At 42.2% G+C, this 57,671-nt stretch carries 51 protein-coding genes, 1 other RNA gene and 1 pseudogene (1 of these 53 running past the window's edge); 29 read left to right on the top strand and 24 right to left on the bottom strand.

The window, feature by feature from the left end; translation table 11 throughout:
• From MHN79_RS07925 to MHN79_RS07910, 4 genes are all read right to left on the bottom strand, one after another.
• A protein-coding gene (locus MHN79_RS07925) for an error-prone DNA polymerase (RefSeq protein ID WP_239172438.1) crosses the window boundary here: on the bottom strand, positions 1-1,632 show its 5' portion. 1,440 nt of this gene lie to the left of the window's left edge; the window shows 1,632 of its 3,072 coding nt (coding positions 1-1,632); its start codon is at positions 1,630-1,632; its stop codon lies beyond the left edge, outside the window.
• 15 nt (positions 1,633-1,647) lie between these two features.
• On the bottom strand, positions 1,648-3,051 hold the full coding sequence (locus tag MHN79_RS07920; protein WP_239172437.1) for a DNA polymerase Y family protein: 1,404 nt from the start codon (positions 3,049-3,051) through the stop codon (positions 1,648-1,650).
• Positions 3,051-3,725, bottom strand: a complete 675-nt coding sequence (gene imuA / locus MHN79_RS07915; RefSeq protein WP_239172436.1) for a translesion DNA synthesis-associated protein ImuA — start codon at positions 3,723-3,725, stop codon at positions 3,051-3,053. Before imuA ends, MHN79_RS07920 begins: the two co-directional genes overlap by 1 nt.
• A 120-nt stretch (positions 3,726-3,845) precedes the next feature.
• The gene (locus MHN79_RS07910) at positions 3,846-4,589 is read right to left on the bottom strand and encodes a YciK family oxidoreductase (protein ID WP_239172435.1); all 744 of its coding nucleotides are present in this window, start codon (positions 4,587-4,589) and stop codon (positions 3,846-3,848) included.
• 89 nt (positions 4,590-4,678) lie between these two features.
• On the opposite strand from MHN79_RS07910, the gene sohB reads away from it, so the two are divergent.
• Complete coding sequence (sohB, locus tag MHN79_RS07905) at positions 4,679-5,740, top strand: protease SohB (protein ID WP_239172434.1); 1,062 nt, start codon at positions 4,679-4,681, stop codon at positions 5,738-5,740.
• 75 nt (positions 5,741-5,815) lie between these two features.
• Here sohB and MHN79_RS07900 read toward each other — a convergent pair whose 3' ends face one another.
• The 3 genes from MHN79_RS07900 to rrtA form a co-directional block, all read right to left on the bottom strand.
• Entirely contained in the window at positions 5,816-7,315 is a 1,500-nt protein-coding gene (locus MHN79_RS07900; protein ID WP_239172433.1) for a hypothetical protein, read from the bottom strand.
• A 409-nt stretch (positions 7,316-7,724) separates the two neighbouring features.
• The gene (locus tag MHN79_RS07895) at positions 7,725-9,071 is read right to left on the bottom strand and encodes a DEAD/DEAH box helicase (protein ID WP_239172432.1); all 1,347 of its coding nucleotides are present in this window, start codon (positions 9,069-9,071) and stop codon (positions 7,725-7,727) included.
• A 103-nt stretch (positions 9,072-9,174) separates the two neighbouring features.
• A complete protein-coding gene (rrtA, locus tag MHN79_RS07890; protein WP_239172431.1) occupies positions 9,175-9,738 on the bottom strand; it encodes a rhombosortase in 564 nt (187 codons plus the stop codon).
• 3 nt (positions 9,739-9,741) lie between these two features.
• Here rrtA and MHN79_RS07885 point away from each other — a divergent pair, with 3 nt between their 5' ends.
• On the top strand, positions 9,742-10,347 hold the full coding sequence (locus tag MHN79_RS07885; protein ID WP_239172430.1) for a DTW domain-containing protein: 606 nt from the start codon (positions 9,742-9,744) through the stop codon (positions 10,345-10,347).
• Between the two features lie 345 nt (positions 10,348-10,692).
• Complete coding sequence (locus MHN79_RS07880) at positions 10,693-11,709, top strand: adenosine deaminase (RefSeq protein WP_160930097.1); 1,017 nt, start codon at positions 10,693-10,695, stop codon at positions 11,707-11,709.
• Here the strand turns inward: MHN79_RS07880 and MHN79_RS07875 are convergent.
• The 3 genes from MHN79_RS07875 to MHN79_RS07865 form a co-directional block, all read right to left on the bottom strand.
• Positions 11,698-13,014 (bottom strand): anti-phage deoxyguanosine triphosphatase, encoded by a 1,317-nt coding sequence (locus tag MHN79_RS07875; protein WP_239172429.1) that lies wholly within the window; start codon positions 13,012-13,014, stop codon positions 11,698-11,700. The two genes, MHN79_RS07880 and MHN79_RS07875, sit on opposite strands and share 12 nt — an antisense overlap.
• Before the next feature lie 84 nt (positions 13,015-13,098).
• Complete coding sequence (locus MHN79_RS07870; protein WP_239172428.1) at positions 13,099-13,332, bottom strand: hypothetical protein; 234 nt, start codon at positions 13,330-13,332, stop codon at positions 13,099-13,101.
• A gap of 319 nt (positions 13,333-13,651) precedes the next feature.
• Positions 13,652-14,341: a phosphate/phosphite/phosphonate ABC transporter substrate-binding protein gene (locus MHN79_RS07865; protein WP_239172427.1), complete on the bottom strand. Its 690-nt coding sequence runs from the start codon at positions 14,339-14,341 to the stop codon at positions 13,652-13,654.
• A 373-nt stretch (positions 14,342-14,714) separates the two neighbouring features.
• Between MHN79_RS07865 and MHN79_RS07860 the strand changes: the two genes are divergently transcribed.
• From MHN79_RS07860 to MHN79_RS07845, 4 genes are all read left to right on the top strand, one after another.
• Positions 14,715-15,839, top strand: coding sequence for a porin (locus MHN79_RS07860; RefSeq protein WP_239172426.1), 1,125 nt, complete (start codon positions 14,715-14,717; stop codon positions 15,837-15,839).
• A 9-nt stretch (positions 15,840-15,848) separates the two neighbouring features.
• The gene (locus tag MHN79_RS07855) at positions 15,849-16,259 is read left to right on the top strand and encodes a phosphate ABC transporter substrate-binding protein (protein ID WP_239172425.1); all 411 of its coding nucleotides are present in this window, start codon (positions 15,849-15,851) and stop codon (positions 16,257-16,259) included.
• 97 nt (positions 16,260-16,356) lie between these two features.
• Complete coding sequence (locus tag MHN79_RS07850; protein ID WP_239172424.1) at positions 16,357-17,970, top strand: methyl-accepting chemotaxis protein; 1,614 nt, start codon at positions 16,357-16,359, stop codon at positions 17,968-17,970.
• Between the two features lie 23 nt (positions 17,971-17,993).
• Entirely contained in the window at positions 17,994-19,046 is a 1,053-nt protein-coding gene (locus MHN79_RS07845; RefSeq protein ID WP_239172423.1) for a hypothetical protein, read from the top strand.
• Positions 19,047-19,055: 9 nt separating this feature from the next.
• Here MHN79_RS07845 and yfbR read toward each other — a convergent pair whose 3' ends face one another.
• Positions 19,056-19,649: a 5'-deoxynucleotidase gene (gene yfbR / locus MHN79_RS07840; RefSeq protein ID WP_239172422.1), complete on the bottom strand. Its 594-nt coding sequence runs from the start codon at positions 19,647-19,649 to the stop codon at positions 19,056-19,058.
• A gap of 118 nt (positions 19,650-19,767) precedes the next feature.
• Positions 19,768-20,982 carry a pyridoxal phosphate-dependent aminotransferase gene (locus tag MHN79_RS07835; RefSeq protein ID WP_114787290.1) on the bottom strand — a complete coding sequence of 405 codons (1,215 nt, stop codon included), beginning with the start codon at positions 20,980-20,982 and terminating at the stop codon, positions 19,768-19,770.
• A gap of 214 nt (positions 20,983-21,196) precedes the next feature.
• Between MHN79_RS07835 and MHN79_RS07830 the strand changes: the two genes are divergently transcribed.
• The 6 genes from MHN79_RS07830 (at position 21,197) to menE (ending at position 28,332) form a co-directional block, all read left to right on the top strand.
• Positions 21,197-22,501 carry an isochorismate synthase gene (locus tag MHN79_RS07830; RefSeq protein ID WP_239172421.1) on the top strand — a complete coding sequence of 435 codons (1,305 nt, stop codon included), beginning with the start codon at positions 21,197-21,199 and terminating at the stop codon, positions 22,499-22,501.
• Positions 22,502-24,217: a 2-succinyl-5-enolpyruvyl-6-hydroxy-3-cyclohexene-1-carboxylic-acid synthase gene (menD, locus tag MHN79_RS07825; protein ID WP_239172420.1), complete on the top strand. Its 1,716-nt coding sequence runs from the start codon at positions 22,502-22,504 to the stop codon at positions 24,215-24,217. It abuts the gene before it with no gap.
• A complete protein-coding gene (menH, locus tag MHN79_RS07820) occupies positions 24,207-25,001 on the top strand; it encodes a 2-succinyl-6-hydroxy-2,4-cyclohexadiene-1-carboxylate synthase (RefSeq protein WP_239172419.1) in 795 nt (264 codons plus the stop codon). Before menD ends, menH begins: the two co-directional genes overlap by 11 nt.
• Positions 25,002-25,016: 15 nt before the next feature.
• Positions 25,017-25,883: a 1,4-dihydroxy-2-naphthoyl-CoA synthase gene (gene menB / locus MHN79_RS07815; RefSeq protein WP_239172555.1), complete on the top strand. Its 867-nt coding sequence runs from the start codon at positions 25,017-25,019 to the stop codon at positions 25,881-25,883.
• Positions 25,884-25,975: 92 nt separating this feature from the next.
• A complete protein-coding gene (gene menC / locus MHN79_RS07810) occupies positions 25,976-26,962 on the top strand; it encodes an o-succinylbenzoate synthase (RefSeq protein ID WP_239172418.1) in 987 nt (328 codons plus the stop codon).
• On the top strand, positions 26,950-28,332 hold the full coding sequence (gene menE / locus MHN79_RS07805; protein WP_239172417.1) for an o-succinylbenzoate--CoA ligase: 1,383 nt from the start codon (positions 26,950-26,952) through the stop codon (positions 28,330-28,332). The genes menC and menE overlap by 13 nt, the downstream gene beginning before the upstream one ends.
• Before the next feature lie 17 nt (positions 28,333-28,349).
• Here menE and phnR read toward each other — a convergent pair whose 3' ends face one another.
• Complete coding sequence (gene phnR, locus MHN79_RS07800) at positions 28,350-29,051, bottom strand: phosphonate utilization transcriptional regulator PhnR (RefSeq protein ID WP_239172416.1); 702 nt, start codon at positions 29,049-29,051, stop codon at positions 28,350-28,352.
• Between the two features lie 202 nt (positions 29,052-29,253).
• Here phnR and MHN79_RS07795 point away from each other — a divergent pair, with 202 nt between their 5' ends.
• Positions 29,254-29,436: a hypothetical protein gene (locus tag MHN79_RS07795; protein ID WP_239172415.1), complete on the top strand. Its 183-nt coding sequence runs from the start codon at positions 29,254-29,256 to the stop codon at positions 29,434-29,436.
• On the opposite strand, the gene MHN79_RS07790 is transcribed toward MHN79_RS07795, so the two are convergent.
• The 3 genes from MHN79_RS07790 to MHN79_RS07780 all read right to left on the bottom strand — a co-directional run bounded on the left by MHN79_RS07790 (position 29,433) and on the right by MHN79_RS07780 (position 32,975).
• Positions 29,433-30,356, bottom strand: a complete 924-nt coding sequence (locus MHN79_RS07790) for a putative sulfate exporter family transporter (protein WP_239172414.1) — start codon at positions 30,354-30,356, stop codon at positions 29,433-29,435. The two genes, MHN79_RS07795 and MHN79_RS07790, sit on opposite strands and share 4 nt — an antisense overlap.
• Positions 30,357-30,486: 130 nt before the next feature.
• Positions 30,487-32,358: an MFS transporter gene (locus tag MHN79_RS07785; RefSeq protein ID WP_239172413.1), complete on the bottom strand. Its 1,872-nt coding sequence runs from the start codon at positions 32,356-32,358 to the stop codon at positions 30,487-30,489.
• A gap of 26 nt (positions 32,359-32,384) precedes the next feature.
• Positions 32,385-32,975, bottom strand: a complete 591-nt coding sequence (locus tag MHN79_RS07780) for a TetR-like C-terminal domain-containing protein (protein ID WP_239172412.1) — start codon at positions 32,973-32,975, stop codon at positions 32,385-32,387.
• A gap of 198 nt (positions 32,976-33,173) precedes the next feature.
• On the opposite strand from MHN79_RS07780, the gene MHN79_RS07775 reads away from it, so the two are divergent.
• The gene (locus MHN79_RS07775; RefSeq protein ID WP_239172411.1) at positions 33,174-34,061 is read left to right on the top strand and encodes a Tim44 domain-containing protein; all 888 of its coding nucleotides are present in this window, start codon (positions 33,174-33,176) and stop codon (positions 34,059-34,061) included.
• 93 nt (positions 34,062-34,154) lie between these two features.
• Here MHN79_RS07775 and MHN79_RS07770 read toward each other — a convergent pair whose 3' ends face one another.
• From MHN79_RS07770 to MHN79_RS07760, 3 genes are all read right to left on the bottom strand, one after another.
• Positions 34,155-34,943: a hypothetical protein gene (locus tag MHN79_RS07770; protein WP_239172410.1), complete on the bottom strand. Its 789-nt coding sequence runs from the start codon at positions 34,941-34,943 to the stop codon at positions 34,155-34,157.
• Complete coding sequence (locus MHN79_RS07765) at positions 34,940-36,454, bottom strand: NAD(P)/FAD-dependent oxidoreductase (RefSeq protein ID WP_239172409.1); 1,515 nt, start codon at positions 36,452-36,454, stop codon at positions 34,940-34,942. Before MHN79_RS07765 ends, MHN79_RS07770 begins: the two co-directional genes overlap by 4 nt.
• A 358-nt stretch (positions 36,455-36,812) precedes the next feature.
• Positions 36,813-37,877: a PLP-dependent cysteine synthase family protein gene (locus MHN79_RS07760; RefSeq protein ID WP_239172408.1), complete on the bottom strand. Its 1,065-nt coding sequence runs from the start codon at positions 37,875-37,877 to the stop codon at positions 36,813-36,815.
• Between the two features lie 118 nt (positions 37,878-37,995).
• On the opposite strand from MHN79_RS07760, the gene MHN79_RS07755 reads away from it, so the two are divergent.
• Entirely contained in the window at positions 37,996-38,463 is a 468-nt protein-coding gene (locus tag MHN79_RS07755) for an Lrp/AsnC family transcriptional regulator (protein WP_275436203.1), read from the top strand.
• A gap of 6 nt (positions 38,464-38,469) precedes the next feature.
• Here the strand turns inward: MHN79_RS07755 and tesB are convergent, their stop codons facing one another.
• Positions 38,470-39,327: an acyl-CoA thioesterase II gene (gene tesB / locus MHN79_RS07750; RefSeq protein ID WP_239172407.1), complete on the bottom strand. Its 858-nt coding sequence runs from the start codon at positions 39,325-39,327 to the stop codon at positions 38,470-38,472.
• A gap of 167 nt (positions 39,328-39,494) precedes the next feature.
• The gene (locus MHN79_RS07745) at positions 39,495-39,797 is read right to left on the bottom strand and encodes an MGMT family protein (protein WP_239172406.1); all 303 of its coding nucleotides are present in this window, start codon (positions 39,795-39,797) and stop codon (positions 39,495-39,497) included.
• 49 nt (positions 39,798-39,846) lie between these two features.
• Here MHN79_RS07745 and MHN79_RS07740 point away from each other — a divergent pair, with 49 nt between their 5' ends.
• The 3 genes from MHN79_RS07740 (at position 39,847) to MHN79_RS07730 (ending at position 41,550) form a co-directional block, all read left to right on the top strand.
• Positions 39,847-40,587, top strand: a complete 741-nt coding sequence (locus tag MHN79_RS07740; protein WP_152430784.1) for a hypothetical protein — start codon at positions 39,847-39,849, stop codon at positions 40,585-40,587.
• 184 nt (positions 40,588-40,771) lie between these two features.
• An RNA gene (gene ffs, locus MHN79_RS07735) (signal recognition particle sRNA small type) lies at positions 40,772-40,868 on the top strand.
• A gap of 370 nt (positions 40,869-41,238) precedes the next feature.
• Positions 41,239-41,550 (top strand): cupin, encoded by a 312-nt coding sequence (locus tag MHN79_RS07730; RefSeq protein ID WP_160930211.1) that lies wholly within the window; start codon positions 41,239-41,241, stop codon positions 41,548-41,550.
• Positions 41,551-41,655: 105 nt separating this feature from the next.
• On the opposite strand, the gene MHN79_RS07725 is transcribed toward MHN79_RS07730, so the two are convergent.
• Positions 41,656-42,171 carry a hypothetical protein gene (locus tag MHN79_RS07725; protein WP_239172405.1) on the bottom strand — a complete coding sequence of 172 codons (516 nt, stop codon included), beginning with the start codon at positions 42,169-42,171 and terminating at the stop codon, positions 41,656-41,658.
• A 707-nt stretch (positions 42,172-42,878) separates the two neighbouring features.
• On the opposite strand from MHN79_RS07725, the gene MHN79_RS07720 reads away from it, so the two are divergent.
• Both MHN79_RS07720 and MHN79_RS07715 read left to right on the top strand, forming a co-directional pair.
• Positions 42,879-44,120, top strand: coding sequence for an NRAMP family divalent metal transporter (locus MHN79_RS07720; RefSeq protein ID WP_239172404.1), 1,242 nt, complete (start codon positions 42,879-42,881; stop codon positions 44,118-44,120).
• Between the two features lie 111 nt (positions 44,121-44,231).
• A pseudogene (locus MHN79_RS07715) lies at positions 44,232-44,345 on the top strand (GNAT family protein); the annotation flags it as partial.
• 121 nt (positions 44,346-44,466) lie between these two features.
• Here the strand turns inward: MHN79_RS07715 and MHN79_RS07710 are convergent.
• Entirely contained in the window at positions 44,467-45,300 is an 834-nt protein-coding gene (locus MHN79_RS07710; protein WP_239172403.1) for a LysR family transcriptional regulator, read from the bottom strand.
• Between the two features lie 129 nt (positions 45,301-45,429).
• On the opposite strand from MHN79_RS07710, the gene MHN79_RS07705 reads away from it, so the two are divergent.
• The 6 genes from MHN79_RS07705 (at position 45,430) to MHN79_RS07680 (ending at position 51,038) form a co-directional block, all read left to right on the top strand.
• Entirely contained in the window at positions 45,430-46,077 is a 648-nt protein-coding gene (locus tag MHN79_RS07705; RefSeq protein ID WP_239172402.1) for a glutathione S-transferase, read from the top strand.
• Positions 46,078-46,590: 513 nt separating this feature from the next.
• Positions 46,591-46,995: a hypothetical protein gene (locus tag MHN79_RS07700; RefSeq protein ID WP_239172401.1), complete on the top strand. Its 405-nt coding sequence runs from the start codon at positions 46,591-46,593 to the stop codon at positions 46,993-46,995.
• Positions 46,996-47,361: 366 nt separating this feature from the next.
• On the top strand, positions 47,362-48,705 hold the full coding sequence (locus MHN79_RS07695) for a CyaA/EF/ExoY family adenylyl cyclase toxin (protein ID WP_239172400.1): 1,344 nt from the start codon (positions 47,362-47,364) through the stop codon (positions 48,703-48,705).
• A 114-nt stretch (positions 48,706-48,819) separates the two neighbouring features.
• Positions 48,820-49,485 (top strand): transporter substrate-binding domain-containing protein, encoded by a 666-nt coding sequence (locus MHN79_RS07690; protein WP_239172399.1) that lies wholly within the window; start codon positions 48,820-48,822, stop codon positions 49,483-49,485.
• A gap of 108 nt (positions 49,486-49,593) precedes the next feature.
• Complete coding sequence (locus tag MHN79_RS07685; RefSeq protein ID WP_239172398.1) at positions 49,594-50,262, top strand: transporter substrate-binding domain-containing protein; 669 nt, start codon at positions 49,594-49,596, stop codon at positions 50,260-50,262.
• Between the two features lie 80 nt (positions 50,263-50,342).
• Positions 50,343-51,038, top strand: a complete 696-nt coding sequence (locus tag MHN79_RS07680) for a transporter substrate-binding domain-containing protein (protein WP_239172397.1) — start codon at positions 50,343-50,345, stop codon at positions 51,036-51,038.
• Between the two features lie 32 nt (positions 51,039-51,070).
• Here the strand turns inward: MHN79_RS07680 and MHN79_RS07675 are convergent, their stop codons facing one another.
• Positions 51,071-52,669, bottom strand: a complete 1,599-nt coding sequence (locus tag MHN79_RS07675; RefSeq protein ID WP_239172396.1) for an ATP-binding cassette domain-containing protein — start codon at positions 52,667-52,669, stop codon at positions 51,071-51,073.
• Between the two features lie 354 nt (positions 52,670-53,023).
• Here MHN79_RS07675 and MHN79_RS07670 point away from each other — a divergent pair, with 354 nt between their 5' ends.
• The gene (locus MHN79_RS07670; protein WP_239172395.1) at positions 53,024-55,240 is read left to right on the top strand and encodes an EAL domain-containing protein; all 2,217 of its coding nucleotides are present in this window, start codon (positions 53,024-53,026) and stop codon (positions 55,238-55,240) included.
• A gap of 15 nt (positions 55,241-55,255) precedes the next feature.
• A complete protein-coding gene (locus MHN79_RS07665; protein WP_239172394.1) occupies positions 55,256-57,442 on the top strand; it encodes an ATP-binding protein in 2,187 nt (728 codons plus the stop codon).
• Positions 57,443-57,671: the final 229 nt, after the last annotated feature.

Genomic DNA, 57,671 nt, shown 5'->3' with positions numbered 1-57,671 from the left:
TTGATTATGTAGGTGTTTAATCAGTTTAAAGCATTTTTGGATTGCGCTAAGCATACCCAATGCAAGCACATCCACTTTCATCAGCTTAAGGCTCTCAAGGTCATCTTTATCCCATTGAATGACGGTTCTATTAGCCATGGCTGCATTTTCAACAGGGACTAATTCATAAAGAGGACCTGCTGCAATAACAAAGCCGCCGACATGCTGTGAAAGGTGACGAGGAAACCCAAGAATACTATTAACCAAGGAAATAAATTGTTCACCTTTGAGTGAATTTGGCTCCAAACCGAGTTCAACAATTTGCGTTTGCCAATCAAGCCCGCGATCGCGGCGATTAACATTTTTGATGAAATAGTCGAGTTGAGTTTCTTCAATCCCAAGCGCTTTACCTACATCTCTGACAGCGCTTTTAAATCGATAAGTGATCACAGTAGCGGCAAGTGCTGCACGCTCTCGGCCATATTTTTGATAAATGTATTGAATGACTTCTTCACGGCGCTCGTGCTCAAAGTCGACATCAATATCGGGCGGCTCATCACGCTCTTCACTAATGAAGCGCTCAAAAAGAACGGAAATCTGCCTTGGGTCTACAGCAGTAATTTCGAGGCAGTAACAGACAACAGAATTAGCAGCAGAACCTCTTCCTTGGTAGAGAATACTTTCTTTCTGGGCAAACTGAACAATGTCATGGATGGTCAGGAAATAGTATGGATAGTTAAGCTTTTCAATGAGATTGAGCTCTTTATCTATGGTGTTTTTAATGTCATCAGGTACGCCATCAGGAAAGCGTCGCTGCTTACCTTTTTCAACCAAACTTCTCAGGTGACACATCGCACTTGTACCCTCAGGTACAAGTTCACTTGGGTATTCGTATTGCAATTCCGATAAACTAAAATGGCACTGTTTGGCAATATGGACGCTCTCTCTTAGCCATCGTGCTTTGAATAACCGAGAAAGCTTGTGTTTACTACGTAGACTTCGCTCAGAGTTACTTAAAAGGTGTCGGCTGATATTTTCAACGCTGCTTTGGTGCTGAATTGAGGTTAAGACGTGCTGCAAGGGCAGTCGACTTTGAGTATGCATTAATACTCCGCCGACAGCGGTTATGGGCAGCATAAAACTGTGAGCAAGTTGCTCACAGTGAGTAAGGTACTGCTTATCGTCTGAGCCTAGATGGCGCTGCACACCTAACCACAGCCTAGATTGGTGGTGTTGAGTCAACCAGTGTCCCCATTTTTGATTGTCTTTGGTGTGATTAGGTAACCAGATAATGAGGCAGTGGCGTATTGACATCAAGTCCCATTCGGCGAGTTGGTAATGTCCTTTTTGACAGCGTTTTCTTGCATTAGTGATAACCCGACATAATTCTGCATAGGCTTTGCGATTTGGGCAAAGCAAGATGATCTGACACTCTTGATGTAACCAAAACATGCTGCCAATGATGAGCTGAATATTGAGTTTATGTGTTTTGATGGCATTGTAGGCTTTTACCACGCCCGCAACAGAGCATTCATCGGTAATAGCAAGCGAGTGATAACGCAGAAAGTCTGCTTGTAGAATCAGCTCTTCTGCGTGAGAAGCGCCTACAAGAAATGAAAAGTTAGTTTGGCAAAATAGTTCAGCATATTTCATGACTTAATCTCTTGCTTAGCTAAATACACCATGGAGAAACCATTGCATTTTCTGATTTCGAAATACCCATAACCAACGACCGTTTTCACTGCGCGCAATGAAATAATCCCGGGTAACTTCTTCACCATCCCACCAACCAGTAGCAATACGTTCGGGGCCTTGAAAAATGGTGACTTTGTCAACTAAGAGTTCTGGATTTTTGAGTACGAATGAGGGCCTTAGTCCAGTTGTTTGAGAGTCATTTGAAACAGTCTTCTCCGGACAACAAAATACGGTAGATTTCTCTGGTCTTGGATCATCAGTTGGTGCGATCTTACATACTCGCGTTTTACCTAACTTGGCTTGTAGAGTTGTGATAAGTTCGAGAGGTGTTTGTTGGCCCTTATAACCGAAGAAAATATCTTGGCTGATAGATTCCAGTTCACCACTACGAATGACTTTAAGTGTTAGAGCATAGACAGAACCACTAAGCTGCAGAGATTCCATAGTCAGCTGACTGAGCTTTTCCCACCGACCAGCTAGGTAGTCACCACATGCTGATGTTAAAGTAACAACTTCTGATGCGGTGTCACGCTGGTGCAGTTGTAATTCAAGTTCATAAGCGACTTGGCTGCGTAATGTAAGGAAGTGCTCAAGCTTGACAAGCAGTTTCCTCAGGGGCTTTTCTAGCCACTGCCTATTATCGATATCAAAGAGTAGCTCTAGGTAGTGATGAAACTCTTCTGGTGGATGGTAAAAATCCACTGGGTGTTTGAATTGGCCCGTCAGCTTGCCAATGTAGTTCACTAGTTCAATATCGAATCGCCTAGCAATTTCAGACATTGGAAGTCTAAGTAAATCCTCCAGTGTAATCACACCAACACGAGACAGCTTTTCAACCTGCTTTTTACTCAGTTCTGTTGCAGAAATAGGACAGGCTCTCAGGTTGATGTTGATATCATCTCTGTCTTCTGTGAGGAGATTTGAACCTAATTTGGTCAGTAAAATAGCTGAAAATGGAGAAAAGCCCGTGGCATAACAAAATTGAATGTTGAGGGATTGTAAGTGGTGAGAAACAGTATGCCAGTAAGATTCAAGCCCACCGTATAGAGTAAGCATATCTGTTAGTTTAAGTAAAAGTCCTTTGGGTGGAAATAAGACGAGATCAGAGGTGACAAGATAAAGCCATTGAGCGATTTCTAGAAGAGCTTGCTGTTCGACGCTTTCATCATAAGGATGCACTAAAAGTGATGGGCAAAGTGTACTTGCGCTGCCAAGGCCCATACCATTCTGAATGCCTTGTTGTTGAGCCGTATTATTAGACTGTACGATTTGAAAGCGCTTCGTATCAAGAACCACTAGAGGTTGAAGATCCTTGTCTGAGTACAAGGTATCCAGTTGTAGTTTTGGGAAGTGTAGGTAAAGCCATAATTGCCTCATTAGCCTTGCTTACGCCTCCGAAAAGGTAAAACAACATTATTGTGCTCTTTTTCTGCAAGGGAGGGCCAGTAAGTTCTCATATCGATTAAAAAGCTTGAATGTGACCAGCTTCCTTTACGTTTAGTGATGGTTATTTCTAACCCATGAGCGTGTGGTATAAGTGTCATGCTCAAACTAACAGGTAGAGAGAAAAGAGTGCTGGATTCTTTAAACAAAAATGACAGGCTATTGCCAGTTTCACTGGCAACCTGAAGGCGGCGAACATGATGTATTTCTGGCTGACTGTGCCATAGAAGTACATTGCTACAAGCTCCGCTTTTAAGACATTGCTCAGCGGCCCATAACGCTTCTTTACAAGTTTTGGGGTAGAGCAATAGGGTATGGTTTAGATCAATGCCTTGGGCAATTAAGTGTTGTGCTGAGAGATTGCTTGGAGGCTGAATGAATACCGATAGTCTCCCTTTATGATTACTCTTTAAATGAGGACATAATAATCGAAGCTCTCCTATACCTGAACTTGAGTGCAACTCTACAACGCCATGATGCGGGAAACCGCCCTCTAGCCTTTCGTCTAAAAGCTTAAAACCGGTTGGATAAACTCCCTTAGGTTGCAGTTCAGAGCTTCCCTGCCAAAGCCATTGTTTTTTCTTAAGATGTTCTATTAATTCATACATAACAAAATACCTGTATATATATACAGTATATGTTTTTATGATTAATCGGCAAGAGACAAGGCAGGTAAACGGGTAAAAAAACGCCTTGTTTGTTAACAAGGCGTTGAATAAAAGAAGAATTTATTTTTTGGGTTGAGCATCAATACATTGGCCTGTGATGCCCTGACTTTGATTCGACATCAAATAGATATATAAAGGCATGATATCTAGGGGTGTTTTGAGCAAATCGGCATCTTCAGCAGGGTAAGCTTTGGCACGCATTCCTGTTCTTGTGCCGCCAGGGTTAATCGCATTTACTCGGATATGAGAATCGCTGAGCTCATCGGCTAGGACTTGCATCATACCTTCGGTTGCGAACTTTGACATGGCATAGGTTCCCCAAAAAGCGCGTCCATTATGACCTACAGTGGAAGAAGTAAAAATAAGGCTCGCGTGATTGGATTTATGCAGAAGTGGTAATATAGCTTGAGTCATTAAAAACTGCGCTTTGACATTTACCTGCATTACATCATCGTATGTTGCTTCACTAATTTGATCGAACGGGCTCAATACACCTAACAGGCTGGCATTATGTAAAACGCCATCTAAGCGACCGAATTGACTGCCAATAGTGTCAGCCATATCGAGATAATTTTGTTTAGATGCTCCTTTCATATCCAGAGGAATGATGGCAGGCTGGGGAAAACCTTGAGCTTCAATTTCATCGTAAGTCTGTTCAAGTTTTTTGACTGTGCGGCCTAGCAATATGACAGTGGCACCATGTTGAGCATAGGATAACGCCGCTTGCTTTCCGATGCCGTCACCAGCGCCTGTTACAAGTATGATTTTTCCTTGTAATGCATCTGAGGGAATAGAATAATTCACGTCATATGTCCTTAATTGTTACGTTCTGCTTTATGAATCAGTAGGATGATGGTTACAATACACCAATTCGCATCTTAGGGGATATTACATTGGAATTTTTGTTGGACTATGGGCTGTTTTTGGCCAAGATTGTAACCGTGGTCGTTGCCGTCATTGCACTGTTAGTGGTTGCTAAAACCGTAGGCGGAAAAAACGGTGCGGCAAAAGGTGAGTTAGAAATCACCAATCTGACTGAGCAGAATAAAGAGACGGTCGAGCAGCTTGAGCATCATTTGCATGACTCTGCATTTCTTAAAGCGCGTGATAAAGCGGAAAAGAAGCAGGAAAAAGAAAAGCTCAAAGCCAGAGAAAAGGAAGTAAAACAAGCGTCAAAAGAAGGGGATCTTGATGGTAAAAGAGAGCCTCACTTATTCGTCCTTGATTTTAAAGGAAGCATTGATGCTAAAGAAGTGTCCTCTTTGCGTGAGGAGGTTACAGCGATTCTTTCTGTTGCGAAAGAGGGAGATGAAGTTTTACTGCGTTTAGAATCTGGTGGCGGTATGGTCCATGGCTACGGATTAGCTTCTTCCCAGTTGGATCGTATTAAAGCCGCTCAACTGCCATTAACGATTGCTGTTGATAAAGTTGCCGCCAGTGGTGGTTACATGATGGCTTGTATCGCAGATAAGTTGGTTTCTGCTCCTTTCGCAATCGTGGGCTCAATTGGAGTGATCGCGCAGCTACCAAATTTCAATAAGCTTTTGAAAAAGCATGATATTGACTATGAACAACTGACCGCTGGAGAGTATAAGCGGACTCTGACCATGTTTGGTGAAAATACAGATAAAGCTCGCGATAAATTTAAGCAAGAGTTGGAAGACACTCATGATTTGTTTAAAGACTTTATCCGTGAACGTCGACCGTCTTTAGAATTGGAGAAAGTCGCAACTGGAGAGCATTGGTTTGGTATTCGAGCATATGAGCTAGGCCTTGTTGATGAAGTTAGTACCTCTGATGATTTGGTCGTAGCGGCTTGTAAAGATAAGACTGTATTATCGATTCGTTATGTTGAGAAGAAAAAGCTTACATCAAAGCTAGCGGGTTTAGCAGGAGAAGCCGCTGATAATGTTTTGTTGAAGCTTATTGACCGAGGTCAGCGTCCAATAGTGTAATGCCTAGCCGCTATTAAAAAGTAAGCCCTCATTTTTGAGGGCTTACTGGTTAATGCTTAGCTGAAATAATATAGCTTAGCGACTAGTTAGCTGTGCTTTTAAGCGTTCAATTTCTTGTTGAAGTGACTTATTTTCAGCGGTTAGGCCTACGTAAGTAAATGCTTTACATTGTGTTTGTAACTTGTTCAGCACAAATTCACCAACGCTTTTTTCTAAAGTTTCTGGGTTTTTGATACTCTCACGAAACTCTGACTCTAATTCTTTTGCAGCATCTTTATCTATTTTTGCAAATAAACCGCTGAATATAGGGTCTTCTTTAAGTGCTGCTGTCACTTGGCTTTTGTAGTTATTTTTAAGCAATTCAGAACGCGTTTCATTATCTAAGCTCTTGGATGCTTTTTCCTCGGCTTCAGCAAAAACAGAGCGACTTTCTTTTGGTGTCCTAACTACTGTCCCACTTTTTTCATGCCATGATGTTGCTTCTAGGCGCTTATTTATCTGAAGCTTTTCTAGCACCTCAGCTACGCTTTGCCATTGAGTTTGTTGTTGGCCCTTTTGAGATCTCTGTGGGACTTTGTCTTTCAAGTGACGCATTTCACTACCAGCATCGATTTTTTGATAGTTTTCCTTCTCAGCTTTTCTGCATAGGGCATTACCAAAGGGAGCAGAAGTATGTATATCATGAGTATAAGGCCTTATCACTGAGAAGTAGTCTTGGCAATACTTTGGCATAGCACTAATATGTTTTTCAGTAACTTCATTGGCTGGTAAATGACCGATCTGCTTTTTAAGTTCACCCAAAATATCGGGCTTAGCTGCATGAACAATCATCTTACTCGTAAATGCTGTAATGGCTTTTTTATCTGCATCCGGCAATTGGTCGGCCTGATCTAGAATTTGGTCTGGATTTTCAAACAGTAACTGTTTTCCTTTTTCTGACATGCCATCAATAACAGGATTATGGCTGCTGATGCTTGACTGTTGAGCTGGTTGTTTACTAGTTAAGTCTACTTTTTTTAGGCCTGCTTTGCCTTTACTTGCCCTTATTTCCTTAAGTAGGTCGTTTCTTTGGTCTTGGTTAGTAACATTTTCTTTAGGCGAAGTTGTCGTTTTTTGTAATGCTGGTGGTGGTGGTGGTGGTGGTGGTGGCGGCGGTGATGATGGAACTGATGGAGCTGACTGAGGTTTTTGCCCGCTATCGGTAGAGACCACGACGTTCTGATTACTTCGTTCTGAGTTTCTAGGAGCAAGCGTGGTTTTCAATTCAGCTATTACAGCAGATTTAGCCCGTTGTGCTTTTGACTCTACTTTTTCAGCCATAGATGAAACACTGTTTGACTGGCGTGATGACAGAGTTGAATTGCTGTCGCGACCCTTCATGCGGAGCATAGTAGACTGTTGTCTATCTAGATCCTGAAACATTTTAAAAGCCTTACCAAAATTAGATAGTTCTTTCTTATCGGTATTACTGATACTTTTAATATCTAACTTGTCAGTGTCATTTCTGGTTGCAGCACCGGGCCTAGTGATGCTACTTGGCCCAGAGATGGTGTTCATGGAACTAAAGTCAGGCATTTTTATTCCTTTCAATAGGGTAATTTAAATTTTATTGAAAGACTATAAAGATACTTATTACTAAGTGCATGGGAATTTATTTGAAATAACCTAACAGAAAATGATGCTTTTAATCGGTCTTATTGTTAACTGAATTCTAAAGGTTGAATTTACTGATAACTATCTTCAATGATTATAGTGTTGTTCCTTTTTCTCTATAAAATAGCTTGTGTTAGCAGTAGGTTAAAAATCATGGATTTTCATGTTATTTCGTGAGAAAAATGGCAAGGTACATTGCTGCATAGAGCGTCCAAGCTTGCCATTATTTGCGTGTCTTAGAGATGTAGTAGCAACTCAACTTCAATGAACAATATAAGTTATTACTCTTTGATTTTTATAAAGAAAAACTGTAGGTGTACTGCTTGAAACATTATTTTTTACCTTGTTCCTTAGCACCGCCTTTCATGTTCCTACTTTGTGGTTTATTACGCGAAAAATGACGCTTGTTTTTACCAGCGGGCTTATGACCTCTAGCATTATCACCAGAGCGCTGACCATCAATATGGTCGATTTTAGGCTTCTTGGGCTTTTTAGGTTTTTTGGGTTTTATTGGTCGAGTATCTAGCTTAGATTCAGGCAGTTTGTTGACCGCTTCATAACCTTCTAGTTCAAGACGAGGTAAAACTTGTTGGATAAGCCTTTCTATAGCGAACAATTCGCTGGCTTCAGCGGCTTCTACTAAAGAAATCGCTTTACCAACTTCTCCGGCGCGACCTGTCCGGCCAATCCTATGTACGTAATCTTCGGCGACATGGGGTAGTTCAAAGTTAACGACTTGTGGTAGCTGGGGGATATCAATGCCACGTGCGGCGATATCAGTTGCAACCAATACACGAACTTCACCAGACTTAAAATCGGCTAGTGCTTTGGTTCGAGCATTTTGACTTTTATTTCCATGAATAGGCGCAGCAGTAATACCTTGGCCATTGAGGTAATAAGATAAGCGGTTTGCACCATGCTTTGTTCGGCAAAAAACCAATACCTGTTTCCAATCACCCTCTTGGATTAATTTGCACAGCATAGGTGCTTTTTTACGCTTGTCTGTTGGGTAGATAGATTGTTCAATTGTTTGGGCTGTCGAGTTTGCAGGAGCAACAGAGACTTCTACCGGATTGTTGACTAGACCTTTAGCGAGTTTTCGAATTTCGTCAGAGAAGGTAGCAGAGAAAAGAAGGTTTTGACGTTTTTGTGGCAGCAATTCAAGTATCTTGCGAATATCGCGTATAAAGCCCATATCTAGCATTCGGTCTGCTTCGTCTAATACGAGAATGTCTAACTGCGAAAAATTAATGGCATTTTGCTGATATAAATCGAGTAAGCGACCTGGGGTAGCGACAAGAATATCGGTACCCTTTCGAAGCTTCATCATTTGTGGATTGATTTTAACGCCACCAAAAACCACATTAGAAGTTAGCTTTTGATACCGGCTGTACTTATAAATATTTTCTTGTACTTGGGCAGCCAGTTCACGTGTTGGTGTTAATACCAATGCTCTAACATGGTTGGGCTTGACTCTTTGCTCATTATCAAGCATTTCAAGAATAGGTAGCGTAAAGCCAGCGGTTTTGCCTGTGCCTGTCTGCGCAGCAGCCATTACGTCTTTTCCTGCTAAGACGGCAGGAATTGCTTGCTCTTGAATTGGTGAGGGCTTGTCATAACCCTGATCACCTATGGCTTTAAGGATTGGAGCAGAAAGGCCTAAAGAGGTAAAACCCATAAATATGTCTCTGTAATAAGTTGAGCTCATGCTCACGCAGCCATAATGAGCTGCAAAAGGGCGCTATTGTGAGTCCTTTGTAGGTCAACATCAACAGAAATTATCATTGTGGAGGTTTGAATATTGCGATCAACTGATGCTTGTTGGCAATGAGAGCGAGTATGAGCCCTGTTAATACGCCAAATAAGTGAGACTCTACTGCGACGGCTGCATTAATTAACTCACTGGTGGTTTGAGATGCTCCTATGGTCATTTCCCAACCCGTTTTCACTAGCACTCCTCCAACCAATAACCAGCTACTTTTTCTACCAGATAAAGACTCACAGAGTGCATAGTAGGCGAAAATACCATGCAGCGTTCCTGACAAGCCGACATAAGAACTCATAGACGTTGTAAGATTAAGTATACCAACCGATAAGCTTACGATTAGTAAGACGCAAATAAGTGATTTAGCGTTGGGTCTAAACAAGTAGGAGATTACCCAGAGCCCTATTATATTCATGGTGAAATGAATCCAGTTGGTATGGGTAAAGTTTCCTGTTAGGATCCGCCACCACTGGCCTTGTTCGATGAGTTCATTTTGCCAATATGTTAGGTTAGCTAAAGGTTCAAATTGTATACACAAGCAAATTAAGCTAATTACAACCAGTAGAAGAAATAAGCGCACTCTATGTCTCGATATTGTTTACAATGTGGTAAGTCAACCAAAGCTTGTATCTGTGAGTGGATACTTAGCCTGTCAGCCAATGTGGAACTGATCATTCTACAGCATCCTACAGAAGCTAAGAAGCCTATGGGGACTGCAAAGATCCTAACGCTTTCATTAGCAGGATGTTATTTGTTCCAAGGTGAAGACTTTACTCAACATGTGGAGTTTAACCAACTTCTGTGTGAAAGTGATGTGCAACATTTTATTCTTTATCCAAGTGATTTGTCTTCAGGTATCTCTGCAGCAAAAGAAGCTATGAGTAACAATAGGAAAGTACGTATTATCATTCTCGATGGTACTTGGAAAAAAGCCTATAAAATCTGGCAGCTATCGAGCAACTTAAAAAAATTGCCTATGATTCACTTACCCAAGGATTTAAAGGGTAATTATCGAATCCGCAAAGCCCCTAGCAACAATAGCTTATCGACCGTAGAGGCTGGTTATCACCTTTTGTCCTTGCTTGAACCTGAGCGTGATTTCTCACCGTTACTTGATGCTTTTAATCATATGATTGACTTTCAAATTAGTAATATGCCAGCAGGTATATTTAAGCGAAACTACCCGTGATAGCTAACATAATGTCGTGTTTTATTGTGCTCTGTACAAACCTAGATAAATAAATTTAAACGCCTATTCACACTTTTAGTTCTCCTTATCATCAGAATCACTATCGGCAATGAAATAGTCCATGTGTCATTGACCTTGCTCTGTAAATTATATTCACCTGGTCGCATTTTTGTGTTCATGTGACAATACTCTCAATAAGACGTGCGTACTGCACTCAGATCATTGGAATGTAAACAGCACATCATGTATGAAAATCATGACATTAGCGGCTGTGTATGTGGGCAAATCTTCGATTTTGAAAAAATAATCCTCTCTGCGGTCTACTAATGGAATGGAGACAAGTACATGAATCAAGATACATTTATTCGTCAGTTACCCAAGGTTGAATTGCATATGCATATCGAAGGCTCTTTAGAACCTGAGATGATGTTTAAGTTGGCCAAACGAAATAAAATTCCTCTGCCATTTAACACACCAGAAGAAGTTAGGACTGCTTATCAATTTACTAATCTTCAGTCATTTTTAGATATTTACTATCAAGGCGCCAACGTATTGATTGATGAGCAAGATTTCTATGACTTGACTTGGGAGTATTTACTTCACTGTCAGCAAGATAACGTAATTCATACTGAGATTTTTTTCGATCCACAGACTCATACTGAACGAGGTATTTCCTTTGATACTGTGATTAATGGAATTCATCGCGCTCTTGAAGACGGTAAACAAAAAATGGGTATTAGCAGCCGCGTTATTATGTGTTTTTTACGCCATTTGGATGAGCAGAGTGCTTTTTTGACTTTAGAGCAGGCGATAAAACATAAGGATAAAATCATTGCTGTGGGGTTAGATTCTTCGGAGGTTGGTCATCCGCCTGAGAAGTTTACTCAAGTATTTGTTAAAGCGATTGAAGAAGGTTTTTTAACAGTTGCACATGCAGGAGAGGAGGGGTCGGTAGACAATATATATAATAGTATTGATTTACTGAAAGTTTCACGTATTGATCATGGAGTTCGATGCTCTGACGACAGCCGCTTGGTCCGTTTGCTGGCTGAGTCTCGTATGCCTCTGACCGTGTGTCCATTATCAAATATAAAACTTAAAGTATTTGATGAGATGAAGCGACACAATGTGGTTGATTTGTTGAGGCAAAATCTTTGCGTTACGATTAACTCAGATGATCCTGCCTACTTTGGCGGCTATATGACGGATAACTTTCTTGCTGTTGCGCAGAGTCATTCACTGACAGAGGGTGAATTGACTCAGTTAACGCAAAATGCCATAGAAGCAAGTTTTGTCAGTGAAAGCGAAAAGCATCGTATGCAACGTGTCTTAGAGGAGTTTTCAAGCCGTTCAATAGGATGAAAATAGCTGCTGGTGAAGCCTTTGAGCATGACCATCAGTCATGGAAGATATATGATCGGTGATCACACGATAACCCTCTGTATGACTATGGGCGGCTTGCCAATCTTGGCGAACCGAAATCGGAAGTAGCCTTTCGGGATCAGCACTGAGCGCTTCAAAAATATCCATGATAATCTGTTGTCCTTTATACTCAGCAATTTGTACTTGTGGTACTCGGATAACATAGTCATGGACAAATTGTTTAAGTATTTGTAATGCAGTGGCCATTTCTGGTTTTAGGTAAGCATTAAAGGCGAGTAAATCGCTGGCGAAAATAGCATCAACAGGTTTAATTGAAATACTGGTCAATAACGCATTTACTATACCGCCAATCGCGTCTTTTCTCTGATGGTGAATGCCGGAAAACAGCATATTGGTGACAGACTCTATATGTGCTCTAAACCAAGGCTCCCCGCAGTTTAAAAGAGCATCTTGAGCCCCCTCAACCCATTGGGCTTGGGTCACTTTTCCAAGAACAATCGCATCCTCTAAATCATGCACTCCATAGGCAATATCGTCCGCTAATTCCATGATAGAGCAATCTATAGATTTAAAGCTGGTTTTTTTATGTTGATGTTTTTGTCTTGGCTCAGAAAGAATTTGCCCGAACAGTTGTTTGTCTGATTTATTTAATGGTGATAATACCCAGTCAAATAGAGGGTGATCACAGTCGTACAAGCCTTTTGCGGGAGACCATTGTTTAGCTTTAAGTTGCCTTTGATGTGTTACGCTTTCTGGAGTTTCGCTAGAGCAGGTTTCACTCAGTAACGCAGGGTATTTAATTAATCCCAGTAGTGTCCGCCGAGCTAAATTCATTCCAAAATGTTCAGTGTAGGGTTCGAGTTTGGTGACGATACGAAATGTTTGGGCGTTTCCTTCAAATCCACCATGATCTCGCATCATGTAGTTCAGCGCAATTTCTCCACCATGCCCATAGGGTGGATGTCCAATATCATGCGCAAGGCATAATGAATCAATCAGGCTGTCGCTAGGTAAAAGCTCGCGATACTCGGGCTGTTTTTTCTTTATTTGAGCGACAATACCGCTACCAAGCTGCGCTGCTTCTAAAGAATGTGTGAGCCGTGTACGGTGAAAGTCATCGAAGCTGTTTCCATGCACCTGTGTCTTGGATTGCAGGCGCCGAAATGCGGCTGAGTGGAGTATTCTTGCTCGGTCACGTTGAAAAGGGGTCCGATGATCATCACGACGAATCTTATGCTCATCATCATGTCGTTCATGCCATAAGCTGCTGATTTGGAATGTCATAAATATTTTCCCAAGGGTTTTATGATACCGTACACAAAAACTTGAGAAACTACAAAGATCAGACAGTATTCAACCAATGACAATCTAAAACCACATGAGTTGACGAATTCCATTGACGTATTTTGAGTGCCTAGATGGACGCAGTGGGCATGTTGCTACCAGCTTTGATAAGTCACTTTCATGTTCAGCGTTGGTTTTGATTTCAAGTAGCACATAGTAACCTAAAGTTTTACCTGAGTGCACGCTGGCATAAGGGAAGAACATATTTCGTATATATTTGGGAAGAAATCCTAGCAAGAGTGGATCGACGGAATCCATAGTACCCCCCTTTGCAAAGTGCCAGAATAAGGTTGCGTTTCTAATGGCATCTTATGACGAGTGACCATCGGATACCTGAGCTTTTATGAAACGATACTGGGTTGAATTTTTAACAAGCTGTGTTCGATAAATCAGAAGCTTGCGTTATCAATAACCATAGGCAGTGAGCAAGCTGGTTATAAAATGCCAAATAAACTTGTCTTATATATGGTTGCGTAGGTTGCATAACTGGCTGAGAAATAATGAAAGTAACAAAGAAAACAACAGTTAAACTAAAGTGATAAACAGGGTATGAAAGTGGTCGAAGCGTGCCAAATACTTATTCTTCCTTAACCTTTGAATTGACGTACTCTTTTGCGGAGGCTTCCAATTTATCAAGTATGTGGGCATTGGAGCGATGAATATAATGGTACAAATCACCTCGTGCAATAACTGGGCTAGCCACCTTTATTTGGGGAAATTGCTCTTTTAAAAACAAGTACGAGACTTTGGGCGCTAACCAAAGATTGACCCTTCCTTCTGTTAGCATTAATGCCGCTTGTTTGGCTTTATGGACTAAGTAGAGGTGCTTATAGTTTTCTAAGACCTTAGTATATCGGGTGCCATGAAATGAAACTATGGTTTCGTCTTTAGCTTCATCTAGACTGTTATAAAATATATCCTTGGTAGAATAAAGATATACGTCAAAACTAGCTAAAGGTACATTGACTTTTATGAGTTCTTTGTTGTTTTCCAGCCTTGAAACCCTCATATCTAATGCATCGTATTGACCTTCTATCACTGACTGAATCGCTCTCTCGTTGGGCAAATAGATAAACGAGGCGTCAAGACCTGCGCCAGAATAGATAGCCTGAAGGTCCTTCTCCACCTGTATACCGTATTTAGATGTGGCATCTTGGTCACGATAAATGTTGCCGATGGCCACTTTTATTGACTCGTTATCTTCGGCAGTCGATATTGGTGCATATGACCAATACATTAAAAGTATACTCACTAGCCAACGACTCATAACGGCCTCACAATCTGGATCTATCTTTAAACTATAGTTCGAATAAGTATTTTTGCAGAGAAGGGGTTTTTCAGTTCTTTAGTTGTTGAGACTTGGTCTTCATATAAGCTTTTGCTGATGTCTCAATTTTTCTAGCAAGTGCGCTTTTGACCTATGAATGTAGTGATAGAGTTTGTTCTGTTTTATCAATAGTTCTCACTTTAGCATCCTAAATTATTCGATCTGATAATTATCACAATAAAAAACGAATAATTGGTTAATTTTTCATTTAGCGAATGGAGTTTTTTTAGACTATGTTGGTAAGGATTGATGTGTTTACTCAATGTTAATCATTAAGTTATTTCACATGTCGATAACACAAAGGATGGGAAAAATGGAAAAGCTAGGAAATATAAATAAATTCACCTTAGCGCTCAGCAGTGTGTGCATTCTTAGCCCAGCGACAGTATTCGCTGAGATAGATTGGAGAGGGTATGCAACCATTGCGGCCGGTAAAACTTTCGAGGGTGGTCAAACATACGATAATTTGACAGACGAGCTCGAAATGGATCAGTTATCAGTGGTTGGTCTACAAGGCTCGTCAGACTTATCTGATGGCTTAAGTGCCACGGTTCAATTGGTTGCAAGGGGCAAAAATGATTTTGACCCTGAATTCGAGTGGGCTTATGTCAAATATCAATTTAATGACAATGCCGACATTAAATTCGGTCGTCTAAGAGCACCTTTTTACTTTTACTCTGAATACTTAGATGTGAGCTATGCGTACAGTTGGATATCGCCACCAATAGAAGTATATGCAGCCAACGTAACCAACTATGACGGTATTAACTTTTATTACACCAATAATTTTGGCTCGTTCGATTATGCGCTTTACTTAGGTTCGGGGAAACGAGAAGTGACGTTGCAAGAAGGAACCGCCAATGAAGGTAAATTGTCTGGAACTTATAATATCATCTCTAACTTTGACCTTAACTACGGAGATATTAAAACTAAGTTAATATTTGCGCAATTCGATATCACCTTTGACAGTGAGAATACGACTATACAAGCGATAGAAGCTGCTTATTCAAACTTGGCGGTTGCAGATAGAGGAGGGTACATCGCAGGTGTGGCCGCGTATTACGACCCGGGAAGCTACTACGCAGGGGTTGAGTATGCAGAGGTGAGATTTGATGGCGACGTGGTATCGCTTGCTGAGGATGATCGCTTTTTGGCAACGCTTGGTTATCGATATAACGAGTTTACTCTTCACTATTCTTATTCAAGCTCCGACAAAACCAATGACTTAGATGCCATCCCCACCACAGATACTGCCAATTACGCTCAAGCTAAAGGGGTTACTGATAGTATCTTAACAGAGGACAAGACACATATTATTGGACTTCGCTATGATTTCCACTCGAATGCGGCTTTGAAGTTTGAGTATGGCTTTACCGATGATGATTATGCCAACACAGACACTCAGTTCTTCAGATCTGGCATCAGTATAATATTTTAAGGGGGTCACATGAAAACAGTACTTACTCTACTCGTGTCGTTGCTTTTTTCGGCCCAAGCGGTGTCAGCAATCGCAGTGATTGTTAACAAATCGAGTTCAGCAGCGTTAGACAAAGAACAAATTTCACGTATCTATTTGAATTTAGATAAAAAGCTACCTGATGGTAAGCCAATCATTCCAATTGCACATTCGTCATCTAGTGCACTTGCTGGTGAATTCAACCAAAATGTGGTGGGTAAATCAAGCTCACAGTATAAGGCATATTGGTCTAAGCTTATCTTTACGGGAAAAGGAACACCTCCGAAGGAAGTCGATAGTGACAGTGATGTGATCCAGCTAATTTCAAATAATCCCGACTTAATTGGCTACATCGATAAAAGCAGTGTGACGGACAGCGTCAAAGTTATCGGTGAGTTTTAGGCAGATAAAAACGTCAAAATTGTTGGTGAATTTTAAATGTTGAGAGGCTTAGCTGCTGTCTCTGTGTTAAGCCTCTTCGCTGGTGTTTGGAGTCACTATGAAGTCAATGTATCTCTCTATCCGAATGAAGATTCATTCGATCACTGCCATTGCGCTATGCGCATTCCTATCTATTGGTTTTCTTAACATTAGCTCGATTTCTTCCAATACTGTCTTTTTAGACAAACTCACGGGACAGCAATTTTCTAATACGATTGCTGCTGAACTTTCCAGCTTTGCCATTAAAGGAGTTGAAGACCTCTTCACGCAAAGTGTTACCTTTGGTGATGAAGACATCTTAAATGATGCACGCGAAAGTGCTGATGCTTTGGCTCAAAAACTCAATTTGTTAGTTACAAGTTCTGATACCGTTGACCAGCAAGTATTGGACGACCTTAGTGAATATGTTCGCTTGTCAGAGATGGTATCTCAAGCAATGCTCGGTGGAGACTTCGAAGGGGGCTTTGAAGCACTCAGTCAAGCAGCAAACCAAAAAAGTACCATCTACGAAAAGCTTGTTGCTGAGATTGATGTAGCGGTAGAAGAGGAACGTAACAAATTAAACCAGCTTGCGATAGAAAGTAATGAAGCACTTGAGAATCAATTAAAAATCATTCTAGCGATATCTTCTATCTCTGTGTTACTTGTTATTGTTATCGCGCAATTAATTGCAAGAAATGTATCCTTCTCTATTCTGAACATCTCAGATAACTTAGCCAAGTTAAGCCAAGGGCGAGGAGACTTGACTTACCGCCTCAAACCGAAAAGTAATGATGAAACAGGTCAGCTTGCGCGAAATTTTAATGCGTTTATTGCTAACCTTGAAAAGTCAGTCGCGGCTGTTGTAGCCGTTTGTAATCCGATGCTCAATATCTCTGATAAACTCAAGGTGAGCACTTCTAGTTCTAGTCAGGCTATGGAAGACTTGAACAACTTGTCCAATGAGTTGGTGGATGAGATGTCGGCCTTAGCACATAGTGTTGAGCATGTGGCGACATCGACTACTGAAACCTCTGATCTTATTATCGAAGCAGAGCAAGAGCTCAACTCTTGTGAAGAGAAAATGAACCGTTCAGTCACCCAATCTGAACAACTACAAGAAGACCTTCAAAACACCTTCTCAGTCATACAAAACTTGGCGTCAGATACTGAAAACGTTACCAGCATACTTAGCGTGATTAATGATATTGCCGATCAAACTAACCTACTTGCTTTAAATGCTGCGATAGAAGCTGCTCGTGCAGGCGAGCAAGGCCGAGGGTTTGCAGTTGTTGCCGAAGAGGTTAGGGAACTTGCGTCACGAACCGTCAAATCAACGGAGCAAATTAATTCGTTATTAAGTAATTTAATAGAGTCAGTACAAAGTGCCAATTCGGTACTGGAAACCTCCAAAGACCGAGCTTTGTCGAACGCGGAAATGGTATCCAAAGCTGGGGAATCACTACAATTGATTTCACAGCAGGTCAAAGATATTCAGGCTCAAAGTGCTTCAATTAAGTCGGCGACAGAAGAACAAATGCGCGCAACGGAAAAAGTGAAATCGAATACCGTCAATTCTCGGGGTTCTATAGGAACAACCTTGGATACTGTGGGAAAAGTTGGTGATCTATCGGTTGAATTGGCGGATTTGTCTTCTGACTTGTCACAAGCTATTAGCCAATTTTCCAAATAATGAGTAAATCGAGTTTGCGATCGATGCTTATACGTTATCTACTTTCTGGATCAATAGCGATCACAGCTTTACCTACCTATGGGCTTGATGCGACATTTAGTGGCAATATATTTTATGCGCCTGTCGAAGAAAACTATATTAAAGGAGAAAGCATAGGGGATTCATACGTTAAATTTACACTCGATGAATCTTGGCAGGACAGTATAGTCTTCCACACCAGTTTTCTCTCTCGATTGTATGAAGATGACATTGAAATATCAGAGCTCTATGCTGGTAAGACGATAGGGCCTTTGGGGTGGTTCGCAATAGGTCGTTTGCACATTTTTAATGAGAATGTCTACAATGCGATGCGTTACCCTTGGCTATCTTTGCAAAGAGAAGTCACTCCGCTAAATGTTACTTCCTATGACGGTTTTCAGTGGCGCTATGACTGGAACAAGCACCATCTTCGTGTGGTTTCTGGACGTTCAAATAATAATGATTTTGGGGTGAACACGCTTGATTTGCATATTCCCTATGGCGCTGAGTTTCGCAGTAAATGGAATTATTTTTCAACTATCTTGAGCTTTGCTGAAACAAGAGTTGATCTTACAAGTTCAACCCTGAGTAACATTCAGGGCAGCTTAGTTGGTCTATCAAATACCGTCGAGCTTGAAAACAAAGTCTCATACTATTACAACGCCGTACTCAATATTCCGATTAAACCGTTTATATTTTCATTTAAATACACGGTAGACGATTACAAAGAGGATGTGTATACGGTTTTCGATGGGTATCGGCTAAGAATGCACGCCGCCTTTAGGCCCTCTAGATCATGGACACTGTACTATACATTTGGAAAAAGTGACGCTAAGAATGATTACACTGGTATTTTGAGTCAACAGCCCAATACAGGAGCCTCGCTTTCAAAATCACTTAATGAAGTTCAGTATCAGTCGCACCACCTTGGTTTTGTTAAAAACCTATCTAAAAGCGTCAAGCTTAAATTGCAAACAGGTCTCGCAAAAAACAATTACTCCAGTGAGATTGAGCGATTTGTGCTTTTTGGTTTTAGTTTTGATACCAAAGGTTTCTAAACGACATTTTTAGCCAGAGATTTTGTCAAATGTGGTTGTGCAGCTATCGCAGAAAATATCCATAAAATCTTTCACTTCAGGCATGGTTGCAATTAACTGCTCGATACGTGGCTCTAGTCCTTCTTTAACATGCAAAAACTCATTATTGTTAAATCTCAGTTCATTTAATGTCTTTATATAAGCAGCAAGGATATCAGCAGCCTTGACTATCGCTTTGTATTCAATTTCTACATTTTTCTGTACTAGCAAATTTGAGAACTCATCACGCAAATCAGCAGGCAATGTTTCTAAACATTCTTGCTCAGCAATATCCTCAAGTTTCTTAAAGGCTGCAGTAAATTCAGGGCTATGGTATTTGGTCTTTGAGTTGATATCTTGAAGTTTTGTTTCAGAAATTTCGTGGTAAATAGCCACAACTGCGGCTTTTTCAGGGTTTAAATTACCATTATAACGTTTGTTTTTTATCACGGTAAGAAGGTGTGCGATCACAGACACTTGATGGGAGTGCTCAGACACATTTTCTTCTTGAAAACAATGCATCAAGGCCCAGCGTTTTATTAGCGGCATGCGTGTCACCCATGCCATAAAAGTACTTTGTTCCACGATGACTCCCTATTATGCTTGTTTGCTTTAATTGTAGGTCAATTTATTAAGCCCCCTTCCTTCCAGTAAGCAGAGTACTTATCCAGTACTCTTTATCCAAATAACTAAGCTTACCGAATTATTGGCTATAAGTTGAAAGAAAGCGTTCAAAGCGTCCTATTGCCATTTCTAAGTCTTCGACATGTGGTAGGGTTACTATTCTAAAGTGGTCAGGTTCAGGCCAATTGAAACCAGATCCTTGCACCAGAAGAACTTTTTCTTGAATTAGGAAGTCGAGCACCATTTGCTGGTCATCTTTGATGTTATACATCTTGGTATCGATTTTCGGGAACAAATACATGGCCCCTTTGGGTTTAACACATGATATTCCTGGGATCTGGTTGATAAGTTCGTAAGCGCGATCGCGCTGTTCTAGCAATCGTCCGCCGGGAAGGATCAATTCATTTATGCTTTGGTATCCGCCAAGTGCGGTTTGAATAGCATGCTGCATTGGAACATTAGCGCATAAGCGCATGGAGGCGAGCATTTCCAATCCGTTAATATAACCTTGAGCGAGATGCTTGGGGCCTGTGATAAACATCCAACCACCACGAAAACCACACACGCGATAGGCTTTGGATAGACCATTAAAAGTGACCACCAAAAGGTCTTCTGTAAGAGTCGCGACAGAGGTATGAGTTGCGCCGTCGTAAAGTACTTTGTCGTATATTTCATCTGCGAAGATGATGAGTTTATGCTGGCGAGCAATTTCAATCACTTCCAATAAAAAGTCACGACTATAAACCGCGCCAGTTGGATTGTTTGGATTGATCAATACGATTCCGCGAGTTTTAGGTGTGATCTTTTTACGTATATCGTTTAAATCTGGATACCAGTCTGATTGTTCGTCACATCGATAATGTACAGCGTTGCCTCCTGAGAGTGCAACAGAGGCTGTCCAAAGTGGATAGTCAGGAGAAGGCACCAACATCTCATCGCCATTATTTAGTAGTGCCTGCATAGCCATTACGATAAGTTCGGAAACGCCATTGCCTATGTATACGTCTTCCACGTCGAGAGAACGAATACCTTTGCGCTGATAATATTGCACTACCGCTTTACGCGCGGAGTAGATTCCTTTTGAATCACAATAGCCTTGGGAAGTGGGCAAATTACGAATCACATCAACCAAAATCTCATCCGGGGCATCAAAACCAAAGGGAGCAGGGTTTCCAATATTGAGCTTTAGAATTTTATGCCCCTCTTCTTCCATACGCTTAGCATGTTTGAGTACAGGACCCCTAATGTCATAGCAGACATTATCGAGTTTTGACGACATCTCGATATCTTGCATTGTATACAACCTAAAAATGTTTTGATTTCTTTATTAAACTACATCAAAAACATATTTTTTAGAATAAAAAACTGCATTAATGCGTATTTTGTTACTTGAGACTCTATTTGAAGGATTTGCTATATCCCGAGCGATAACATTGATCTGAGTAGGGGCAATGAAACAATTGGCGATGTAAAATTTGGCCTAAAGCTCTATGGGTAAAGGGGTAGTTGTGTCATTGTTTAGACAAGCAATTAGACATCTAATTGAGAGTGTAAAAACAGCAAAGTCCGATCAAAAACGCTTGGTGCACCGCTTTCAAGGGGTGCCGAATATTGACAGCATTGATTGGGTTGATGCTCAGTCCCTTTATCCCAAGTTTTACTGGCAATCTCGCGATGCTCATCAAGAGACGATGGCTCTAGGCCAGTTGGCGGTCTTTTCTGGCCCTATCGACGTTGAATCATTAGCCAAAGATCAACGTGTATGGGGAGGGAGTCCCTTCAATAAGCCATATGTTTCTGATTGTATCCCCACTCCTCATTTTTTTGTTTTACCATTGATAGAATTAATCCGAGAGGGTAAGCAGTGGTCTATCGCAGTCAATTTAAATCAAGATAGACAAGATATTCTGAACCAACTGAAAAAAATTGTTACAGAACTGCCTCCGATACCGCCTTTATCTATCAATGTCAGCAAGCTTACACATTGCCCAGACAGAGAAGATTGGTGTGAGCTTGTGAACAGAGTTCTGACTGGTATTGATAGTCAAGCATTTAAAAAAGTAGTACTGGCGCGAAAAACCACTCTAAAAATGAATGGTGTAGCTAGTGCTGCACAGCTGCTTAAATCCAGCCGTGCTAACAATTACAACAGCTTTCACTTTATGTTTTCTATGGATGAATCGTGCAGTTTTGTTGGTTCTAGCCCTGAACGTTTGTTTTTAAAGCATCAGCAAAACCTTTCTACAGAGGCTTTAGCAGGAACGGTTGGCCGAGGAGCGAGTGCTTCTAAAGATATGGCTCTAGCGAATTGGTTGTGTATGGATGCTAAAAATAGACATGAAAATTGTCATGTTGTCGATGATATTGTTGAACGTCTGATTCCATACACCAGCCAAATTGATACAGATAATGACACTCATTTAATTAAGCTGCGCAAAGTACAGCACCTTAAACGTAATATTTATGCTCATCTCAAACCCAACACCAGTGCTGTGGAATTACTACACGCACTCAAGCCTACTGCTGCTGTTGCCGGTTTGCCTCGCAAAGACGCAATGGCGTTTATTGAGCAGTATGAACCTTTCCATCGAGGTTGGTATGCAGGCTGTTTGGGGTTTATCGGCCGTCATCACGCCGAGTTTTGTGTCACCATCAGAAGTGCACTAGTGAAAGCGAATGAAATTGAGCTTTTTACAGGAGCAGGAATTGTCTCTGGGTCTATTGCTACTGATGAGTGGGATGAATTGGACAAAAAGATGTCGACGTTACTTTCTCTGCTTGATGATTCCCATGAACTGGAGGCGGTTTCTTAGATGAATGATAGAGCGCAATCTGCTATGAATCGAATCTGGAGCCAAGTTGTGCTTGAAGAGCTTACTCGCCTTGGTGTTGGGGAAGTATGTGTTGCGCCAGGTTCAAGGTCTACCCCTCTTGTTATAGAAGCTTGTGATAATCCGAGACTGACCCTGCATACTCACTTTGATGAGCGTGGCTTGGCATTTATGGCCCACGGGCTTGCTAAAGCCAGCAAAAGACCGGTTGCCATTATTGTTACCTCTGGAACAGCTGTAGCAAATTTGTTGCCAGCGATTGTAGAAGCAAATATAACTGGTGAGAAATTGGTTGTGATTACCGCAGATAGGCCCGTTGAGCTTATCAATTGCGGGGTGAATCAGGCAATAAATCAAGCGAGTATATTCTCATCTCATGCTAGGCACGCAATCAATCTTCCCAGTCCTAGCAAATCTGTGCCGCTTAGTTGGCTTTTGACTTCTGTAGATCAACTGATGTACAAGCAAGAAACAGATGGTGGCGTCATTCACATAAACTGTCCATTCCCTGAACCACTGTATGAATCATCACCAAAGAGTGTTCATCAGACCTACATGGACAGTGTTGATATATGGTGGAAATCAGGTCATCCATTCAGTTGTAAGTCGGTATCTCATTCGAGCTTAATTGCTCAAGACTTAGGGCTTTTTGAAAAAAAAGGTGTGATTCTAGTAGGTGATGTCTCTTTGGAGGAAGCGAAACTAGCGAAGAAACTTGCGGAAATCATAGGTTGGCCCTGTTTATGCGATCCTCAATCTGGAGTGTCGAGCTCTCAAGCATATTACGATGTTTGGTTACGTGGTGCTAAATATAAAGGGTTGATTAGCCGAGCCGAAGTTATCCTCCAATTTGGCGCCCGTTTTGTTTCAAAGAGGCTTTTCCAGTGGGTTGAAATCCAAGTTAAAGAAAAACAAGCTCAATATCATTATGTTTCTGTGCAAGCTGAGCGTAATAATCCTAGCCATGTGGCTCAAATTCATCACGTATCTGAGATTTGTTCATGGATTGATAGCTATCTGTCCGCGCTAGGGCATAGTCCCGCCATAGAGTCATGGTGTGAAGAGCTTTATCTCTGCTGCCTAAAAGTGCGTAGTCTCATTGATACTTATGTATTACCTTACGAAGCTCCGACTGAAATAGGTCTGGCTACCACATTAGAAAACCTGCCAGCCGATACACAAATCGTACTAGGCAACAGCTTATTTGTTCGTCTGGTTGATATGTTCGGCGTTATCCCTAACACGAGAGTTTATAGTAACAGAGGCGCATCAGGTATCGACGGATTAGTGGCTACCACAGCAGGGATAGTGCGTTCAACAAATAGGCCAAGTATTCTCTATCTCGGTGATACCTCTGCTCTACATGATCTTAACTCTTTGGCTTTGTTTACTGATACAAAAACGCCTGTTGTATTGGTCGTCATCAATAATGATGGTGGAGCCATTTTTGACTTGCTTCCTGTCTCTAAAGCACATAAACGCCAGCTCTATCAGATGCCACATGGGTATCAGTTTGAATATGCGGCAAAGCAGTTTGGACTCAAGTATCAGCAACCTAACAGCCTTTCAGACTACAACTATGTTGTTAAACAGCATTTAACCAACGGGAAAGGCACTCTTATGGTTGAGGTGATAACACCTCCAGAACAAGCATCAAAGCAGTTAAAAGAGTTAGTAGGGTATTTCGATGCTTGCTAGCCGTTTTTACAATAGCGACCACCGCAGCTCTTTGCCCGTTATTGTTTGCCTGCATGGATTTCTTGGCGATAGTAGTGACTGGAGCCAATGCGCAGAGCTTCTTTCTGACTACCCAGTTTTAAGCATCGATCTTCCCGGGCATGGCCGAAGTAAAAACGTACATTGCGTCGATTTTAAATCCTGCTGCGATCAAATATCTTATGTTCTGTCTCACCAAGTTCCTGAACAAGCGCCTATAGTTTTAGTGGGCTACTCAATGGGGGCTCGAATCGTGATGACAGGGCTCGCTAAGGAATATTTCTCTGCCTTTAACATTAAACTGCTGATTTGTGAGTCTGGCCATTTCGGTCTTGATGATGAAGAACATAAAAAGCAGCGCCTAATTAATGACAGAGTCTGGGCTAACCGTTTTAGCCACGAAACCATAGAAACCGTCCTTGAAGACTGGTATCAACAAATTGTTTTTCAATCTTTGAGTGATGCACAGAAAACAGATTTAGTCAGAAAAAGAGCAAAAAACTTTGGTTCATCAGTCGCTTCTATGTTGTTAGCGACCACATTAGCGAAACAAGATTTTCTGCTTGATATTCTCAAAAGTTCGAGCACTTCCATACACTGCATATGCGGTGATAAAGACAAGAAATTCAAACAACTGAATGCAAGTAGTGGCTTGTCGTACACTTGTATTCAACAAGTCGGTCACAATGTTCATATTGAGGATCCGCAAGCCTTTACTAATATTGTTAAATCTAATGTTAGAGCCCTATCATTAGATGCTACCTAATTAACAGGAGTCATGATGTCAAAAACAGTCGGTCTTTCGGAGCAGGAATTGTACGCGCCAGTATATTGGAATGATTGCGCTAATGACTTTGAGGATATTCAGTACCACAAATCGGAAGATGGTATTGCGCGAATTACCATTGCTCGTCCTCAGATTCATAATGCTTTCCGTCCTCAGACGGTTAAGGAAATGATGAAAGCGCTGGCGGATGCTCGTTATGATGAAAGAGTCGGAGTCATTATACTTACAGGTCTTGGTGAAAAAGCGTTTTGTTCAGGAGGCGATCAGAAAATACGCGGTGATTACGGTGGCTATAAGGACGACTCTGGAACTCATCATTTGAACGTATTGGATTTCCAGCGTCAAATACGAACATGCCCCAAGCCTGTTATTGCGTCCGTCGCGGGTTGGGCTGTTGGAGGTGGTCATGTGCTGCATATGATGTGTGACTTAACCATTGCCGCAGATAATGCGCAATTTGGTCAAACAGGCCCTAAAGTTGGATCCTTCGATGGTGGATGGGGTGCCGCTTACATGGCCAGAATTGTTGGTCAGAAGAAAGCTCGTGAAATTTGGTTTCTGTGCCGTTTTTATGATGCGGAAGAAGCACTTAGCATGGGTCTTGTGAATACGGTTGTTCCCTTGGCGGAGTTGGAGAAAGAGACCGTTCGCTGGTGTAGAGAAACACTGCAACATAGCCCAATGGCGCTTCGTTGCCTTAAAGCGGCTCTCAATGCAGATTGTGACGGACAAGCAGGTCTGCAAGAGTTGGCGGGCAATGCGACTATGATGTTCTACATGACTGAAGAAGGCCAAGAAGGCCGCAATGCATTTAATGAAAAACGTCGACCGGACTTTGAGCAGTTTCCGAGAAATCCATAGCAAAATGGGAGGTGAATAACTCCCTACTTTTTGGGGGTACCCTAAGTTAGTGAACGCTGACGAATACAAAAATAACTACAAGGTATATGGATATGAGAACAGCCAAACTTTTTCGCTATCAGCTGTCGATGGACAGTGGTGTGGTATTGAGAGAGCAGAAACTCACGGAAAGAGAGGGCTTTGTGGTTGTGCTGGAAATGGATGGAAAAACCGGTTTGGGAGAAGTTGCTCCTTTACCGGGTTTTAGTCACGAAAGCATTGAGGATGTTTATCCACAATTGGTAGAGAAGTTAACGTTTTGGAAAAATGGTCAGTGGTTTGATTATAAATCTTTGCATCCATCGGTCGCTTTTGGTCTATCTATGGCGCAGCTAGAATTGGACAAGTGTTTGCCTGAAGAAGGTTGTTATCAGGCGGCGCCTTTATGTTCAGGTGACCCTGATGAGCTGTTGCCTAGGTTAAGCGCCATGACAGGCCAGAAAGTTGCTAAAGTGAAGGTGGGCTTATATGAGCCAATCCGTGATGGCTTGATTGTAAGCTTATTGCTGGAATCTATTCCCGATCTTACCTTGCGATTAGATGCTAACCGTGCGTGGACAGCTGAACAAGCTCAGCTGTTTGCCAAAAAAGTCGCGCCGTCTCTTCGTCAACGAATCGCTTTTGTTGAAGAGCCGTGCGAAGCGCCGGGAGATAGTTTTTCGTTTGCGATTAATACTGGAATTGCTATCGCATGGGATGAAACACTTCAACATGCGGTGCGCAAGCCTGATTTTAAACTCCAAGATTTTGATGGTGCTAAGGCTATCATTATCAAGCCAACACTCCTCGGTTCAGTGCAAGATTGTATTGCCTTGATAGAAGGTGCTAAGGCTCTGAGTATTAAGCCTATTATTAGCTCGAGTATAGAGTCAACAATAGGGCTAACACAGCTAGCTCGGTTGTCTCAATGGCTGTTACCGGATGAAGTTCCCGGGTTGGATACAGTAGGCTTGTTTGCTGAGCAGCTAGAGGTTAGCTGGCCAGGCTGCGATTTACCAGTTTCTAAATTAGCTCAGCATCAGCTTGTATGGCAGGTGTAGTGGATAATCGCTCCCCTGTTAAAGAATGGGCTCAGTTATGTCCTTCCACTGTCGCCTTAAAGTCGGAAGGTAAAGATTATACATGGTCTGAAGTTGATGACTTAGTGGACAGTGTTGCTGCGAACTTATTTAGTCAAGGTATTAAATCTGCAGATGTGCTGACGTGCGCGGGTAAAAACAGCTTAGAAATATTGCTGGCTTATTTGGCGTGTATGGAGCTAGGGGCAATCTGTGCTCTGGTTATGCCGCAAACAAGAGCAGACTTTGATACCAAGTTGAAAACTCTATATCCAAGCGAAATACCGGTAAAAGTTTGCTGTACAGATCCTAACTTGTTAGAGGTTGAGTCATTTTGTATTGCTGTCCAATCCTCGCCCTCTAGCGACTTTGCGCGAGAGTATGATCAAGACAGGCCAGCGTCGATAATATTTACGTCAGGATCAACTGGTACACCCAAAGCGGTTGTCCACACCTCTCGTCAGCATTTTTCTTCCGCGTCAGGTTTACTAGATATATTACCCTTTACCAAGGATGACACTTGGTTACTCAGTCTACCCATGTATCATGTGTCTGGATTGGCTATCGTTTATCGCTGGTTATACAGTGGTGCGGCTTTAAAGCTTGCTAGTGGAGAATTAACAAGCGATCTGATTGGGGTGACACACGCTTCTTTTGTTCAAACCCAGCTGAAAAGAGCATTGGAAAATAAAGCAGTGCAAGGACTTTCCCATGTGCTTCTTGGAGGCAGCCACATTCCATTACCCCTGTGTCAGGAAGCATCGCGGTTAGGGGTTGAAACTTGGGTTGGATACGGAATGACAGAAGCGGCCTCAACGGTGACAGCGAAGAAAGTTGATGGCAGTGATGGTGTCGGTCAAGTACTTAAACATCGCCATGTAAAGCTAAAATGCCAGCGGATTTATATTTCAGGCGAAACGCTAGCTAGCGGATATTATCAGCAAGGTGCCATTATCCCTATTACTAATGACGCTTGGTTTGATACTAAAGATTTAGGATCATGGCAAAACGATGAGCTGCATGTTACCGGTAGAGCAGATAACCTCTTTGTATCTGGTGGTGAAAACATTCACTGTGAAGAAATTGAAGCGGTATTAAATCAAATTCCTACCGTTACTCAAGCGGTCGTAGTGCCTATTGAAGATAAAGAATACGGCCATAGACCAGTTGCTGTTATTAAAACTGATAAGGGTATAAATATCACCGATATTGAACAGTATCTCAGCCGAGAATTAGTTAAGTTCAAGTGGCCAATTGCCTATTATGACATGCCGGAAAACCTCCAAAGTCATGGTATTAAGATCTCAAGGTTGGCGGTGAATCAATGGGTGTGGCAGCAGGCTAGTAACTGATGGTTTCGTGCCTTTATTTAGACGAGAGCGGCGACAGATTCAATCTTAATGGCATCGTGCCTCCAATATTCTATCTGGCAGTCGATCATATCACCGTCTTGGTTGTAATTGGTTCGTTCAATGACCATAGCTGGAGTACCTGAGGTTGCGCGTAACGCTAGCGCCACTTCGCCGAGTAATGTGCTAGTTGAAATGCGGTAATGACTTCTTTTATAGACGACACTGAAGTGCTCTCGATAAATCTTGGTTAGCGAATGTGTTAAGTCGTAGTCCAAAATATTTGGAAAATATGTTGGGTTGATATAGTGGGTCACATAAACAACGGGGCGTTTTTCCAAATAATGAACACGCTCAACATGATAAACATCCGAGAAAGGTGGCAGGTGTAATAAGCTTGTGGCTTGTTTATTGGCCATCATACTTTTCGCTGTCACTAACTTAGTTGCAGGTGAACGGTCTTGGGCCTGGGCGATATCTGAAAAGCTTGGGCTTTGAGCTGGGTCGTAGCGCAGTGGCTGTGGTGATATAAACCAACCTCTTCTGTCCTCACGATAAATCCTCCCCTCAGCTTCGAGAAGCGATAAAGCCTCTCTCAGGGTGACGCGAGTTGTATCAAATGATTCTGCAAGCTTTCGCTCTGACGGCAGCTTTTGGCGTGGGGAGAGCATGCCAGTGTCAATTTGTTCAACAATCGAGTCTTTTATTTTAACGTATTGCATCTGGCTTCCTATTACCCGCTTTGTTTCTGTAAGCGGTTGTCACATGACTTGAGAGTATTATGTGTGATTAACATAAATTGTAAACGCCTAATGCAAAGCAAAACTTAGTTAAAATGGATCTTTCATAGTTCAAATGTATCTTTCCGATTCTTATAACCTTAGTTCATAATAAACGCTATGGAATTTGAATATGGATATATAGATGGCCGCTAAAATCATCATAGTGCTCGCGACTTTGCTCCAAATCTTCGTTGCTACGCAAAGTGAAGGATTAATGAGAGCATTAGTCGAATTGTCAGCATTTCTTATGCTTGTCTCTTTACTCTTGGAATTCAAGCCCAAGCGACAAAGTCGAGCGAGTAAGGTGAAGCTCCACGAGCATTAAGTCAGCAAAAGCCAAGCCAGTGAACTACATGAAATCCCGATCCATAACGTCACACCAAACACGAGAGGTTTAGGTCCGGCTGATTTAAGCTTTTCCACCGAAATACCACAGCCAATCAAGAATAGGCAAATGACTAGGGCTTTTTTGGCAATATCAAATACGGTCTGGTAGACGAATTCAAATTGAGGAAGCAGATCACTAATGGCAATGGCTAGGCAATAAAACAAGATGAAGTAGGGGATGGTGATTTTTTTAGAGTCACTACGAAACAGAAAAGCGCTGAACAATGCGACCGGAATGATCCATAGTGCACGAGCGAGCTTGAGTGTTGTGGCCGTTGTTAATGCTTCTTCCCCATAGGCAGAGGCTGCTCCCACCACAGATGAGGTATCGTGGATAGCAATAGCCGCCCATGTTCCAAAGGTATGTTGGTCAAGACCAACGGCATGGCCAATAACAGGAAAGATAAACAGAGCTAGTGAGTTGAGCACAAACACAGTCGCCAGAGATAAGCCGATTTGCCCGTCATTGGCTTTTATCGCTGGTGCGACGGCTGCTATGGCGCTACCACCACAAATTGCGGTACCAGAACAAATCAAATAGCCAGTCTTTTTATCTAGCTTAAATGCTTTTGCTGTCCACCAGCCGATGAGAAGGGTTCCGACAATGGTTGCGACGATCAAACCGATACCATCAGAAGTTACGGCCAACGCATCGTTAAAATGAATACCAAAGCCCAAACCGACAATAGAATATGCGAGCAATTTCTTGGTGATTTTAGCAAGATTAAACTCGTGAGGAACCAAGCCTAGTGTTGCAAGCAAAAAGCCGATAATAAGTGCAGTTGGTGACGTAACAAAAGGGGTCAGACAAGCAATTAAGGCAAGCCAGAATACAAGTTGGTTTTTTATTTGGTTCATCGACAAAGTACTTTTCATAAATAGCGCTAAAGTGTAGCGGACTCAGGTAAAGAAATAGATTTAATTTGTTTTAACCCTTGTTCAGAAAACCTGAACACAGCGGTTTTCTTGATCAGATATATCATCAATTCTACTTCCAATCTCCTCGAAGCTTAGAAACTTCGGCATGCATGCGCTCAGAGGTTGCATCGCTTGGCTCAACAGCAGGTCCAGCTTCAACCTCCAATTTTGACCAAAATCGAGAGGGAAAACCCTGACAAGCCTTTCCTTTGTAGCGGCTGAAGTAGCTACCCCATAACCCTTTTAGTGCCATCGGAATAACAGGTACTGGGCTTCTATGTAGGATAATGTCCATCCCACGCATAAATTCATTCATATCTCCTGTGCTTGTCAATTTGCCCTCAGGAAAAACACAGACAAGCTCTCCTTGTTTGAGAGCCTGTTCAGTCTCACGAAATGCATCACGGATTGAGTTGCGGCTAGACGCTGATATGGGTATTACCGCCGCTCTTTTAAGGAACCGGCGTAGGAGAGGCAGATTGGCATATTCCTCTTCCATCACAAAGCGAATTAGTCTGGGACATACAGCACTAAGGAGCAGGGCATCCATGTAGCTGACATGATTACATACAATGAGCGCGCCGCCTTTTTCTGGTATGTGGTGTAGGTTTTTATGCTTAACTCGATACATAGTATGTGTGACAGCCCAAGTCATAAAACGGACTGTGCGTACAGGAAGTCTAAGCAATAAGGCGATAGCGACACAGATATTCATGGCTGCTAAAAGCAAGAAAAGCGTGGGAATACTTATTCCAATGACGGTGAGACAAATAATACCCAATACGGCACTGCCAACCATAAAGAGCGAGTTGTAGATGTTAAGCGCAGCGATAACTTGTGCGCGCTGATTAACCTTTGCTCTGTGCTGCATAAACGCATAGAGAGGGACAATAAAAATGCCGCCCGAGATACCTAGCATAAGCAGTGAAGCAAACACTGGCCATAAGGGGGAATAAGAAATAAAGGCACTGAAAGTCTGCATTTCAGGGAGTTGGTTTGGCACCGACAGTGCCATGCTCAACCCAAAGACAGAAATACCTATGCTGCCTAAAGGCACGATACCCAGTTCAATGCGATGATTAGACAGTTTATCGCAAGCGAGCGATCCTAGAGCGATCCCGACTGAAAAAAGGGCTAAAAGAAAGGACACTGCACTTTCGTTACCATTGAGGTAGGTTTTAGTAAAATTGGGAAACTGAGTGAGGTAGGCGGCACCTAGAAACCAAAACCAACTGATTGCCATCAGAGCTTGAAAAACAGACCGATCAGATTTGGCTATGGCAAGAGTATTACGAAGTTGTTTAATTGGCTGCCAGCGAAACTTAAGATCAGGAGCACTTGGCGCTGCGGTCGGAATGGCGCAGCTTGCCATGTATCCCAGTAAAGCAAAAACAACGACCCCAGCGGCAGCAATATACTTCGCTTCTTCCGCCGATGCGATAACGCCAGCTCCCAAAGTTCCAAGTAAGATGGCCAGGAAAGTCCCCGTCTCTACGAGCGCATTGCCAGGCACTAGCTCTTTGGCTTTTAATTGCTGGGGTAGGAGCGCGTATTTGACTGGTCCAAAAAACGCGGATTGAGTGCCCATTAAAAACAGCAAAATAAGAAGAATAATATAGCTTTCCGTAATAAAGCCAATTGCGCCAAGACACATGATGCCAATTTCGACCAGCTTTACTTTACGAATGAACCAAGACTTTTCATATTTATCGGCTAGGACGCCAGCGGATGCAGAAAACAGGAAAAAAGGCAGGATAAATAGCCCAGCAGCAAGATTGATAAAAAGATCACTGGATATGGGAAGGGCATCAGCGCCTGCGAAAGCAACAAATAGCAACAAGACATTTTTGAAAATGTTGTCGTTGAATGCGCCGAAAAACTGAGTGATAAAGTAAGGAAGAAATCGCCTTTTCCCTAACAGCGATGTTTGCTTATGTGGCATGGATTTCCTTTTCCTGTAGAGGGTGTTTACCAGTTGGCAATATAGCTCGACAGCAAATTGTCTATCAGCTTTTTGCCGTCAATTGGCTCTGCGGCAAAAAATTTATCATCAACACTGAGTAACGTAATGCCATGCACACCGGACCAGAGAACGCGGCTAGCTTGCAGGACTTCCTGTTTAGTCCTCTGAGGCGCCAAATGAGATAGAAGTTGCTCAAGCATACCTGTCATGTTGGCGATTCTTTCTGCTTGCCATTCTGGCAATACTTCGCCATTCATATTGTGCTCAAAAATGAGTTGCCATCGATGGGGATGCTTCTTTGCAAAATCATGGTAGCAATAAGCAAGCTGGTATAAAGCGGTTTTAGTGTCAGGGCTTTGCTCGACAACACTCTTAGCCTCATTTGCTAGCTCGTCCAGTGTTTGAGCGACGGCATGAAGTAACAGCAGATTGTAGCTACCAAAAACGTTAACCAATGTGCTGGGTACATAACCAATCATATTTGCGACTTTACGAAGGCTTAGCTCGTGATAAGAGTTGTCATTAAGGAAATCCTTAACAGTGTTTAACGTGATAGATATAAGCTCTTCACGTGTATGGTCGTTTCTACGGGCCATGGCAAAATGTCGAAAATGAACGATGTTCGATATTCTATCAGGCTCTTAGCCCAGCGCAACTGACCAATTGTGGAATTTGCAACACTTTGATACATGTCTCTACATTGATGGTATTTTCATCTTGTGATACACGCGCTACTATTGCAGAGTTAGTATAACTATTACCTCATTTGAGAAATCCTAAGGCAAACTAAAATTATGAAAAAACTTTTCTCCCTTGTTGCCCTGTTAATGGTGTCTGTTGCCATTACTCCGATCGCTGAAGCTAAGAAGTTCGGTGGCGGCAAGTCATTTGGTAAAAGCTACAAAACGGCTCCAGCGCCAAAGCAACAACAGCAAAACAACAATACCATAGGTAAGGACCAAGCGACTAAATCGCCAAGCTCAAGCAAAAAAGGTCTAATGGGTGGTTTATTGGGTGGCTTACTGGCTGGTGGTCTTTTGGCGGCTTTCTTTGGCGGGGCTTTTGAGGGTATTCAATTCATGGATATTCTTATCATGGGTCTGATTGCCTTTGTCATTTTCAAGTTAATGAAAGGCGTACTGGGAGCCAAACAAGGCAGCATGAACCAACAAAGACAGCAACCTGCGTTTGGCGGCAGCGCACCAAAGTTTGAGCAGCCTAATGTTCATAACTTCGAGCAGCAGCCTCAGCAACCTCAACAAGGTGCGCAAGGTGGATTTGGCTTTGGTGCTACGTCAGATGTCCCTCACAACTATCCACCAGGTTTTGATCAAGCGGCTTTTATTAACGGTTCACGTGAGCACTACCGTATTCTTCAAGGAGCTTGGAATCACAACCAGTTAGACACCATAAAGGAATATGTATCGCCAAGCTTGTTTGCAGACCTTCAGCAAGAGCGTGCAAAACTTGAAGGTGAGCAGCATACGGATGTTATGTATGTTGATGCTGAAATTGTTCGAGCAGATCATGATGGTAGCAAGGCTCAACTTAGTATTCAGTTCAGTGGTCGCTACCGTGATGCAGTTGAAAATATTGAAGAAAACATCGAAGATATTTGGCATCTAGAGCGTGATTTGACCACTGACAATGCTCCTTGGCTAATTGTCGGTATACAAGGTTAATCTAATACCTCGATGAACAGCCCAAGCAAAATGCTTGGGCTTTTTTGTGGTGTGAAAATAAAACTATATTAGCTATGTCTTAAAGTCGCAGTATTAAATCAGTAACGACCCGATGCTCAGAACTGCGGTCAGAAGCATTAAGCCTGATATGGATTTTTGGACCCTGCTGTCATGTAAAACTGTAGCGATTTTCTCTATGCGGGCGAAGTGTTCTCCTCCCCAATTTGGCGCTTTAATATCAAAACAAAGGCTCAAAAATAGGAAGTGACTTGCTGTAATGATTCGGGCGTGGAAGAAGTCATCAGCAAAGATTGCTACTGCAAATGAGGCAATATGAATCGCTGCTAGTGTCATTTTGGGTAAAACGTGTTTGTATTCCACAAACAGTAGTTGCACCAACCATGCGCCGTAAATCACTTTGAGCTGCCATGGGACTGGCGTACCAAACAATAACAGTTGCGCGTCTCCCAAGTGTTGAGTATTTGAGCTCCCATAAATCCATTGTGCTATCGCGACCGAGAGGCACAGAGAGATGACAACCGACAAATAAGCGCGTTTTTTTAACTGAACGCTGATAAAGCCGATAGCTTGAACGGCAAAGAATATAATCAATGCATTGTCCAAGTAGGGGATGTCTACCCATTTCGCCACTATCAGGAAACACACCAAATTGAACCCAGACTCTAACCAGAGAATACGCTTGATTTCGTTACTATTATCGACGGGTTGAACCAGAGGCCAAAAACAAACAGGGAAGAGCAATGTCAGCAATAAGGTGAGCCAGACAGAGCTCTGAACTAATTCATAGTAACCACTGGCATAAATCACGCTAAGTGTGAGAAAAATCATTGTAGAAAGAGGAGAAGCTAGTTTGGCCTTCATGCCGCTTTCTCCCTTTCTACGATCAGTTCACAGCATAACCTGGCAGTTTCAACACAGCGTTCTAGGGTAACGGGTACACGCCAGTTTTGTTTGGGGTCGAAGAGATATTCGCCTGTGAAGAATAAGTTTTTGCACTTATTGGCGGTTAATCCTTGGCTATTTCTTGTGGTTGCCTGGGTCAGAGCATGCTGAAAAACCCAGTGCTTGAGTTCGCCTTTTTCATCACGTAACACATCGCCTTTAAACCAGCTTGAATAGACGGTGCTTAGTTCTTCCGGCGTCACTAATTTTGCTCCAGGACCTGGATGAAAGCCTTGATAATCAGGGCTGTTGACCATCTCAGTATCACCAAATAGTTGGACCAGTAATTCATCTCTTATTTGACATAGATTGCAATCAATTAACGGACGTTGATACTTGCTCCCTTTGGCACAACTGATGTTAGTTGCGGTAACCGATAAGCAAATACGTTCGCCAGTAGCGACTTGCCTGCGTGTAATGTTGTAACTTAGTCCCCAAGGTGAATCGATCACTATCCCGACCGTTTTACCTTTTAGCTGTTTTGGCATGGCAGAGAAGTGAAATTGAAAGCCATGACTAAAAACGTAGTCATAGTCTAAATTAGAGCAATGTTCTCCGAGTAAGTTATTTATAACGTGCGCAGGGAGAGCAGAGACAAAGATATCGGCCTGGATGTTTTGCCCATTGGTTAAGCTCGCCTGTTCAACGGCCGTACCTTTCTTATTGAGGCATAGTTCTGCGAGTTCGCTATTGAAATGAAAACTCACGCCTTGCGATTCTAAGTATTCGGTAAAGGGAGTAATGATGGCATTACTGATTGGTTCCTCAATGCCTAGGCTATAAGCTCCTGGCGCATCTGGATGTAACTCACCCGTTTTATTATTGAGTAGGTCTAGCACGGAAAGCGCGGGGGTATTGTCTGTTGCGCCTATCCAGCCAACCAGTACCGGTTTTAAAAACTCACTTAATTTAACTCTCGATTGGTACTCAAAATATTGACTGACAGGTGTCTTGAGTAACTCTTCTTGGCTTTTATCGCTTGTTAATTGCTTCTTGAACCAAACAATGTCTTTAAGGGGAACATTCGCATAGTGCATGGCATAAGCAGACTTTGCATCATCTAGAAGTTTCTCAATAGTGCTGAAATAGGCGCGTTGAAACTGCATTGTCTTCGGCTTTTTTGCCCAGTGAAACTGAACCTTGTTTTGGGGATATAGGGAATGAAAGCAAGTTCCTTTGGGTGACGGAATTTCCTTTAAAAGCTCGATAAGATTTCTGTTTTTGGCGAAAAACTGCCGGTGTGTGACCTCGTGCACAATGCCGTTTTTTGCGGTGCCGACACACTTACCACCTGGGTAGGACTCTTTATCGTAAATTGAGACGGTAAAACCATGCTTAATGCATTCGTGAGCCATGACTAAGCCAGAAAATCCGGCGCCTAATATTGCGATGTGGCGTTTATTGGAATCTTTGAAATGAGAGTGTTGCATATTAGTTTTCTTCTTTGCTATGTCATCCTGATAGCTCGTGGTTGCGATACACAAGAACAGAATGAATGGGCTTATAGTGAAAACTCTACACGTGCCTCTTTACAGTAATAGAATTGATGAAATGCCATTAAACTACTGAGATAAAAGTATAATTATTATTTTTATGTAGAGCATTTTTGATATTACCCATGTATTCATTTGGCATTCAAACACAATGTTGTTTCATTGTGTTTCATATTGTTGTGATATGTGTATAGTTTTGTATTTGCAGGAGTGGGGAGTCAAAGAAACGTTATGTTTTCACATTACTAGAGGCTTAAAACGCCGCAGATAAGGCGGCGTCTCATTTCAAGCGAGGCTAAATTTGTCCGGTTTGCTCAAACTGGCTTAATTTTCTGAGGTAAGGTTGTAAATCGCCGATATTGTGTTGTATCCAATCGGGATTAAAGTAGGTGTCAAGATATCGCTCTCCGCTATCACACAACAAAGTGACAATTGACCCTGTTTCTCCACGAGATTTCATCTCACTGGCAAGTTGTATCGCGCCGAATAGATTGGTTCCGGTTGAAGCGCCGACTTTGCGATTAATGATGCTTTCTAGCCAATGGGCCGTGGCGACAGACGCTGCATCTGGAATGGTGCGCATTTCATCAATTACACCCGGTATAAAGCTAGGCTCAACACGTGGCCTGCCTATACCCTCAATCTTACTGCCTTGATCACTGGTTAGATTGGGATCTCCGCTTTTAAAGAATGCATGGAAAACGGAATTTTCAGGATCGACGACACACAACTTAGTTTGATGTTGCTGGTAGCGAATAAAGCGACCAATGGTTGCGGATGTGCCGCCAGTGCCTGGGCTCATGACTATCCATTTGGGTTCAGGATGAGCTTCAAGCATCATTTGGCTGAAAATGGAATTGGCAATGTTGTTGTTTCCGCGCCAATCGGTTGCACGCTCTGCATAGGTAAACTGGTCCATATAGTGACCATTGAGTTCATCAGCTAAGCGGTTTGATTCAGCGTAGATTTGATCTGAGCGGTCAACAAGATGCGCTTTACCCCCATAGAATTCAATCTGCTCTATTTTTTTCTTGGCCGTGCATTTTGGCATGACCGCAATAAAGGGCAGGCCAATCAGACGCGCGAAGTACGCTTCTGAAATGGCGGTGCTACCAGACGATGATTCTATGATGGTGGTTTTAGGGCCGATCCAGCCATTACAAAGGGCATATAGAAACAGCGATCGTGCCAGGCGATGCTTAAGCGAACCGGTTGGATGAGTACTCTCATCTTTTAAGTAAATGTCGATGCCTGTTAAGCAGGGTAAATCAAGCTTGATGAGGTGGGTGTCTGCCGAGCGTTGGAAATCGGCTTCAATTTTTTTTATCGCGTCATTAATCCATTGGTGATCTTTACACATGCTATACCATCCTTGGCCACTTAAAGCTGATATCTTACCTATAAAATGGCGGAAAAACTTTGCTTATTTTCTTCTATTCTGCTTTATTTGGAGAAAAATTTTTCATAAGGTGTCTCTTTTGAGTATAGAACTGGATAAAGTTGATAGGAAGATCCTAGCTTTGCTACAGCAAGATAGTACGTTATCACTTAACGACCTGGCTGAAGCGGTGAATTTGACCACCACACCTTGCTGGAAGCGACTAAAAAAACTCGAAGAATCTGGGGTGATAGAAAAGCGCGTAGCATTGCTCAACCCAGATAAACTCAATTTGTCATTCACCGCCTTCGTATTAGTCAAAACCAGTGATCACTCTCATGAGTGGTATACCCATTTTGTAAGTACGGCATGCGATTTCCCTGAGGTGATGGAGTTTTACCGCATGGCGGGTGAATACGATTACATGATGAAAGTGCAAGTTAAGGATATGCAGTGCTTTGATAATTTTTACAAAAAGCTAGTGAATTGTGTTGCAGGAATATCTAATGTCACCTCAACGTTTGCCATGGAGCCGCTTAAATACACAACAGCACTGCCAATCAACTAAATGCGGTTACTTAAACCGCATTACCCCTTCTTGGATGGCCGATGCCACTAAATCCCCTTGGCGATTGTAGATTTCACCACGAACTAAGCCGCGAGTATTACTGGCAGTGGGGCTTTCGATCACATAGAGCAACCACTCATCCATTTTAAACGGACGGTGAAACCAAATCGAATGGTCTATGGTGGCCACTTGAAACTTAGGTGTCATCAGTGATACTTGGTGTGGGTGCAGTGCGGTAACCAAAAAGCCCCAGTCGGAAGCATATCCAAGTAAGTATTGGTGGATCAATTGGTTATCTGGCACTGTGCCATTGGCTTTAACCCATAAATACTGTTTAGGGTCTTCCTTGTGTGGTTTGAGAGGGTTAACCACTTTAACTGGTCGAGTCTCTATCGGTTTTTCACCGCAAAATGCTGCTTGAAGCTTTTTCGGTAACTGATCAGCAATGCCTTTAGCAAGTTCAGATTCCGATAAAAAGTTCTCGGGCCCAGGGACATCTGGCATGGTGTTTTGATGCTCAAAACCGGGCGCCTCACCATGATATGAAGCGGTGAGATAAAAAATAGGCCGACCTGACTGCAGCGCTTTGACTCTTCGCGTGCTAAAGCTACGGCCATCTCTTAGTGTTTCTACATCGTAAATAATCGGCTTTTCCGGATCGCCAGGGTAGAGAAAATAGCTATGAAATGAGTGAACAGTTCGGTCGTCATCAACGGTGTAGCGCGCTGCTGAGAGTGCTTGACCAATCACTTGACCGCCGTAGACTTGAGGCAAACCTAGATTTTCACTTTGACCTCTAAACAGCCCTTCTTCCAGTTTTTCTAGTTTTAGTAATTCAAGCAGCTCGTCTAAAGGTTGACTCATTTTACACCCTAACAATTTGGTCAATATAGCTTTATTCTAAGCTCAAATTGATAACTTAAACAGCAAATTAGGCAAAAAAATGATAAAAATCTTTTCAAGATAGTGAGTTGGGTTTTATAGCAGAAGAGGATAAAGCTGAAGCCTTATAACTCAAGCAACACAGGCGGTTAAGGATGCCAGCGATATTTTCCCAGAGAGAGTTTACCCTCGCAGCTGACCTCAATATCTTCGGCAACTAATAACGCTCTTTGGCGTGCCAAATTCTCCCCTTTGAGCGATATTTTTCCTCGGCTGTTGATGACCCTAAACCAAGGTAATGTGGAGTCTTTTGGCAGATTGCCAAGCGCCTTGCCGACATGCCTTGCATACCCCGGATAGCCAGCTAGTTTGGCGATTTCACCATAAGTGGTTACTTTTCCACGAGGAATTTGGTGAATCACTGCAAAGATTTGTATCAAAAACTGGTCCATACTGATTGTGTCCTAGTTCAATTTTCCAAGGAATGGATAAGGAGAGGGCATGGTATTTTCCACCTTTCAGTTTTTGATCACAAGCCTACTTGCCGTATTGTGTGCACTGACAGTCAGCGCCAGTCAAGAAGAGGTTGCCCTGCTTGCTTTGCTCATCCCTGTGATATGGGTGTTCCCGCAGCGAGTCATTGGCGGCATTGTGTTGATTGCTGCTATGTCTGCCTATGGGATGACTTTGGCTTATCAACCGATTTCGCTTTCGATCAGCCAATGGATTTTATTTCCACTACTTATGGTGGTGTTTTCAAGGCGAAGCAGCTTTGGTGTGTTAGTGACGGTATCTTTGATTGTGGTGACGCTGCAAATTGGCGTGATGATCACCCAAGCAGGGGGAAAGCTTGCTGGCGAGCCTATGATGACCCTAGTTCAAGCCCTATCGGTGATTGTGATTTGGTGGGCAGTGCAAGGTTGGCCTTCAAGTGATAAACATTGCTGGTGGGCACTAGGTTTGATACTCCCGCTATGGGTTGCAGGCTATGGTGACTCCGTGGTGGTTGCCTTATGTTTAACTGGCATGGTGGCGTGCATACAAAGTATGGCGCAGTTAAAAACCTTTAATTGGCGCAAACTCTTATGCTGGACTTTGCCGACTGTCGGTTTTGCAACCTTGATTGTTGCCCCTTGGTTTGATGTCCCTAACCCCGTTTTTGTACTTTGGGTATGCTTGCTAGGAGCGGCATGGATGACAGATTACGTCTTGCGCAGCTTTGATGAGGAAACCGAACTATAAGATGAGCCAATCGTGTTCGCAGAGGAATAGGCCGAAAAGTCAGCGTTATTGGTGAGAATTGTTTAACTCCTAAGCACTTAACAGGAAATCCTCCGTATTTCACTTTTTTTGCTTGAATTGGTCATAACGATGACACATAATCTCTCCACACCTTGGTAATACCAAGGCTGTGTATCTATGGAGGCTCTGGTCCTCTCGCAACAATAGCTCGTGAACTCGGTCAGGTCCGGAAGGAAGCAGCCGCAGCGAGTGACTTGTGTGCCGAGATGTGGCTGGGGTCTCCGCCAATTTGTTGTTTGCAACATAAATCTGCATGAATTGCAAAACGTTCTGACTATGTTTGACCAAACAAAAAAATCTTCCCATGTTCACAACATATGTAAGAATCAAAAATCCCCCTTTATACGTTAGAGCTTTCACTCATTCAAAATCTTGTTAACGTGAATTTGTACTACAGCAAGTTATGTGAATATCGCTAACTCAGAAGTAGTGCATCTCTCAGAAGTTTAATACCTTCACATTGTTGATAAAATATTGATTTTACATTGATTCAGGAAGTGAAAGACGGCATTATGTGACGCCTAAATAAGGCTGTTAGGCGTCTGATGAGCGTTATACGCTTTTTGAGTTCGTCGGTAAAAGGAATTGATTGTGGAGATAATTCGAGGAAAAGAGTTTGTCGCTGAGCGAGCGTGGGGTGCTAAAGATATAGCATGTATGAATGGCATTACCACTCGATTGCATTGGACAGATCAACCATATAAGTGGCATACAAATGATGGTGAGGAGGTGTTTGTTGTCTTAGATGGATCAGTAGAAATGTTTTACAAAAAAAATGGTGCTGAGAAATCGACTCTGCTAAATGTCGGTGACATTTTCTATGCGTCTGTAGGCACCGAGCATGTAGCTCACCCAGTTGGTGTTGCAAGGGTGTTAGTAGTTGAGAGCGAAGGTAGCGTATAAAGATTTGTTTAAGCAGACAGCCAACAGTCGGCGACTTTGATTTGGTTGCGTTCGGTGAGTGCGATGTTCTTGTTTGAGTACGTACAGTGGTCGTTATCTGCGACTTTATAAGGTCTTAGCATTTAAAGTTATGCAATTTTGACTTTTTAGAAAGCCCTGTATTGCTTTTATAGTTTTTTGCTGAACATTATCGACGCCGAAATCGGTGAAATCCATATGCGTTGACTCTGGAATATGAACAATACAGCTCCCATACAGTTTTTGTTCTTCCGTTGTTGGTAGTACACCTGAAGCTGTAGGGTATTCAGGTGATCTTATTGATAGAACTTTAATGTTATTATTTTTTGGTAATGGTACTCGCTTGCTATCGAGCGTTATTAATTGATGAATATAATCGGTATTGTTATTACTTAACCATGCTGAAATATCGCCCCCGTTAGAGTGGCCAACCAAAGTTAACTTGTTAAAGTTATAGGCGGGGAAACGAGATTCTAATTTTCCTTTAAGATACTTTATAGTGTTCGCTCCTCTCTTCCAGTTCTCGATACGTGTTTGGTATAAATCACCTGTTCTAGAAAGTGGAGGATCATTAGGAAGTTCATGATCTATTGCAACAGTCATGTATCCGACTTCATTTAGGCTATTTGTTATGAACTTGTATTTCTTAAATGGTACGCGATATCCTGCGCTTATAAATACGACCTGACAACGTTTTTGGGAAGTGCAATTGTCAGCTTTTATGGGAAAGTTGATTTCTATCGGGATGGGGCGCTTTCTCACTGAGTCCCAGATCGTCATATCTTCTGCGTTGACAGAAATGGACAGTATTGAAATCAATATAGCTGAGATATATTTCATTTAAATATATTAAGGTGATAACAAGGAGGGTGAATTATTTCATATTATAATTATATAAGCCATTGTTTTTAATCTAGTTATACTGTTACTTCAATTATTAAGTCACTCCTTACCGCCTGTATTAACGCTTTCCTCCGCCATTACCTCTTTAATCTTCTAAAAATTATTTATATTCGCCATACCCCTTTCTATCTTCGTCAGCGAGACCAAGCAAGTACTACCCAGTTTATTGCGCAATATAGCTAATAAGTGACACTGAAAGTGATTCCCTGTTATCAGTTTGACCTATTTACCCCCAAGCAATGCCAGAGATTTTTCAATGCGAGATATACCCTTACACCACAAATGGATAGGATGAGGTGTCGATTATCTGGTGAAGTTATTGAATGCCAAAGCGTAACCTGATCTTGGAAGGGATCGCCCTTGGCGCTATCCAGATCTCTGCAGAGGAATAATTACAGGAGTAGTACATGTCTATAGATAAAGTGAAACAGCAACCGGTGAATGACTCGATCTTAAAGCCGTCAACGAAAGGGGGCTTTAACTGGTCATTGATTTTGGGCGCTGCTTTTTTGATGGCAACTTCTGCCGTTGGTCCTGGATTCCTTACTCAAACCACCGTCTTTACTCAAACACTTGGCGCTAGTTTTGCTTTTGTTATCTTGGTATCGATCTTTCTTGATATCGGCGCTCAACTGAACATATGGCGGGTCATTGTGGTCTCGAAAAAGCGCGCTCAAGACATTGCAAATGATCTGTTACCAGGTTTAGGTTTTGTCATTGCTAGTACTGTTGCCTTGGGTGGACTGGCATTTAATATCGGTAACTTAGGCGGTGCAGGTATGGGAATGAACGTCTTATTTCCGAATATCACGCCAGTAACAGGGGCAGCGATTAGTGCAGTGATTGCGATCAGTCTCTTTTTATTAAAAGATGCTTCGAGAGAGATGGACCGATTTACCATAGTGATGGGCGCTTCACTGATGGTAATGACGTTATATGTTTTGCTCTCGACCTCACCCCCTGTTGGTGAGGCGCTGTATCGCTCTGTTTGGCCAGAGAAGCTCAATGTGTTGGCTATTGTTACTTTGGTTGGTGGTACTGTTGGTGGTTACATCACATTTGCAGGCGCACACCGATTGATCGACGCTGGTGTGGCAGGGCAAGAAGCCTTGCCTCAGGTTAACAGTGGCTCAATCTCTGCAATAAGCTTGGCATCTGTCGTTAGGGTGATATTGTTTCTTGCTGCACTTGGGGTTATAAGTACAGGTGTGACGCTTGACCCTGAAAACCCCACAGCATCAATGTTTCAGCATGCGGCAGGCAACATCGGCTACAAGTTGTTTGGTTTAGTGCTTTGGACTGCTGCTATAACCTCAGTGATCGGGGCAGCATATACCTCGGTATCATTTTTGAAAACCCTTCACCCTTTTATTGCTCGCAACACTCGAGGTTTCATTATTGGCTTTATATTGGCGTCGAGCCTTACTTTTTGCTTTATTGGTAAGCCAGTGACTCTATTGATTGTAGCGGGTGCGTTGAATGGTTTTATTCTTCCTGCCACATTAAGCATTATGCTGATTGCTGCTCGTAAATCGGCCATTGTCGGAGACTATAAACATCCACTCTGGATGTCGGTGTTTGGTTGGTTGATTACCATAATGATGGCAGCCATGAGTCTGTATACCTTGTTTATCATGACCTTTGGCTAAGTCTAATCACAGTGAGTAAAAGCATCATAGGCCTTAATGTAGGATATTAAATTAACCGCTATAGAACAGTATCTTATAGATAGTGTTTGTATTTTCGGGTAACTTTATAAAGATAATGTTAGTTATCAACATGAGGGTGTGATGCGGCAATCAGGCTTTCGTAATGGTGAGTTTGTCGATAAAGTACTCATGTCAGTTCTATCTAGTGAGTGGAAAGGCATATAAAAGGTTTGAAAGTCTCAGCATTAATAAGCTAAAAAAACAAAGGGGATTTATCGCCAATGAAAGAGCTAACTTATGGCTTAGATAAACCCAAGGACTAATGAATCATGCCTTGGGGCAAAGTTTATCTTAGTGCTAAGGTTTGTAATTGCTCCAAGCATTCCTTGTCTAATAACGGGTGAGAAGTGATACCCGTAATCAGTACAATATCAACAGTAGGCAAGGTTGGCATCTTATCTAGGATTTTAAGATCGCTGGTGACACTGAGTGCCCCCATTGCACCAATGGCTAATCCTTCTCGAACAATGGCTCTCTGAGCAGACGCTGTATTAGAGCAAGTCAGTAACTGGTGGGCTGTATTTTGTTTGGTTAAGCTGTTAATAGCTGAAGCATGATACTTACAGTCGGTATTAAACAGGGCAAGTGGGATCGGGCGAGAGTCATCAAGTATGAAATCTGGATGGCTTATCCAAACACCTCTATCGCTGGTAATCCAATACCCTTCTTCACTGTTTGGTGCACGAGTGACAATTGCGGCATCGAGCTCTCCTGCATCGAGCTTTTGTCTGAGACTTACACTGGGTTCATTGACTATATGGACAGAACAAGTCGGTTCAGCCCTTTGCAGGATTTTAATAATCTTGGGCAGAAGGTTGTCATTATAATCTTCAGGACAGCCAAGACGTAAAGGCCTTTTATTTTCATAGCGCTTAACTTGTTTTAGTGTGTGATTGTGTAAGTCGACTAGTTTCTCGGCATGAGAGCGCAGTGCTAATCCCGCTTCGCTCAAGACGAGATTTCGTCCCTCTTTCTCAAACAGTTTGACACACAGGCCTTCTTCTAGCTTGCGCATTTGAGTACTGAACGCGGATTGGGTGCGGTTAATTTGTTTCGCTGCGCGGGTAAAGCTTCCTGTTTCGGCGAAGGCGAGAAAGCTGCGCAGAGCATCGATATCCATACTAAAAACTTATTCATCACTTTTATTGAAGTATTCCATCAAAACTATCCGTTAGTCCCCAAGAAAACAATCAGATATTGTGACTTCACATCCTAATTAATGTTCAACAATGACAATATGGAGTCTCCAATGCAACTGTTTATTGGCAATCAAAATTATTCAACGTGGTCTCTTCGTGCATGGCTTATCTTTGCTCATTTCGACTTGGATGTGGAAGTCATTAAGTTAAGGTTATTCAGTGAAGAGTTATACAAGACATTGTCGAATATTACGCCAACCGCTAAAGTTCCCGCCTTGGTAAATGATGATGTGACGGTATGGGATTCACTGGCGATATTAGAACATGTTAATGACACTTTCTTAAACGGGAGGGCATGGCCCAGAGATCTTGTTGAGAGAGCGAAAGCACGCGCTCTTGCTTGTGAAATGCATTCGGGCTTTTTAGACCTAAGAAATGAACTACCGATGAATATTCGCGCAAAAAGAAAAGTAACACTTAGCCAAGGTGCATTAAAGGATATAGCTAGAATTGATGCGATTTGGTCTGAGCAAGAGGAGCGTTATCCCGGAGAGTGGTTGTTTGGGGAATGGTCCATTGCAGACGCTATGTTTGCGCCAGTGGCTCTGCGCTGCCTTACATACGGAATTGAATTGTCTGAGGGTGCCCGTGCCTATCAGCAAAAAGTATTAGCTAGTGAACCACTGAAACGTTGGTTAAGGGAAGCAAGCTTAGAAAGTGACATTGTTGAAGAAGATGAAGCAGGGGAGGCTGTTTAATCTCAACCCCAAAATGCATAAGCCAAGTAAAATAGGATAAAAATCTTGGCTTTTCCGGTCAAATTAGTCTCATAGGCTAGCATAAGATCTTTCATGCATGCCTTAACCAATCCAGATCGTACTGACGTGTTTGACAATCATTTTAGGACGCAAGCTTTAGATATTAAACTTTAACACTCAGTGTGTTAAATAAAATTGAAAAAAATGTTACCAAACCTTCAGTGTTTATGACTCACCTGTTTTATCTCTTTTTATACCTGCCCAGAATAACTCATAAATAGTCAGTTCAGATTGCCAGCAGTTTTTGTAAAAGTGTTTTTTATCAATAGTAATATTCTTTGAAAATCACTGTACAGAAAGTGTCTACATATCGCGATTTGCTTCCCTTAAGTTCGATGAATTTAACCACTCGCAATTAGATAGGTTTGAGCGCAGAGAAATAGTAAAACTTCGCCAAACGTCAAGATGCACTGTCAACGTGATGGATAAATTCTAAACGCGTGGATGCAAGCAATGCCAACTCAAGTACCAGTTATAAACACCCCTTCGACTTCTACTCCATCTAAACCTGAAACAGAGGTTGGTAATACACCGAGATTAACTAGCAAAGATGGAGGTCAAGGGGTCAAAGCTGTGAGTTCAATGCCCAGCAATGAAAATAGTAGCGCTTCATCAAAGCCACTGCTAACTGATGCCTTTGTAGGCGCGATTTTGACCACAACGTTTACGGGGGCGAAACTCAGTACAGGCAGTAATGTATGGCTTGGGCAATTGGCGACCAGTGCGCTTTATGTTGCTTCTGTTCAATGGCATGATGGCAAAAACCTAAAAGGACATATCGTTTCTGGAATCATGGCGGGTCACAGAAATGTTCGGCCAGATCCAGGCCAAAGAGAAAAGCAGTTAGAGGTATTCTAAGTCTTTATCTCTAATATGAACTGAAAAAAGAGGTTGTACTGTCTCGACAAAATGACTCCTTGTTTAAAGGAGTCATTTTTGTTTCGGGGAAACTTGTTAACCACAACAACAATGATCAAGAGAGGCAAGTTTAGAAAGTGAGTTTGGTGAATAAGCTCAAGCAGGAGAGACTGCTTAGTTTGGCTTAAATTAAACAGGAGATATAAGACAAATTTATAAAGATTGCATTACTGGCTACGATTTGTAGCTTTATTCATTTTGCTTATAATTTTCCTAATGATTTTTAATGGTTATATTATTGACTGCTTGGCTGTTTGTGTTTATTAAATATCAGTAAGATAAATACAACAACAGGAAACACTAAGTTTGCCAGTATCAATCCCCTCTGTTGACCTACCGGATAGTGTCAGGCGTGTGCCGAGTGACGACTTAAAAGAATCTGTGCAATTTGAGGTTAAGGCTATACGCAACGTGACCGACCCGCTGCCTTCATTTTATCCCTTTATGGAACATTCATGCAGAGAACATTCTAACCCTCTTATTAAGGCTTATGGTTCTATCAAATCAAGCAAGACGAGTGGAGACTTTTTAGTCAATTTAGTAAATAAGCTAGCAAGTAAAACAGGCATAGTTAAAAGGCATTTGATCCCAATTCAAGCAGTGGCTAGAAAGACTCAACAGATCATTGCTTTTCGTCCCGTAGATCGTATGTCAACAGGGCTTATTGAAGAAGGCTATCCAACCAAAGGGTTTGCAATTAAAGGTAAATCTTCCAATCATGGTCCTCAAGCAGGGCTTATCTGTGTAGATCAGAGGTTGAGTAAACTGCATGTTACTCTGCGAGATGACAATGATATACGTCAAAATCAGATAACCACATACAATGAGAATGTACAGGAGTGTATAAAAAGTGGCGATGCCATTTCTGTGAACTTAACTCTTTCTCAAAAACGTTTTGAGTGGTTGGAAAATAATGGGGTATTCAGTGTTGAAAAAGATCATAAGCAAAGTGATGTGCTAAAACTACTTTCTGAGGGTCTTGAATACAGAGCAGAGAAAAAGGGTGATCATTTTGAGATCTCATACGAAGGCGAGCCTCTTAAAGTTCTTGCTGATCCTGTCTCTGGATTACCCCTAACCGCCGATTATGACCTCATGTTTATTGCGCCAAAAGTGGAAGATCTTGATTTGGCGACAGAAGATAACTTACCGGTCAAGCGGGTACACTTTTCTGATGTATCCACTATTTATAAAGCTAGGTTTAAAGAAAAAGAGGGTGAAGATTTTACTCCTAAACAGTTTTTTGCAAAACAGAGCGAAACCAAAGGCAGCTTTGGTCAAGCCATAGGTAATGCTACGCCAAGGATTGCCAAAATGATCGATATGCTCAATGCGGCAATCGTTGGTAAGAAGGGTAATCCCGTTGTTCATCACAGCACTGATTCAGCAAACCCCTATACGGATACGGCGTCTAATTATCCACTGACTGTATTCATGCCGGAGGGATTCTCGGATTACAGCCCTATCCATATAATAGAAAGTGCCGATGAGTTTGCCAATTTCGTCAAACAGGCAAAAACTCATGATTTTTCAGTGCCTAATAATCCAAGATGGGAGCGAAAAGTTTCCCAAGCGAGAAGTGAAAACTTCGAACAGGCTGCGCAAACTATTAGTCAACTTATGCAAATACGAAAAGCTAGCCTTGGCTGATGCTTCATAGTGGTCAAATGAGCCAAAAGCTAAGCTGATACTATGTAACCCTAGCGACTTTCGTTTCCACACCAGCTATATTGATATAAAGGTTTATATTATGTGGGGAACAAAATGAGAACAAGGATTCTGGGGTTGCTGTTCTGCGCCATTGTTACGCCTAACTATGTGTTTGCTCAAGCTAGTGATTCGATCAAAGTTGCCATTGGTGACATTTACAAAGGGTCTGCGCTAGAGGACAACCTAAAAAAGATATACGAGGCGGTGGGCATAAAACCAGAGTTTACTTATCTGCCGAATGAGCGCGCTATCCAATCAGTTGTATCTGGCCAATATGACGCGCTCGGGCTTCGTATCGATGCTTTAGATCAAGAGGCAAATTTAGTAAGGGTTAATGTTCCCCTGCAGGCAATGAATGTTCATTTACTCTCTGCTAACGGGGATTTCTACCAAGGTTTAGATACGGCTAAAGATAAAACCTTTGTCTCTATTTTGGGGGCTCGTTACTCCGATATGGTTAAAGAGTACAAGGACCGTCATCTGGTTCAGTCAGAGCAACAAGCCGCATTAATGTTGACAAAAAAGCGAGCAGATGTCTGGCTTGCCTCTTATTGGAGTTATCTGAATGTGAAGGATGAATTTCCAGAGATAAAAGTGGCGAGCCCTTCTATTCATAAGCAGTATTTGTATCACTATCTTAATGTCTCAAAATCGCATCTTATTGAGCCACTTGAAGTATCTGCGCAGGCTTTTAACCAAGCCAGATCATTTGATAAATAGAATAGTCCATCCATCGGCAGCAATGTTTGTAACCTTAAAGCGGATGGTGCGATCTTTTTGTTAACTCACACTATAGTTTTAGAAAGAGAAAAATTTCTGGTGGAGACAATGAAAACATGGTTCCTGAGACTACTGTTTATCATGCTATTGTTTGCAAATTCAGTATCGGCAAACACAGATAACTCAGTCAAAGTGGCGATGGGAGAAGTATACAAAGGCTTAACACTAGAGCGGGACTTGAAAATTATTTATAAAGCTGCAGATATTGACGTCGAGTTTATATATTTACCCAATGAGAGAGCAATTCAAGCTGCGGTATCAGGTCAATATGATGCGCTTGACCTTCGTGTAGATACACTGGATGAAGAAGAAACGCTGATCCGCATCGATGTTCCTGGATTTGTAATGAATGTCTATTTACTCTCCATCAATGATGATTTTTATCAAGGCGTGGATGAAGTCAAAGATAAAACACTGGTTTCAACACTAGGAAACCGTTATTCAGGTATTGTAAAAGTTTACAAGAAACGTCACTTGGTCAAATCTGAAAAGCAAGCGGCCTTAATGCTGACCACGGGAAGGGCTGATTTATGGCTAGCAACTTACAGTGCCTATCTAAAAGCAAAAAAAGAATTTCCAGCAATCAAGATTGCGAGTCCTTCAGTATACAGAAAATACTTATATCATTATGTTCATGTGTCAAAGTCGCATCTTGTCGAGCCGCTTGAAGAATCCTTTAAAGCATTTAATCGGTCTAAATCGGTTGATGAAGATTAATCGAATACTAAAGCTTTTTATATGAGCAGAGTTTGGCCAGTAGCTATACTTGCAATTATCAGTTTTGACCTATGGATGTAATGATGAGAGTCTTAGTTGTTTTATTTGTCATTAATGTGTTGTTTCCAATAAATAATGCCTTTGCTCAAGATATAGAGGTTATCAATATTGCGATTGGAGAGAGCTATAAAGGGGAGAATAAAACGACAAAGTATGGCATGACGGTGGAAGGGGTCATTACTTCTGTGTACCAGGGGGCGGGCATTCCCTACACAGTGACTTACTTACCAGACGAAAGAGCAATTCAATCGATAATAACGGGTCAATATGATGCTTTAGACTTACGAATTGGTCAATTAGATAATGAAGCGGGCTTGGTAAAGGTGGATGTTCCGCTAGAGCAAATCAAAGTCCACTTATTTGCCAAAGATGGAAGTTATTACCAAACACTAGATGATGCCAAAGATAAGATAATCGTGACCATGCATGGCACCAGGTATATTGAAGTTCTCAAGGATTACAGACGTTTACATCGAGTGTATTCTGTTGACCAAGCCGCTCTTATGCTTATGGCCGGTAGGGCTGACGTTTGGCTAGCTCCTTTGCAAAGTTATGCGTTTCTTTCACAGCAATATCCTGACATCAAAATTGCTAGCCCTCCGGTAGATACAGAGGATTTATATCATTACATTCGTTTGACCAAATCACACCTCTTGCAGCCACTAGAAGACTCGGCACGAGAATTTGTGCGCCTTCACTCAGAGCAAGCTGAGTAAAGGCAGAAGCTGATTATCGGTTTTCCAACTGTTCAATATATCTCTAGACCCTGACCGCTATCTGTCATGAGGTAGCTGCGTGTAATGCCACAGTCATGTGCGAAGCTGTCATCGTGGGTCACCAACACAAAGCCAGTTTTGTAACTTTTTAGAGCGCTGGCCAACTCAGTTTTTGAGTCTAAATCCAAATGATTATCTGGTTCATCCAATAATAAAACCGGTTGGTTGGTTTGATGACTAACGATTAACATGGCAAGTTTGATGGTTTCACCTCCGCTTAATACAGATGCAGGTTTAAACACATTGTCGCCTCGAAAACCGATACCTGCTAGCAATGTTCTCATTTCACCAGTAGGAACATTTTGTACATGTGAGCAGAAGTTATCTAAAGCTGATAGCGTTGAATCAATGATGGTTAAGTTCTGGTCCAAATAGCAAAAGTGACCCTTAGTGTTAATATCACCCTCACGCAGAGGTAGTTTGCCTAGTAATGTTTTTAACAGAGTGGATTTGCCGCACCCATTTGGGCCTTGTATATATACTTTTTCACCATAGAAAAGCTGCAAGTTTAAACGAATATTGTTGCCAAATTTGAGCTTGCCATTTAGATAAGAATGACGAGCCGTTGTTGTGTTGCTGTTATCTTGGATATTGAACTTTTGGCTTTTCCACTTATCTTGTTTCGCTGTGAGTAGCTGCTCTTGTTGGCATAGTCGTGTCCTTCTGGTATGTGCTAACTTGCTTCGATTCGATGCACTATTTTCAGCACTTTCTTTCATACCATTGAGTAACATTTTGGCTTGGCTACCACTTTTGCGTAGCTTGTTACCTTTGGTTGCGCGTTGCTGTGCTTTTTCAAGGTTACGTTGAGTTTGAATATCAAGATGTTTCTTTTCTTTTTTGATGTTGACTAACTGTCTTTCAATAGCGAACTGCTCGCTCTGTTTTTTGGCGGCATAAAACTGGTAATTACCACCGTATATTTCTACCCCTGTACTTGAAAGCTCCCATATTTCATCGACGGTATTGAGTAGTTTTCTATCATGGCTAATGAGTAATATAGCACCTGAAAACTTGTCCATTATGTTGATAAGCCATTGTTTAGATAAACCGTCCATATGGTTTGATGGTTCATCGAGAATAAGTAAGTCACTTTGTTGCTTGAACAGTTTCCAAAGCGCCAGACGTGCAAATTGTCCGCCGCTAAGCTGACGGCAATGAAATAAAAGATCATGTGGTATTCTCAGGTTAATCAGTTCTCTCTCTAGACGAGATTCCACATCCCAGTCTTGGCCAATCAAATCAAACCACTCTTGTGAGCAGTTACCCATTCGAATATGGTCGAGTGCTTCTAATACATGATGCATATTGAGGTACTCGGCGATAGAAATATCATCCTCTGGCAAAACGGATGATTGCTGGTGGAAAATAGCTGTGTTCGATGGCGCCACGAGGTCGCCACTTGAAGGAGCGACTCCTCCAGATATGATAGAAGCGAGGATCGACTTTCCTATTCCATTACGTCCGACGAGGCCCACTCGTTGCTTGTCCATGGTACATGAAAGGTTCTTAAATAGGTTATCGCCATTAGCGAATGAATAACTGAGATCATGAGTATGAAAAATGGTCAAAATTTGCCTCCTGTAAACAGGAAAAGCAGGCATCAAACACAGGTTAGAGAGTTATAAACCGCAACCTATCTCGCTACTAAACGTCAGTTTTGTAGCCAAAGCAAACGATAAAAAATGAGAATGCATAGGTGAACGACGCCTACTAATTCCTGTAGATCCAATAAGTAAGGTGAAATGGATAACAGGCTTAGTTGTTCATTGGCGTGGTTCTCTCTTGGAATGATGGCGCAATTGTAGTCATCTAATTAACCTAAGGTCAATAGCAGCCGTCTTACTTTGTCGACTTTGTTAGGCAACAGCCTCGAACTACGACTAAACTCATAGTTCAGATCACTGCAATTATATGAGGGAGCGATGAGTAAGCAATGCAATGATTCTGATGAGTTAATGCCTATTATCGAGGATGTGTCTGAGCAAGGCTCGGACGTCACACAAGCTCGTTACTGGCAGGTGCTGATCGTAGATGATGATGAAGAAGTGCATCATGCGACAGAGTTGGCCTTGAAAGATCTGATCGTTGAAGATCGTCCTCTAAACCTCCTCCATGCTTATTCTGCTCAACAAGCCAAGGCTGTCCTAATTGCTGAAGACAATATTAGTGTTATTTTACTTGATGTAGTGATGGAAACCGAGTTAGCTGGATTAGAGCTGGTTGAAGTGATACGTGAAGAACTCAATATGCATGCTTTACGTATTATATTACGTACAGGCCAGCCGGGTTATGCTCCTGAAATGGAAACAATCCAACGCTATGACATCAATGATTATCGCACTAAACCAGAGCTTACTCGTATTCGGCTGTTTACTATCTTAACCAGTGCCATTCGAGCTTATAACCAAATTCGCAGCCAGCAACTCATGCGTCAAGGGTTAGAAAAAGTGGTTAAGGCGAGTACGGAACTCGCTCATTTCTACGGAATGCAAATGTTTGCTGAAGGAGCCGTTAAGCAAATTAGTGCGATCATGCAAATAGAGCCTGACGGTTTGATTTGCGCACAAGACAGTCAAGGTGAGAAGTCGGCAGGTCCGGTGATTATCGCCGCCTCGGGGCGATACAGTAGCTTGGTGCAAACCTCTTTGGAAACGCTTGATTCTGAGCCGATTAAAAACTCCATCATGCAATGTTTAGACAGTAAACAAAGTTTGTTGGAGCAAGGGCTAACTTTGTATTTTTCTACCGAACGTGGCCGAGGAATGGCGGCTTATGTGGACGTTAGTCGACCGTTAGAAAGCATAGATAAACATTTACTTGAAGTATTTTGTGCGAATTTGTCTATTGGGTTCGATAATGTCATTTTGTATAATCGTTTGGAAGAGCAAGCCTTTAAAGATCCCCTTCTTGATATTGCAAATCTCAACAGTTTACGTAGGTACCGCTATACCGCGATCTCAGGTAATGACTACGCTAGGCTTGCATTGATTGACATCGACGACTTTTCTTCCTTTAACGATAGCTTCGGCCACTCGGCTGGTGATGGTTTGTTAGTAAGAGTCTCTTCTCGTTTACAGAAACATTTCCCATATTGCTTCTTGGCTCGAGTTGGCAGCGATGTGTTTGCATTGCTTGGCTCTCAGCAGGATATAGTAACTGACCGCATCCTTTCTTTGTTTGATTCAAGTTTTGTGGTGGATGAACAGCCTTTCAAGATCACTGCAAGTGTTGGTTTTGTTGATCTGAAGGATCAGGAATTTGATTCGTCTGAACATTACAAAGATGCCCAAGTCGCCTTGAAGCAAGCTAAGTTATATTGCCGAGGTGGCGCGGTAAGCTTTTCTGCTGACATGGGACAAGATGCGCGCGATCGAATGCATTTACTCGCAGAGCTAAAGCAAGCGCTCAATGACAATGCTTTGTTTATGACGTTTCAGCCCAAGTTTAAGTTGTCTACCATGGAGCTTTCAGGCGTAGAGGCTCTATTACGTTGGCGCAATAAAGAAGGCGTACTGGTTCCTCCTGATCAATTCATTCCTCTAGCTGAGCAATCAGGGTTAATGGTTAGTATTGGGGCATTTGTTATTGAACACTGTTGTATGCAGTTTCAGATGTTAAAGCAGGCGGGTTACACAAAATTAACCATGGCAATTAATGTGTCACCGACTCAGCTAGAAGGCCCTGGTTTTGTACAACAATTGCGTAAGGCAATGAAACAATACAACATAGCTCCCGAAACACTAGAGCTAGAAGTGACGGAAACTGTGGCTGCCAAGAATATTTCTGAATTATGTAAAGTGTTAGACAAAGTCCGCCAATTGGGATGCAAAATAGCCATAGACGATTTTGGTACAGGCTTTTCCTCATTGAGCGTACTGCACACCTTGCCAGCGACGCGATTAAAAATAGACCGCGCTTTTGTTGACCCCATGCTACAAGATGACAGCATTGCGAAAATGATCGTCAATTTGGGCCAAACTTTAGGTATGGAATTAACCGCTGAGGGAATAGAGACAGAGGAACAACTTGAGAAGTTAAAGGCATTTGGCTGTGAGGAAGGACAAGGGTGGCTATTTGCCAAAGCAATGATATTGGAGGATTTGCTTAATTTTTCTCATAAGCGCGCCAAGAATAAATAACCATTGGGCAGCAAGATGAAGGACTTGGACCAGAATACGGATCAAATGAGTGCCGATGCACTGATTAGTCGTCACAAGTTTATGTTTTATGGTGTGCTGTTACTCATTGTTCTCCTTACTCTAGGAGACTCTTTTTATTTGAGCAAAGAGGTGCGTGTTCAGGAAGTTAATAAGCTGGAACATAAAACGCTTGAAGTGTTAATTGCCCTCAATAAAACCTTATCTGTGTCGTTCGATCATGTAGACAAGATGCGAAATGCCGTCGAAGGTGCGTATAGGTATCCGGAATTGAGTCCCAGTGAGTCAGCCCTCACCTTTCTTGAAAAGAACACAATCGGATCGGTCAAAAACGCTCCATGGGAAAATTTACCCGAAGAGGTAAGGCAAGAGTTGGGGCAACTTTATGTAAGGTCAAATATTGGTGATTATTCGTTTGATCTACGCACTATTTTAATGGCTGTGCCCGAAATTGTTTCCACTCATTCTCAACACAAGGATTTCCAGTGGAGCTATTACTATGATGATGAGCAAGCTCTTACTTATCTCTACCCGTGGTTAAGCTACAAGGATCTGCTCGTTGCGACCAATACCGATGATATGGATAAAGCGATAGACGTCATTTATCAAGCTGGTGGCACTTACCCCCTTGAGTTGGTCGGTCCCATTAATAACTCTGAGAGAAAGAGTGTCTGGACCACGCCCTATTTGGATGCAGGGGGGAAGGGGATGATGGTCTCACTATTGGCACCTGTCTATGATGAGGAGCGGTTTGTTGGAGCCGTTGGCACAGATATTACGCTAAAAGTGCTCGACCACATACTGACTAAGCAGCCAATAGATGTTGCTCGCTTAGCCATCATAGATAAACAAGGCTTGGTGGTTGCTGATAGTGGGGGGGCACTTCTTAGTGCTAAGCAAGTGGTGAAGCAGGAGGGAGTGCTCACCTTGGTTGCCATCGGCGCTGCACACAAAGCCGAACACGGTGTGCTCAATCAGACCGAAAACGGGTATTGGAGCGCTTACGATCTACCCAATACGCCTTGGAAGTTGGTTCTCGAAATCACGGAAGAAAAATTAAGCGATCATATTTTAACGATTGTCATGCCACATGTCCTTATGGCTACGATGTTTACTCTGCTCTTATTGATTGTGGTTTTATATCAGCACTGGCATTTCAGCCAACCCGCGATGCGCTTAGCGCATTTTATTGAGGGGTTACCTGAAAATCGCGATCTATCTATTCCTAAGATTCCACAGCGTTGGCATTACTGGTTTGAACATGCGGCTGCTACTGAGAAGGACCGGAGAGAAAACCTTGAAAAAACTCAGCAGCAAAACATAGATCTAGAGCACAGAGTGGATGAGCGTACACAAGAGCTGCAACAAGCACTTGAAGTCTTGAAAGCGACTCAAGAGGAACTTGTACAGTCAGAAAAACTCTCAGGTCTTGGTTCATTAGTGGCAGGTATTGCCCATGAACTTAATACGCCAATTGGCAACGCCATTGTAGTAGCGAGCAGCTTAAAAGAGTTTAACAATACTTTTATCGAGTCAACGAAAGAAGGAATTAGACGTTCAACTCTCGATGCTTATATTGACCAAAGTGCTCAATCAGCTGACAGCATTGAACGTAACTTAAGAAGAGCTGCAGAGCTAATTTCAAGCTTTAAGCAAGTTGCTGTTGATCAATCGAGTTACCAACGCCGTGAGTTCGAGTTGGATGAAGTTTTGCATGAATTAAGAGTGACTATGATGCCCAGTTTGTCTCGAAGCCGAGTGGTACTTACTGAGGAATGTCCACAAGCCATTCATATGGATAGTCACCCAGGGCCTCTGACGCAAATCTTGATGAATTTACTGTCTAACGCTTTAGTCCACGCTTTTACTGGTCATGAGCATCGCACTATCGAGATCAAAGGGCAGCAAATTGAAGATACAGCGATTATTACTGTAACCGACAATGGTCAAGGTATCGCACCTGAGCATATTGGCAAAGTGTTCGATCCATTTTTTACTACACGTTTAGGGCAAGGTGGTTCAGGACTGGGCTTGAATATCGTTTACAACTTGGTGACTGACTTGCTGGGCGGAGATATCAAGGTTATTAGTGAGCAGGGGCAAGGGTGCTGTTTTACATTGACCTTACCTTTAGTGGCTCCGGAGAATAAAACCCCTACAGAAATCAACCAATCTCAGCGCTAATATGAAGATCTGACACCCAAGTTAATGGCATTGGTTTGCTCAAGGTGAGGGTGTACTGCCTGTATCCGCGACAGGCCTTATTTTACCGCTTATTATTCACAATAATTATGATTTTGTGATCTAGTTATTATTTTTTGCCTATATTCAACTTTTTTCTCATCTTTTTCTGATTTTCCTCCATTTATAACCATCAGCTTTATTCATCAATAAAAAAAGAGGTCCTATGGCG

The organism is Vibrio sp. Of14-4 (assembly GCF_022347625.1).
Taxonomy (GTDB): domain Bacteria; phylum Pseudomonadota; class Gammaproteobacteria; order Enterobacterales; family Vibrionaceae; genus Vibrio; species Vibrio pristinus.
Note: the sequence above shows the minus strand (reverse complement) of the source record. Positions and strands in the feature narration are given on the sequence as shown.

Bases quoted from the DNA above. Each gene is read 5' to 3' on its own strand.
- MHN79_RS07780 (WP_239172412.1), bottom strand. From the start codon at position 32,975: ATGGCCCGTAGAAACGACCATACACGTGAAGAGCTTATATCTATCACG.
- MHN79_RS07880 (WP_160930097.1), top strand. From the start codon at position 10,693: ATGAATCAAGATACATTTATTCGTCAGTTACCCAAGGTTGAATTGCAT.
- MHN79_RS07790 (WP_239172414.1), bottom strand. From the start codon at position 30,356: ATGAACCAAATAAAAAACCAACTTGTATTCTGGCTTGCCTTAATTGCT.
- MHN79_RS07740 (WP_152430784.1), top strand. From the start codon at position 39,847: ATGGTATTTTCCACCTTTCAGTTTTTGATCACAAGCCTACTTGCCGTA.
- MHN79_RS07860 (WP_239172426.1), top strand. From the start codon at position 14,715: ATGGAAAAGCTAGGAAATATAAATAAATTCACCTTAGCGCTCAGCAGT.
- phnR (WP_239172416.1), bottom strand. From the start codon at position 29,051: ATGCAATACGTTAAAATAAAAGACTCGATTGTTGAACAAATTGACACT.
- imuA (WP_239172436.1), bottom strand. From the start codon at position 3,725: ATGTATGAATTAATAGAACATCTTAAGAAAAAACAATGGCTTTGGCAG.
- menD (WP_239172420.1), top strand. From the start codon at position 22,502: ATGAATGATAGAGCGCAATCTGCTATGAATCGAATCTGGAGCCAAGTT.
- MHN79_RS07680 (WP_239172397.1), top strand. From the start codon at position 50,343: ATGATGAGAGTCTTAGTTGTTTTATTTGTCATTAATGTGTTGTTTCCA.
- MHN79_RS07870 (WP_239172428.1), bottom strand. From the start codon at position 13,332: ATGGATTCCGTCGATCCACTCTTGCTAGGATTTCTTCCCAAATATATA.
- MHN79_RS07725 (WP_239172405.1), bottom strand. From the start codon at position 42,171: ATGACTGTTGCAATAGATCATGAACTTCCTAATGATCCTCCACTTTCT.
- MHN79_RS07845 (WP_239172423.1), top strand. From the start codon at position 17,994: ATGCTTATACGTTATCTACTTTCTGGATCAATAGCGATCACAGCTTTA.
- MHN79_RS07785 (WP_239172413.1), bottom strand. From the start codon at position 32,358: ATGCCACATAAGCAAACATCGCTGTTAGGGAAAAGGCGATTTCTTCCT.
- MHN79_RS07835 (WP_114787290.1), bottom strand. From the start codon at position 20,982: ATGCAAGATATCGAGATGTCGTCAAAACTCGATAATGTCTGCTATGAC.
- menH (WP_239172419.1), top strand. From the start codon at position 24,207: ATGCTTGCTAGCCGTTTTTACAATAGCGACCACCGCAGCTCTTTGCCC.
- MHN79_RS07670 (WP_239172395.1), top strand. From the start codon at position 53,024: ATGAGTAAGCAATGCAATGATTCTGATGAGTTAATGCCTATTATCGAG.
- MHN79_RS07885 (WP_239172430.1), top strand. From the start codon at position 9,742: ATGTCTCGATATTGTTTACAATGTGGTAAGTCAACCAAAGCTTGTATC.
- MHN79_RS07770 (WP_239172410.1), bottom strand. From the start codon at position 34,943: ATGAAGGCCAAACTAGCTTCTCCTCTTTCTACAATGATTTTTCTCACA.
- MHN79_RS07705 (WP_239172402.1), top strand. From the start codon at position 45,430: ATGCAACTGTTTATTGGCAATCAAAATTATTCAACGTGGTCTCTTCGT.
- MHN79_RS07720 (WP_239172404.1), top strand. From the start codon at position 42,879: ATGTCTATAGATAAAGTGAAACAGCAACCGGTGAATGACTCGATCTTA.
- MHN79_RS07745 (WP_239172406.1), bottom strand. From the start codon at position 39,797: ATGGACCAGTTTTTGATACAAATCTTTGCAGTGATTCACCAAATTCCT.
- MHN79_RS07710 (WP_239172403.1), bottom strand. From the start codon at position 45,300: ATGGATATCGATGCTCTGCGCAGCTTTCTCGCCTTCGCCGAAACAGGA.
- MHN79_RS07900 (WP_239172433.1), bottom strand. From the start codon at position 7,315: ATGCCTGACTTTAGTTCCATGAACACCATCTCTGGGCCAAGTAGCATC.
- MHN79_RS07760 (WP_239172408.1), bottom strand. From the start codon at position 37,877: ATGTGTAAAGATCACCAATGGATTAATGACGCGATAAAAAAAATTGAA.
- MHN79_RS07775 (WP_239172411.1), top strand. From the start codon at position 33,174: ATGAAAAAACTTTTCTCCCTTGTTGCCCTGTTAATGGTGTCTGTTGCC.
- menC (WP_239172418.1), top strand. From the start codon at position 25,976: ATGAGAACAGCCAAACTTTTTCGCTATCAGCTGTCGATGGACAGTGGT.
- MHN79_RS07920 (WP_239172437.1), bottom strand. From the start codon at position 3,051: ATGAGGCAATTATGGCTTTACCTACACTTCCCAAAACTACAACTGGAT.
- MHN79_RS07685 (WP_239172398.1), top strand. From the start codon at position 49,594: ATGAAAACATGGTTCCTGAGACTACTGTTTATCATGCTATTGTTTGCA.
- MHN79_RS07895 (WP_239172432.1), bottom strand. From the start codon at position 9,071: ATGGGTTTTACCTCTTTAGGCCTTTCTGCTCCAATCCTTAAAGCCATA.
- MHN79_RS07665 (WP_239172394.1), top strand. From the start codon at position 55,256: ATGAAGGACTTGGACCAGAATACGGATCAAATGAGTGCCGATGCACTG.
- MHN79_RS07850 (WP_239172424.1), top strand. From the start codon at position 16,357: ATGAAGTCAATGTATCTCTCTATCCGAATGAAGATTCATTCGATCACT.
- tesB (WP_239172407.1), bottom strand. From the start codon at position 39,327: ATGAGTCAACCTTTAGACGAGCTGCTTGAATTACTAAAACTAGAAAAA.
- MHN79_RS07690 (WP_239172399.1), top strand. From the start codon at position 48,820: ATGAGAACAAGGATTCTGGGGTTGCTGTTCTGCGCCATTGTTACGCCT.
- menB (WP_239172555.1), top strand. From the start codon at position 25,017: ATGTCAAAAACAGTCGGTCTTTCGGAGCAGGAATTGTACGCGCCAGTA.
- MHN79_RS07700 (WP_239172401.1), top strand. From the start codon at position 46,591: ATGCCAACTCAAGTACCAGTTATAAACACCCCTTCGACTTCTACTCCA.
- MHN79_RS07855 (WP_239172425.1), top strand. From the start codon at position 15,849: ATGAAAACAGTACTTACTCTACTCGTGTCGTTGCTTTTTTCGGCCCAA.
- menE (WP_239172417.1), top strand. From the start codon at position 26,950: ATGGCAGGTGTAGTGGATAATCGCTCCCCTGTTAAAGAATGGGCTCAG.
- MHN79_RS07875 (WP_239172429.1), bottom strand. From the start codon at position 13,014: ATGACATTCCAAATCAGCAGCTTATGGCATGAACGACATGATGATGAG.
- MHN79_RS07865 (WP_239172427.1), bottom strand. From the start codon at position 14,341: ATGAGTCGTTGGCTAGTGAGTATACTTTTAATGTATTGGTCATATGCA.
- MHN79_RS07765 (WP_239172409.1), bottom strand. From the start codon at position 36,454: ATGCAACACTCTCATTTCAAAGATTCCAATAAACGCCACATCGCAATA.
- MHN79_RS07795 (WP_239172415.1), top strand. From the start codon at position 29,254: ATGGCCGCTAAAATCATCATAGTGCTCGCGACTTTGCTCCAAATCTTC.